At 61.6% G+C, this 56,215-nt stretch carries 52 protein-coding genes and 2 pseudogenes (2 of these 54 only partly in view); 29 read left to right on the top strand and 25 right to left on the bottom strand.

Going from position 1 to position 56,215, the window contains the following annotated elements; all coding sequences use genetic code 11:
* A protein-coding gene (locus tag A3AC_RS0113455) for a methylated-DNA--[protein]-cysteine S-methyltransferase (protein WP_025599438.1) crosses the window boundary here: on the top strand, nucleotides 1-528 show its 3' portion. Its footprint begins 78 nt before the window's first position; the window shows 528 of its 606 coding nt (coding positions 79-606); its start codon lies beyond the left edge, outside the window; the stop codon is at nucleotides 526-528.
* A gap of 45 nt (nucleotides 529-573) precedes the next feature.
* Here the strand turns inward: A3AC_RS0113455 and A3AC_RS0113450 are convergent, their stop codons facing one another.
* Complete coding sequence (locus A3AC_RS0113450) at nucleotides 574-2,157, bottom strand: alpha/beta hydrolase family protein (protein ID WP_025599436.1); 1,584 nt, start codon at nucleotides 2,155-2,157, stop codon at nucleotides 574-576.
* A 162-nt stretch (nucleotides 2,158-2,319) separates the two neighbouring features.
* Complete coding sequence (locus A3AC_RS0113445; RefSeq protein WP_025599435.1) at nucleotides 2,320-3,954, bottom strand: methyl-accepting chemotaxis protein; 1,635 nt, start codon at nucleotides 3,952-3,954, stop codon at nucleotides 2,320-2,322.
* A gap of 465 nt (nucleotides 3,955-4,419) precedes the next feature.
* On the opposite strand from A3AC_RS0113445, the gene A3AC_RS0113435 reads away from it, so the two are divergent.
* Together A3AC_RS0113435 and A3AC_RS0113430 are read left to right on the top strand one after the other, a co-directional pair.
* Nucleotides 4,420-5,007: a hypothetical protein gene (locus A3AC_RS0113435; protein WP_232231936.1), complete on the top strand. Its 588-nt coding sequence runs from the start codon at nucleotides 4,420-4,422 to the stop codon at nucleotides 5,005-5,007.
* Nucleotides 5,008-5,264: 257 nt separating this feature from the next.
* Nucleotides 5,265-6,773, top strand: a complete 1,509-nt coding sequence (locus A3AC_RS0113430; RefSeq protein ID WP_025599433.1) for an MFS transporter — start codon at nucleotides 5,265-5,267, stop codon at nucleotides 6,771-6,773.
* Nucleotides 6,774-6,885: 112 nt separating this feature from the next.
* On the opposite strand, the gene kdgD is transcribed toward A3AC_RS0113430, so the two are convergent.
* The 3 genes from kdgD to A3AC_RS0113415 all read right to left on the bottom strand — a co-directional run bounded on the left by kdgD (nucleotide 6,886) and on the right by A3AC_RS0113415 (nucleotide 10,603).
* Nucleotides 6,886-7,803 (bottom strand): 5-dehydro-4-deoxyglucarate dehydratase, encoded by a 918-nt coding sequence (gene kdgD / locus A3AC_RS0113425; RefSeq protein WP_025599432.1) that lies wholly within the window; start codon nucleotides 7,801-7,803, stop codon nucleotides 6,886-6,888.
* A gap of 74 nt (nucleotides 7,804-7,877) precedes the next feature.
* Nucleotides 7,878-9,227 (bottom strand): glucarate dehydratase, encoded by a 1,350-nt coding sequence (gene gudD / locus A3AC_RS0113420; protein WP_025599431.1) that lies wholly within the window; start codon nucleotides 9,225-9,227, stop codon nucleotides 7,878-7,880.
* A gap of 44 nt (nucleotides 9,228-9,271) precedes the next feature.
* The gene (locus A3AC_RS0113415; protein WP_025599429.1) at nucleotides 9,272-10,603 is read right to left on the bottom strand and encodes an MFS transporter; all 1,332 of its coding nucleotides are present in this window, start codon (nucleotides 10,601-10,603) and stop codon (nucleotides 9,272-9,274) included.
* Nucleotides 10,604-11,005: 402 nt separating this feature from the next.
* Between A3AC_RS0113415 and A3AC_RS0113410 the strand changes: the two genes are divergently transcribed.
* Nucleotides 11,006-11,716, top strand: coding sequence for a FadR/GntR family transcriptional regulator (locus A3AC_RS0113410; RefSeq protein ID WP_025599428.1), 711 nt, complete (start codon nucleotides 11,006-11,008; stop codon nucleotides 11,714-11,716).
* Between the two features lie 35 nt (nucleotides 11,717-11,751).
* Here the strand turns inward: A3AC_RS0113410 and A3AC_RS29205 are convergent.
* Nucleotides 11,752-11,910: pseudogene (locus A3AC_RS29205) on the bottom strand (AtuA-related protein); the annotation flags it as partial.
* Nucleotides 11,911-12,192: 282 nt separating this feature from the next.
* On the opposite strand from A3AC_RS29205, the gene A3AC_RS0113400 reads away from it, so the two are divergent.
* Together A3AC_RS0113400 and A3AC_RS0113395 are read left to right on the top strand one after the other, a co-directional pair.
* A complete protein-coding gene (locus A3AC_RS0113400; protein WP_025599425.1) occupies nucleotides 12,193-13,011 on the top strand; it encodes an alpha/beta fold hydrolase in 819 nt (272 codons plus the stop codon).
* Nucleotides 13,012-13,382: 371 nt separating this feature from the next.
* Nucleotides 13,383-13,610, top strand: coding sequence for a hypothetical protein (locus A3AC_RS0113395; RefSeq protein WP_013342380.1), 228 nt, complete (start codon nucleotides 13,383-13,385; stop codon nucleotides 13,608-13,610).
* 101 nt (nucleotides 13,611-13,711) lie between these two features.
* Here A3AC_RS0113395 and A3AC_RS0113390 read toward each other — a convergent pair whose 3' ends face one another.
* Together A3AC_RS0113390 and A3AC_RS0113385 are read right to left on the bottom strand one after the other, a co-directional pair.
* Nucleotides 13,712-15,940: an NADP-dependent isocitrate dehydrogenase gene (locus A3AC_RS0113390; protein WP_025599424.1), complete on the bottom strand. Its 2,229-nt coding sequence runs from the start codon at nucleotides 15,938-15,940 to the stop codon at nucleotides 13,712-13,714.
* Between the two features lie 354 nt (nucleotides 15,941-16,294).
* Nucleotides 16,295-17,305, bottom strand: a complete 1,011-nt coding sequence (locus A3AC_RS0113385) for a TauD/TfdA family dioxygenase (RefSeq protein ID WP_025599423.1) — start codon at nucleotides 17,303-17,305, stop codon at nucleotides 16,295-16,297.
* 393 nt (nucleotides 17,306-17,698) lie between these two features.
* On the opposite strand from A3AC_RS0113385, the gene A3AC_RS0113380 reads away from it, so the two are divergent.
* Complete coding sequence (locus tag A3AC_RS0113380) at nucleotides 17,699-18,859, top strand: iron-containing alcohol dehydrogenase (RefSeq protein ID WP_025599422.1); 1,161 nt, start codon at nucleotides 17,699-17,701, stop codon at nucleotides 18,857-18,859.
* A 280-nt stretch (nucleotides 18,860-19,139) separates the two neighbouring features.
* Here A3AC_RS0113380 and A3AC_RS31225 read toward each other — a convergent pair whose 3' ends face one another.
* Nucleotides 19,140-19,520, bottom strand: coding sequence for a hypothetical protein (locus tag A3AC_RS31225; RefSeq protein WP_332261474.1), 381 nt, complete (start codon nucleotides 19,518-19,520; stop codon nucleotides 19,140-19,142).
* On the opposite strand from A3AC_RS31225, the gene A3AC_RS0113375 reads away from it, so the two are divergent.
* From A3AC_RS0113375 to A3AC_RS0113355, 4 genes are all read left to right on the top strand, one after another.
* The gene (locus A3AC_RS0113375; protein ID WP_025599421.1) at nucleotides 19,513-20,676 is read left to right on the top strand and encodes a collagen-like triple helix repeat-containing protein; all 1,164 of its coding nucleotides are present in this window, start codon (nucleotides 19,513-19,515) and stop codon (nucleotides 20,674-20,676) included. The two genes, A3AC_RS31225 and A3AC_RS0113375, sit on opposite strands and share 8 nt — an antisense overlap.
* Nucleotides 20,677-20,752: 76 nt before the next feature.
* Complete coding sequence (locus tag A3AC_RS0113370) at nucleotides 20,753-22,021, top strand: isoprenylcysteine carboxylmethyltransferase family protein (protein ID WP_025599420.1); 1,269 nt, start codon at nucleotides 20,753-20,755, stop codon at nucleotides 22,019-22,021.
* Nucleotides 22,022-22,093: 72 nt separating this feature from the next.
* Entirely contained in the window at nucleotides 22,094-22,471 is a 378-nt protein-coding gene (locus tag A3AC_RS29200; RefSeq protein WP_035475078.1) for a transposase, read from the top strand.
* Nucleotides 22,472-22,696: 225 nt separating this feature from the next.
* Complete coding sequence (locus A3AC_RS0113355) at nucleotides 22,697-23,014, top strand: DUF4148 domain-containing protein (RefSeq protein ID WP_025599418.1); 318 nt, start codon at nucleotides 22,697-22,699, stop codon at nucleotides 23,012-23,014.
* A 218-nt stretch (nucleotides 23,015-23,232) separates the two neighbouring features.
* Here the strand turns inward: A3AC_RS0113355 and A3AC_RS0113350 are convergent, their stop codons facing one another.
* Together A3AC_RS0113350 and A3AC_RS0113345 are read right to left on the bottom strand one after the other, a co-directional pair.
* Nucleotides 23,233-23,481: a hypothetical protein gene (locus A3AC_RS0113350; protein WP_025599417.1), complete on the bottom strand. Its 249-nt coding sequence runs from the start codon at nucleotides 23,479-23,481 to the stop codon at nucleotides 23,233-23,235.
* Between the two features lie 162 nt (nucleotides 23,482-23,643).
* A complete protein-coding gene (locus A3AC_RS0113345; protein ID WP_025599416.1) occupies nucleotides 23,644-24,690 on the bottom strand; it encodes a phytoene/squalene synthase family protein in 1,047 nt (348 codons plus the stop codon).
* 7 nt (nucleotides 24,691-24,697) lie between these two features.
* On the opposite strand from A3AC_RS0113345, the gene A3AC_RS0113340 reads away from it, so the two are divergent.
* The 3 genes from A3AC_RS0113340 to A3AC_RS0113330 all read left to right on the top strand — a co-directional run bounded on the left by A3AC_RS0113340 (nucleotide 24,698) and on the right by A3AC_RS0113330 (nucleotide 27,526).
* Complete coding sequence (locus A3AC_RS0113340; protein ID WP_156924611.1) at nucleotides 24,698-25,204, top strand: MarR family winged helix-turn-helix transcriptional regulator; 507 nt, start codon at nucleotides 24,698-24,700, stop codon at nucleotides 25,202-25,204.
* Nucleotides 25,205-25,697: 493 nt separating this feature from the next.
* On the top strand, nucleotides 25,698-27,170 hold the full coding sequence (locus tag A3AC_RS0113335; protein ID WP_025599412.1) for an ATPase domain-containing protein: 1,473 nt from the start codon (nucleotides 25,698-25,700) through the stop codon (nucleotides 27,168-27,170).
* Between the two features lie 5 nt (nucleotides 27,171-27,175).
* Nucleotides 27,176-27,526 (top strand): response regulator, encoded by a 351-nt coding sequence (locus A3AC_RS0113330; RefSeq protein ID WP_025599410.1) that lies wholly within the window; start codon nucleotides 27,176-27,178, stop codon nucleotides 27,524-27,526.
* A gap of 39 nt (nucleotides 27,527-27,565) precedes the next feature.
* Here A3AC_RS0113330 and bla read toward each other — a convergent pair whose 3' ends face one another.
* A complete protein-coding gene (bla, locus tag A3AC_RS0113325; RefSeq protein ID WP_442856505.1) occupies nucleotides 27,566-28,483 on the bottom strand; it encodes a class A beta-lactamase in 918 nt (305 codons plus the stop codon).
* A gap of 139 nt (nucleotides 28,484-28,622) precedes the next feature.
* Between bla and A3AC_RS0113320 the strand changes: the two genes are divergently transcribed.
* Nucleotides 28,623-29,522, top strand: coding sequence for a LysR family transcriptional regulator (locus A3AC_RS0113320; RefSeq protein ID WP_025599408.1), 900 nt, complete (start codon nucleotides 28,623-28,625; stop codon nucleotides 29,520-29,522).
* On the opposite strand, the gene A3AC_RS29965 is transcribed toward A3AC_RS0113320, so the two are convergent.
* Entirely contained in the window at nucleotides 29,459-29,752 is a 294-nt protein-coding gene (locus A3AC_RS29965; protein ID WP_084515451.1) for a hypothetical protein, read from the bottom strand. The genes A3AC_RS0113320 and A3AC_RS29965 overlap by 64 nt on opposite strands.
* Before the next feature lie 39 nt (nucleotides 29,753-29,791).
* Nucleotides 29,792-30,286: a lecithin retinol acyltransferase family protein gene (locus A3AC_RS0113315; protein WP_025599406.1), complete on the bottom strand. Its 495-nt coding sequence runs from the start codon at nucleotides 30,284-30,286 to the stop codon at nucleotides 29,792-29,794.
* Between the two features lie 462 nt (nucleotides 30,287-30,748).
* Here A3AC_RS0113315 and A3AC_RS0113310 point away from each other — a divergent pair, with 462 nt between their 5' ends.
* Together A3AC_RS0113310 and A3AC_RS0113305 are read left to right on the top strand one after the other, a co-directional pair.
* Nucleotides 30,749-31,036, top strand: a complete 288-nt coding sequence (locus A3AC_RS0113310; RefSeq protein ID WP_013342362.1) for a hypothetical protein — start codon at nucleotides 30,749-30,751, stop codon at nucleotides 31,034-31,036.
* A gap of 5 nt (nucleotides 31,037-31,041) precedes the next feature.
* Nucleotides 31,042-31,812 (top strand): PP2C family protein-serine/threonine phosphatase, encoded by a 771-nt coding sequence (locus tag A3AC_RS0113305; RefSeq protein ID WP_025599405.1) that lies wholly within the window; start codon nucleotides 31,042-31,044, stop codon nucleotides 31,810-31,812.
* 62 nt (nucleotides 31,813-31,874) lie between these two features.
* On the opposite strand, the gene A3AC_RS0113300 is transcribed toward A3AC_RS0113305, so the two are convergent.
* The 6 genes from A3AC_RS0113300 to A3AC_RS0113275 all read right to left on the bottom strand — a co-directional run bounded on the left by A3AC_RS0113300 (nucleotide 31,875) and on the right by A3AC_RS0113275 (nucleotide 42,760).
* A complete protein-coding gene (locus A3AC_RS0113300) occupies nucleotides 31,875-33,236 on the bottom strand; it encodes a sigma-54 interaction domain-containing protein (protein WP_025599403.1) in 1,362 nt (453 codons plus the stop codon).
* Entirely contained in the window at nucleotides 33,236-36,292 is a 3,057-nt protein-coding gene (locus tag A3AC_RS0113295) for a peptidase domain-containing ABC transporter (protein WP_025599402.1), read from the bottom strand. The genes A3AC_RS0113300 and A3AC_RS0113295 overlap by 1 nt, the downstream gene beginning before the upstream one ends.
* Nucleotides 36,293-36,334: 42 nt before the next feature.
* The gene (locus A3AC_RS0113290; protein WP_025599401.1) at nucleotides 36,335-37,087 is read right to left on the bottom strand and encodes a peptidylprolyl isomerase; all 753 of its coding nucleotides are present in this window, start codon (nucleotides 37,085-37,087) and stop codon (nucleotides 36,335-36,337) included.
* 37 nt (nucleotides 37,088-37,124) lie between these two features.
* Entirely contained in the window at nucleotides 37,125-38,498 is a 1,374-nt protein-coding gene (locus A3AC_RS0113285; RefSeq protein WP_025599400.1) for an HlyD family efflux transporter periplasmic adaptor subunit, read from the bottom strand.
* Nucleotides 38,476-41,085, bottom strand: coding sequence for an FHA domain-containing protein (locus tag A3AC_RS0113280; RefSeq protein ID WP_025599398.1), 2,610 nt, complete (start codon nucleotides 41,083-41,085; stop codon nucleotides 38,476-38,478). The genes A3AC_RS0113285 and A3AC_RS0113280 overlap by 23 nt, the downstream gene beginning before the upstream one ends.
* A 271-nt stretch (nucleotides 41,086-41,356) precedes the next feature.
* A complete protein-coding gene (locus A3AC_RS0113275; RefSeq protein WP_035475102.1) occupies nucleotides 41,357-42,760 on the bottom strand; it encodes an efflux transporter outer membrane subunit in 1,404 nt (467 codons plus the stop codon).
* On the opposite strand from A3AC_RS0113275, the gene A3AC_RS30680 reads away from it, so the two are divergent.
* Nucleotides 42,693-42,986: a hypothetical protein gene (locus tag A3AC_RS30680; RefSeq protein WP_198017992.1), complete on the top strand. Its 294-nt coding sequence runs from the start codon at nucleotides 42,693-42,695 to the stop codon at nucleotides 42,984-42,986. The genes A3AC_RS0113275 and A3AC_RS30680 overlap by 68 nt on opposite strands.
* Before the next feature lie 53 nt (nucleotides 42,987-43,039).
* Here A3AC_RS30680 and A3AC_RS0113270 read toward each other — a convergent pair whose 3' ends face one another.
* The 3 genes from A3AC_RS0113270 to A3AC_RS0113260 form a co-directional block, all read right to left on the bottom strand.
* Entirely contained in the window at nucleotides 43,040-43,324 is a 285-nt protein-coding gene (locus A3AC_RS0113270) for a hypothetical protein (protein WP_025599396.1), read from the bottom strand.
* Between the two features lie 286 nt (nucleotides 43,325-43,610).
* Nucleotides 43,611-44,045, bottom strand: a complete 435-nt coding sequence (locus A3AC_RS0113265) for a DUF4399 domain-containing protein (RefSeq protein WP_025599395.1) — start codon at nucleotides 44,043-44,045, stop codon at nucleotides 43,611-43,613.
* 56 nt (nucleotides 44,046-44,101) lie between these two features.
* Entirely contained in the window at nucleotides 44,102-44,557 is a 456-nt protein-coding gene (locus tag A3AC_RS0113260) for a DUF4399 domain-containing protein (protein WP_442856504.1), read from the bottom strand.
* Nucleotides 44,558-44,835: 278 nt separating this feature from the next.
* Between A3AC_RS0113260 and A3AC_RS31295 the strand changes: the two are divergent.
* A pseudogene (locus A3AC_RS31295) lies at nucleotides 44,836-45,789 on the top strand (caspase family protein); the annotation flags it as partial.
* Nucleotides 45,790-45,831: 42 nt separating this feature from the next.
* A complete protein-coding gene (locus tag A3AC_RS31290; protein WP_442856503.1) occupies nucleotides 45,832-47,004 on the top strand; it encodes an SUMF1/EgtB/PvdO family nonheme iron enzyme in 1,173 nt (390 codons plus the stop codon).
* Nucleotides 47,005-47,041: 37 nt separating this feature from the next.
* Here the strand turns inward: A3AC_RS31290 and A3AC_RS0113250 are convergent, their stop codons facing one another.
* Complete coding sequence (locus A3AC_RS0113250; protein ID WP_025599391.1) at nucleotides 47,042-49,252, bottom strand: serine/threonine protein kinase; 2,211 nt, start codon at nucleotides 49,250-49,252, stop codon at nucleotides 47,042-47,044.
* A gap of 415 nt (nucleotides 49,253-49,667) precedes the next feature.
* On the opposite strand from A3AC_RS0113250, the gene A3AC_RS0113245 reads away from it, so the two are divergent.
* From A3AC_RS0113245 to A3AC_RS0113205, 9 genes are all read left to right on the top strand, one after another.
* Entirely contained in the window at nucleotides 49,668-49,940 is a 273-nt protein-coding gene (locus tag A3AC_RS0113245) for a hypothetical protein (protein WP_025599390.1), read from the top strand.
* A gap of 88 nt (nucleotides 49,941-50,028) precedes the next feature.
* Nucleotides 50,029-50,313, top strand: a complete 285-nt coding sequence (locus A3AC_RS0113240; RefSeq protein ID WP_025599389.1) for a hypothetical protein — start codon at nucleotides 50,029-50,031, stop codon at nucleotides 50,311-50,313.
* A gap of 183 nt (nucleotides 50,314-50,496) precedes the next feature.
* Nucleotides 50,497-50,715: a hypothetical protein gene (locus A3AC_RS0113235; protein ID WP_025599388.1), complete on the top strand. Its 219-nt coding sequence runs from the start codon at nucleotides 50,497-50,499 to the stop codon at nucleotides 50,713-50,715.
* A 346-nt stretch (nucleotides 50,716-51,061) separates the two neighbouring features.
* Nucleotides 51,062-51,268 (top strand): hypothetical protein, encoded by a 207-nt coding sequence (locus A3AC_RS0113230; protein WP_025599387.1) that lies wholly within the window; start codon nucleotides 51,062-51,064, stop codon nucleotides 51,266-51,268.
* A 174-nt stretch (nucleotides 51,269-51,442) separates the two neighbouring features.
* Nucleotides 51,443-52,063 carry a TetR/AcrR family transcriptional regulator gene (locus tag A3AC_RS0113225; RefSeq protein ID WP_025599385.1) on the top strand — a complete coding sequence of 207 codons (621 nt, stop codon included), beginning with the start codon at nucleotides 51,443-51,445 and terminating at the stop codon, nucleotides 52,061-52,063.
* Between the two features lie 98 nt (nucleotides 52,064-52,161).
* Entirely contained in the window at nucleotides 52,162-53,391 is a 1,230-nt protein-coding gene (locus A3AC_RS0113220; RefSeq protein ID WP_025599384.1) for a YbfB/YjiJ family MFS transporter, read from the top strand.
* A gap of 140 nt (nucleotides 53,392-53,531) precedes the next feature.
* The gene (locus tag A3AC_RS29960) at nucleotides 53,532-53,687 is read left to right on the top strand and encodes a DUF3309 family protein (protein ID WP_035475075.1); all 156 of its coding nucleotides are present in this window, start codon (nucleotides 53,532-53,534) and stop codon (nucleotides 53,685-53,687) included.
* Between the two features lie 140 nt (nucleotides 53,688-53,827).
* Complete coding sequence (locus A3AC_RS0113210; protein ID WP_025599382.1) at nucleotides 53,828-54,628, top strand: SDR family oxidoreductase; 801 nt, start codon at nucleotides 53,828-53,830, stop codon at nucleotides 54,626-54,628.
* 547 nt (nucleotides 54,629-55,175) lie between these two features.
* Complete coding sequence (locus tag A3AC_RS0113205) at nucleotides 55,176-55,649, top strand: Lrp/AsnC family transcriptional regulator (RefSeq protein ID WP_025599381.1); 474 nt, start codon at nucleotides 55,176-55,178, stop codon at nucleotides 55,647-55,649.
* A gap of 25 nt (nucleotides 55,650-55,674) precedes the next feature.
* Here A3AC_RS0113205 and A3AC_RS0113200 read toward each other — a convergent pair whose 3' ends face one another.
* Nucleotides 55,675-56,215 carry the 3' end of a YbfB/YjiJ family MFS transporter gene (locus A3AC_RS0113200; protein ID WP_025599380.1) on the bottom strand. Its footprint extends 695 nt past the window's final position, so only the last 541 of its 1,236 coding nucleotides appear in the window; its start codon lies off the right edge, out of view; its stop codon occupies nucleotides 55,675-55,677.

The following is a 56,215-nucleotide window of genomic DNA, read 5'->3' as shown; positions in this document are numbered from 1 at the left end:
ATTCTGTGGGAGAACGACAAGCCGAATCGCGTGCGGCTCAGCAGTGAGCCATTGCATGCAGACGACCTGCCTGTTCTGCGCGAAGCCGAGCGTCAGTTGAACGAGTACTTTGCCGGCAACAGGCAGACGTTCGACCTCGAACTCGATTTTCAGGGCACCGAGTTTCAAAAGAAAGTATGGGCCGCGTTGTTGACGATTCCATTCGGGCAGACGCGCACTTATGCGCAAATCGCCGCGCAGATCGGCAACGTCAATGCCATGCGTGCGGTGGGCGCGGCAAACGGCAGAAACCCGATTTCAATCGTAGCGCCGTGCCACCGTGTGATAGGAGCGTCCGGCGATCTAACGGGTTTTGCGGGCGGATTGGCGAACAAGATGCTGTTGTTGTCGTTGGAAGCAGGGCAAACGTCGCTCACAACTGCGGGTGATGTGCAAACGCAAGTAAGCACCCAAGCCGTCAAAGCTATCGCAAAACGCGTGCAACCTGCGCCGCCTCGTGGAGTGCAGAGCTCGTTGTTCGGCAATTGACGACGGCTCTCGCCGCAGCGCCGCCCAAGCTAACAGCAGGCTCGCTCAGAAGTTGGCGAAAAAGGCCCGTGCTGCCAGCATGCACGAGCCGGCGACCAGTCCTCCATGATATGAGCGCAGTACCGCGGATGCGCCGCCGTCCGCCGCGCCCGCTGCTATGGCGTCTCTCGCCACCGCGGCTTTTGCATTGGCAAAACCGCGCTTGATGGCTGCGAAGGAATCGTCGGGGCCGCTGACCGGCGAGTCGACATCCAGTACCGAGGTCAATCCGGCCGGCACCTTCGCGTTCAACCAATACGCCTGCTCGGCGCGTGCATTGAAGAAAAACACCATGGGATCGGCGCCTCCGCCGCACAGCAAAACCGGAGCCTTCGGCACCCAGTTGCGCAAATCGTTGCGCTTGAACGCCTGCCGCAGCGGATGCATTGGATTCGCCGCGGGCGCCATGCCCGGCGTTGCATTAGGGAACGCACCGTCAGGATTTGCCGCGGCGTCTTCAAGAAGCGCGCCGCGATAGCTGTTGCGCACGAGGTTGGCCTCGCCGAAGCCGGCGGCGAAGAGCGGCGTCAACGCTGCGGGAGTGAGCGACGGCGATGCAGGCGGCGTGATGGACGCGAACTGCGGACCAGGCGGCGTCCTGCTGAAAAGATGCGACCGCGGCAACTTCCCTTGCGAGAAAATGGAATCGAGCGATTGCACGCTCGGCAGCAGTTGCTCGATACCCGGGGCATAGGCGGCCTCGAAAAACTCGGCCGGTTTGCGATACAGGTTCTTATAGGCGCGTTGATAACCCGTCACGGCCAACGTCGTGAAAAGCGTCGAGCCGAGATTGACCTGCCCTGCAATGATGGCGTCGGCAGTAGCGGCAAGCGCATACGGACCCGAACCGGGCGCGGAGGCGGTCACGCTGACGCCTGCCGCCTGCAACGCGCGATGCGTCGCAAGCGCGACGAACCCGCCTTGCGAATAGCCTGTGATGAACAGCTTGCCGTTTTCGCTGATCGCTGCCCGCGAGCCGTCACCGTTCAACACGACGCGCGCCGCCCGCAGCGAATCGATCATATCCGCGGACTGCTGGTCGGCGTTCAGATAAGGGTGGTAAGAAAGATTCGAACCGGCATAGCCCGCGTAGTTGCTGGCCGCCACGATGTAGCCGTGCGCGGCGTACATCGCGGCCACGCTCAGGCCCTCGCTGGCGCCGCCGTTGTCCGGGTCGGTTCGCGTGACATCCGCGAGATCGTACTTGCTGTATGCCGTGGTGCCGTGCGCATACAGCATCATCGGACGCGGTCCGCTGCAGGTAGGGCCCTCGCCTTGCGGGATCATGAGTGCGCCGCTGGCCGTGGCAGCTTCGCCGGCGCCGCCAATCGTACGGTAGTGGTAACGCACGATCTGCACGCCGCAGTCCGGCGCGCCTGCCATTTGCGCGAGTTGCTGCCCCGAGGGACTCGCGGCAAGCAGGTTCGACAACGCCGCAGCGCCAAGCCGCAAGGTGACTTGCTGATCCAGCAGTTGGCCGCGCTCGCGGCATGCCTGATCACAGGACGAGTCGGCGTGGGCCGACGCGCCGATGGTCAACGCAACGGAGAGCAGCAGAGCCAGGGTTGCAGCGTGGGCGGATCGGGGCATGCGGGGGCTCCGGGTCGAGGATCGGCGATTGGACAGCTCTTGCAGTGTGCGGCTGAAGCACGCTGGCGCCCACTGGTCAAACCGTAGCATAGCCGCGCGAGGGGGCGCCACTGCATGGACCTGGCTGTCGCCGCAACGCGAGTCGCCATACCGCTTTGTCCGTTACGAAGCCTGCAGTCGGGAGGAGGCCGCCCAACTGTTGTTGCCCGAACGTCCCACCGCGACCCCGGCCTCACGCGCATCGGCCTGCACCTGGAACGTGTGAATCGACGCTTCCAGCAGCCGCGCCTGTTCTGTCAAGGTCTGCGCTACCGCGGCGGCCTGCTCGACCAGCGCGGCGTTCTGTTGCGTGACGCTGTCCATCTGCGAGACCGCGTCGCCGACCTGATCGATGCCGGCGCTCTGCTCCGCGGCAGCCGCCGCGATATCGCGCATCACGCCCGACAGTTTCGCAATCGCCTCGCTCGCCGCCTGAATCGTAGTGCCGGTCTTGTCGACGAGTTCGACGCCGTTCTCTACGCGCCCCACCGCACGGCTGATCAGCGTGCGGATTTCTTTCGCCGCCGAGGCGCTGCGCTGCGCGAGCGTGCGCACCTCGCCGGCCACCACGGCGAAGCCGCGCCCTTCTTCGCCTGCGCGAGCCGCTTCGACGGCCGCGTTCAGCGCCAGAATATTGGTCTGAAACGCAATGCCTTCGATCACCGAAATGATCTCCACCATCTTGTGCGATTCCGCCGATATCTCCCGCATCGTCGAGACCGCTTCCGCCGCCATCTGCCCGCCATTGGTGACGATCTGCTCGGCGCTCGCCGTCAACTGGCTCGCCGTTTGCGCGCTCTCGGAGGTTTGCCGGACCATCGCCGTCATCTCCTCCATGCTGGCCGCGGTTTCTTCCAAAGAAGCGGCCTGGCTCTCGGTACGCGCGGACAGGTCTGTATTGCCCGCGGCAATCTCGCGCGCGCCGGTCGCCACTTTGTCCGCCGCGCCGCTGATCTGCGCGATTGTGCTCGCAAGCGCGTCGCGCATTTGCCGCATGGTGTGCAGAAGACTCGATTCGTCGCCTGAACGTAGCTCGATCGGAATGACGAGATTGCCCCGGGAGATTTCACCGGCGACCTGCGCGGCGTACGTCGGGTCGCCGCCAATCGTGCGTTGAATGCTGCGATTGGTGAACGCGACGAGCGCACACAGCAGCAGCGCAACGGCGCCGACCACAGCGCCGAGCACATACAGCGACTGCTGGAACGCGGCGTCGATATCGTCGACATACGCCCCCGTCGCGATGATCCAGTCCCACGGCGCGTAGCGCACGACGTAACCGATCTTGCCGACCGCGGCGGACGGCGGATTGCCGGGGTGCGGGAACACATAGTCGACGAAGCCGCCCTCCGGCGCCTGCGCCACCGTCGCGAAGGTCACGTAATGATGACGGCCGTCGGCATCCTCGACGCCCGCGAGGTCGTTGCCGTTCGTCGCGGGCTTCATCGCGTGCATGATCATGCGCGGCTTCGAATCGAGCACGAGGAAGTAGCCGTCCTCGCCGTAGCGTACGTCGCGCAGACGCTCGAGCGCCTGCTTGCGCGCGTCCGCCTCGCTAAGCGCGCCGCTCGCCGCAAGCGCCGCATACTGCTTGACGATGCTGAGCCCGACGTGGCCGACGTTCACGAGGTCGTGCTTGCGTTCTTCGATGCGCGTCTCGCGCGACAGCCACGCCGCCGACACCGACACGGCGAGGAGCGCCAGCAGGCTGACGACGAGCGGCAACCAGAGCTTCTGCTTGAAATTCAATCGATGCATGCTCGCGCCCCTGTTCGTCCAGTCGAAGGAAGTCGGTAAACGGCTGCGTGATCCGCCGAAGATTCAAACTTGGCCGTCGCGCCACACGACCACTTGATCTGTTTATCGGCAGCGACGAGAGCTGCCTGCGTAGAGACAAACCCTTTCCCGCCTTGGCCGCGTTTGAAAATGCGGATTTGATGGCCGTGATAAAGGGCGCCGGCTCACGTTTTCGTATGAAGCGCACCCTTAAGTTTCATGAAGCGCTGTCGTTTACATGGCATGCGACGGGTATGAATTCATTCGCGCCGCATATTGAAAGACCGACGGTTCGCTCATCACGCAATTTGCGGCGGGCGCACATAAATACTCCAAATATTTCTCCCTCTACTCGAAATGAATAAGCTTTTCGCCACTTTCGCTATTGCTGGTACCTTGCTGACCACGGGGTGCGCAACTGTTGCGCCGATGTCGCCGACCACTGCCATGAGCTCCGTCGACACGACGAAGAACTCCTACGCATTAATGACTGTGACGCTCAGGAACGCCTATCACACGAGCTATCAGCCGAGTCCCATCGTCGTTCACATGGAGCGAGGCGCCGCGGACAGCCGCTCGGACCGCCTCAACTTCAAGTTCGACGATCAGGCGACCACGACGAGCGACACCGGCAATCATTATTTCGTCCGGCTCCCGCTTGCTCCCGGAAAATATGTGATGCGCGGTATCACCGGCCAAAGCGGCATATTCCCGTTCCATGGCATGTTCTTTACGCCGCTTCACGAAACCGTGGAAATCAAACCGAATTCGATTGTTTATCTCGGCCATATCGACGCCACGGTGGTCGAGCGTAAAGATGGTGAATTGCGCGCCGGCCCCGTTATTCCCCTGATCGACCAGGCAGCAACCGGTTTTAGCGGCGGCACCTGGGACATCAGCGTGAGCGACCAGTTCGATCATGACGTGACCGAATTCAAAAAGGACTTCCCGGCGCTGACCAATGCGTCGATTGAGCGCGAAGTCCTGCCGGCGTGGGATAAGCAAAAAGCAACCGAGTGGTGGGCCAACCACTAACGCATTGCCCAGCCGGACCGCGTGCGCGCACTGCGGATCCACTCCGCGCGCACGCGTTTGTCCGGCATAAAACGCACATCAATAGTTTCGACTAAGGGCAAACCCGTATAATGCGCCAGTGGTCAGACAACTCCGGCTCCGGCTTGTGAGACCCCGCTGCGCCAGCCGGCGCTTCACCATCAATCGCTATCCTGCCAAGATCCGTGACTTCCCCTGCCGCTGCTGCCGCGCTGCCTTTTCGCAACGCCCTCTTCGCGATGCTCGGCATCGGTCTCGTCAACATGCTGGTCGCGCTCGATCAGACGGTGGTCAGCACGGCGCTGCCTTCCATCGTGGCGGAACTGCACGGCTTCGAGTATTACGCGTGGATTGCGAGCGCTTATCTGCTGGCTTCAGTGGTGACGGTACCCGTATTCGGCCGGCTTGGCGATTACTTCGGCCGCAAGCGCTTCGTGATTGCTGCGGTCATCACGTTTACGGTGGCCTCCGTGCTCTGCGGCATCGCCAACGACATGCTGTTTCTCGTGATCGCGCGCGGCTTGCAAGGCGTGGGCGGCGGCATGATGGTGGGCACCGCGTTTGCCTCGATCCCCGATCTGTTTCCCGATCCGCGCGCCCGGGTCCGCTGGCAAGTGGTGATGGCCGCCGCGTACGGCATCGGCACGGCGGCGGGGCCATCGCTTGGCGGCTGGATGAGCGAGCATCTCGGCTGGCGTTCCACATTCCTGATCAATCTGCCGGTCGGCGCCGCGGCGCTCTATTTCATCTGGGTGCATCTGCCGAGCTTCGAGCGTCCGCATGAAGGCGAGGTAAAGATCGACTGGCTCGGCGCGGGACTCGTTGCCGCGGTGCTGGGCGGCCTGCAGGCTTTTATCGAAGCCGTGCCGAAAGACGGCCTGACCGCCGGCAACATCACGCTGGCCCTGTGCGTGGTGGCCGGCGCAATTGCGCTGTACGTGTGCGAAAAACGCGCCACACATCCCATCATTCCGCTCGATCTTTTCAAAGACTCGCAACTCGTCACGCTGTTCACGCTCGGCATGCTGTCGGGCTTCGTGATGTTCTCGCTGATCTTTTTCGCGCCGCTGCTGCTGCAAGGCGGGTTTGGTCTCTCTCCGCAACAGGCGGGACTGCTGGCCACGCCTATCGCTGCATGCATCGCGCTCGGCAGCGTGCTCAACACACGCATCGTGATTCACATGAAGAAGCCGACGCGCATTCTCTCCATCGGCTTCGGGCTGCTGTTGTTCGCGTCCATCGGCATTGCGTTCGCAAACGCCGACACGCCGCACCTATGGATCGAGTTGCCGATGGCGGCAGTCGGCATCGGCCTCGGCTTCATCCTCAACAATCTGAATGTGTTTGGCCAGGAGATTGCGGGCCGTGAGCGCTTCGGCATCACCACGGCGCTGCTGCAGTCCACGCGAATGGTGGGCGGCATGTTGGGCACGAGCATCGTGGCGACCGTCGTACAGCACCACTATCGCGACGTGGTCACGCGAACCATCAGCGTGCTCGGTGAGCCGGCGGCCTCGCAATGGCAGCCTCGCTTCGTCGATCTGCGCATTCTGATCGACGAAGCCTCGCGTCAGAAGCTCATTGCCGACATGAAGCCGACAGCGCTCAACACACTCGCGTTGATCGACACCGCGCGCGATGCGCTCGTGCAGTCCATTCACATTGGCGTGTGGCTGACGGCGGTCGCGGCGCTCGCCGCTGCGCTGCTCGTGCAGCGGATTTCTCACGTGGTGTTCCGGCGCGGCTAGAGGTCGGGCGCCGGCCTCAGTCGTCGGCCTCAGTCGTCGGCCTTAGTCGTCGGCCTCAGTCGTCGGCCTCGGCGTCAGCGCGAGGCCATCGGCGAAACAAGGGACCTGCTGCTTACTGCGGCCCGAGCTTCCTGATGAGCGCGTCGAGCTGCGCGAGTTCTTCTTCGGTCAGGTCGGTCAATGGCGCGCGAACCGGACCTGCGTCGTGTCCAACCAGTTTCGCGCCCGCCTTCACGATACTCACCGCGTAACCCGCACGACGATTGCGAATCGCCAGATACGGCAGGAAGAATTCATCGATCAGGCGCGACGTGGTCGCGTGATCGTCGGCGGCAATCGCGCGGTAGAACTGCATCGCGGTCTTCGGAATGAAGTTGAACACCGCCGACGAATACACCGGCACGCCCAGCGCCTTATACGCGGCCGCATAGACTTCCGCGGTCGGCAGGCCGCCGAGATACGAGAAACGGTCGCCAAGCCGCCGGCGAATCGTCACCATTGCTTCGATCTCGCCCACGCCGTCCTTGAAGCCGATCAGATTCGGGCAGCGGTCCGCGAGCTGTTCGAGCATATCCGCGTTCAGCCTGGAATTCGCGCGGTTATACACGATCACGCCGATGTTCGGCACCGCCTTGCACACCTGTTCGACGTGCGCGGCAATGCCTTCCTGAGAAGCCTCGGTCAGATAGTGCGGCATCAGCAGCACGCCGCTTGCGCCCAGGCGTTGCGCTTCTTTGGCATATTCGATTGCCACCCGTGTCGGGCCGCCCGCGCCCGCGAGAATCGGCACCTTGCCCTTGCAGGTTTCAGTCGCCGTGCGAATCACGCTGGTGTAGTCGCTCCTGGTCAGCGAAAAAAATTCGCCTGTGCCGCCCGCCGCGAACAGCGCGGTCGCGCCATACGGCGCGAGCCATTCGAGCCGTCGTGCATAGGTGTCCGCGCGAAACTCGCCTTGCGCGTCAAAGTCGGTGACAGGAAAGGACAACAGGCCTTCGGATACGATCGCTTTCAGTTCTTGCGGAGAGGTCATGATGGAATTGCGTGAATATCGTCAAAAGTGAGTGAGCGCGCGCCGCGTTGCATCGCGTTGTGCGCATCAAGACATCAGCGCACGAGGCATGGGCGCTTGTTGTCGAATGTCCAGTTGGGAATCAGGTACTGCATGGCGACGCCGTCATCGCGGGCGCCGAGACCGTGCTGCTGATAGAGCGCATGCGCCTTCTCGATCTCGTCCATATCCAGTTCCACGCCGAGGCCCGGCTTCTGCGGCACCTTCACCTTGCCGCCGACAATCTGCAACGGCTCGCGCGTCAAACGCTGGCCGTCCTGCCAGATCCAGTGAGTGTCGATGGCGGTGATCTTGCCGGGCGCGGCGGCCGCGACGTGCGTGAACATTGCGAGCGAAATGTCGAAGTGATTGTTCGAGTGCGAGCCCCACGTGAGGCCCCAGTCGTTGCACATCTGCGCGACGCGCACCGAGCCCTGCATGGTCCAGAAATGCGGATCGGCAAGCGGAATATCGACGGACTGCAACTGGATCGCGTGGCCCATTTGACGCCAGTCGGTTGCGATCATGTTGGTCGCCGTCGGCAATCCCGTCGCGCGGCGGAATTCCGCCATGACTTCGCGGCCCGAATAACCGTTTTCGGCGCCGCACGGGTCTTCTGCATAAGCGAGCACATCATGCTTGTCGCGGCACAGGCGCACGGCTTCCGCGAGCGACCACGCGCCGTTCGGGTCCAGCGTCACGCGTGCATTCGGAAAGCGTTCCGCGAGCGCGGTTACCGCTTCGATTTCCGCGTCGCCCGACAACACGCCGCCCTTCAGCTTGAAGTCGTTGAAGCCGTAGCGCGCCTGCGCGGCTTCGGCGAGGCGAACCACCGCTTGCGGCGTCAGCGCTTCTTCAGTACGCACGCGATCCCAATCGTCGCGTCCTTCGGCACCGCTCGCGTAGGGCAGGTCTGTTTTGCTGCGGTCGCCGATATAAAACAGATAGCCGAGCATTTCCACTTCGTCGCGTTGCTGGCCTTCGCCGAGCAGCGCCGCAACCGGCACGCCGAGATGCTGGCCGAGCAGATCGAGCAACGCCGCTTCGAGCGCGGTCACTGCGTGAATCGTGGTGCGCAGGTCGAACGTCTGCAAGCCGCGGCCGCCGGCATCGCGGTCGGCAAACTGCGTGCGCACTTTGTTCAGGATAGCTTGCAAATTACCGATCGACTGACCGACGACGAACGGACGCGCGTCGTCGATCGTCTTGCGGATATTCTCGCCGCCCGGCACTTCGCCGACGCCGACATGCCCGGCACTGTCGCGCAGAATCACGACGTTGCGCGTGAAGAACGGACCGTGCGCGCCGCTCAGATTCAGCAACATGCTGTCGCGGCCCGCAACGGGCACGACGCGCAATTCGGTGACGGTGGGCGTATCGTTCGAATTCGATGGTTTCGTGGACATGTGAACTGAACCAGTAAGTAAGTGGGCCTGACGATGACGAGCGATTAGTGTGCGCTGCCTTGCAGCGGGTCGCGCAGTGCGTTGCCGTCGCCGCGTCGATTGCGCGCGAGGAAAGCCGCCGCTGCTGCGATCAGCGAGGCGACGCCGAGACCATAAAGGCCGCCGGTGATAGAACCGGTGTGCTGTTGCAAATAGCCGAACGTGGCGGGCGCAAAGAAGCCGCCCAGATTGCCGATGGAGTTGATGAGCGCTATCACCGCCGCAGCGACGCGCGCGTCCAGGTAGCCTTGCGGAATCGGCCAGAACAGCGAGGACGCGGCCTTGAAGCCGATTGCGGAGAAGCAGATGGCGACGAACGACAGAACCGGATTGCCCGACGTCGATGCAAAGAGGCCGCAGGCCGCGATCACCAGTGCAACGGCGAGCCACGCCTGCTGGAAACGCCACTTCGCCGAGAGCAACGCGAAACAGTACATGGCGACCATTGCGATGAGCCAGGGAATCGCGTTGAGCATACCGACTTCGAAATCGGAAAGGCCGCCGATCTTGCGGATGATCGTCGGCAGCCAGAAAGTGGCTGCGTAAATCGTCAACTGGATCGCAAAGTACAGGCAGCAGAACAGCATGATCTGCGGGTCCTTCAACAGTTTGATGGCCGGTAGATGCGCGCCGCCATGCGCGACGCGCTCGGCCTGTTCGGCGACAATCGCGTGTTCGAGAACACGTTGCTCGTCAGCCGTGAGCCACGACGCATCGCGAATGCGCGACTTCAGGAACATCCAGCTCACCGCGCACAGCACGATTGAAAAGCCGCCTTCGATCAGGAACATCCATTGCCAGCCGTGCAGACCGAGCCCTCGAATGGACAGCAGGCTGCCGGTGATCGGGCCTGACACGACCGAGGCGATCGCCGAGCCCGACAGGAAAATCGCCACGGCCTTGCCGCGCTCCTTTTGCGGCAGCCACTGCGTGAAATAGAACACCACGCCCGGAAAGAAGCCGGCTTCGGCCACGCCGAGCAGAAACCGCAGGACGTAAAACGAGGTTTCGCTCGAAACGAAGGCCATGGCCGCGGCGACTGCGCCCCACGTGCCCATGATCCGCGTGAGCCACGCGCGGGCGCCATACTTCTGCATCAATACGTTGGACGGCACTTCGAACAGCGCATAGCCGATGAAGAACAGGCCGCTCCCAAGGCCATACGCGGCAGCGCCGATGCCCAAGTCAGCTTTCATGTGGGCGTTGACGAAGCCGATGTTCACGCGGTCGATATAGTTCGCGATGAACATGATCAGGAAAAGCGGCAACACATGCCGCTTCACCTTGGAAACGGCGGACGACAATGGGTCGATTGCCGTGCTGAGAGCAGAGTTCATGGAGTCTCCTATGTCGGCCCTGCGGCGGCCGTGGTCTGACGTCAGGTGCGACTGACATGCCGATCGGCCGATGGCCAGCCCCGTCACGCGGCACGAGATACGTTGTCTGACGACAGTCTACAGCCCTTAAGGCTGCCTTTCCAATGTGGTGTTTACCCTATCCGCTGCAACACGTATTCGCGCCGTAGCCCGGCGCGAACCGGCCCCAAGTCGGCGGGCCAGCCCAGCGCGGCATTTATAATAAGACGTCTGATGTCTCGCTGCGCATTGCGCGCAGCCGCTACTCAACAAGTCATGAAGGTCTACGACAGACGCTATGATGCCTAATGTCCAGACGTCACCAGACGTCGCGCGCGCCCGCGCGGCGCGCGTTTCCAGCCGATTAGTCAACCAGCCACAGCAATGAGCAGCCTAACTGAGAAAGTGGTGGCCACCCTTTCCGATGACATCCGCCGCGGCGTCCTGAGACCGGGCGACCGCATCCCCACCGAAGTCGCGATGATGAAGCAGCTGTCGGTCAGCCGCTCCGTCGTACGCGAAGCGATTTCCCGTCTGCAGGCCGCGAAAGTGGTGGAAACGCGTCACGGCATCGGCACCTTCGTGCTTGCGCCCGCCGCCGAGAAAACCATGGAACTGCCCGCCGCCGATCTGTCGAGCATGCTCGACGTGATGGCGATTATCGAATTCCGTATCGATGTCGAAGCGGCCTCGGCCGCGCTCGCAGCCGCGCGGCGCACCGAGCAGAGCCTCAAGCAGATGCGCGCGGCGCTCGAGCGCTTCGAGTCCGAGCTCGAGCGCGGCAGCACCGACACGCTCGCGCATGACGTCGAGTTTCATTTGCAGATCGCGCGTGCAAGCGGCAATCGTTATTTTTTCGACGTGCTGAGCCAGTTGGGAAGCGGCGTCAGCCCACGCACGCGTCTCGGCTCGGCCGAGATTGCCAGGCTCGATCAGATCGAAACGCTGCGCCACGTGCTCAATGAGCACCAGCTGATTTATCGCGCGATCGAGCGCCAGGATCCCGACGACGCCCGCGCGGCAATGCGCATGCATCTGAGCAACAGCCGTGAACGGCTGCGCCGCGCGCATGAGTTGAGCCAACCGGGAGCGTAGCCGGCCACGAACGCGGCCGCCCGTGGTGCCGGGTTTCAGTCTGCCGGCGGCGCCCCGATCTCGAGCGCCATCAACGCGGAACTCAGCGATTTGCCGTGCGCGTCGAGAGCGAGCGAACGCGCGACGCCTCCGCCGAGCACATCGCCGAGCACGAAGTTGAACGCCGCAATGGCGGGCAGTTCGCAGCGCACCATGCTGTTCGTATACAGCGTCTCCACTTCATTGCCGATCTGCACGGCTTGCGCGAGCGATGCCGTGCCTCCGCTCACGCGCCCGCACTTCGTACTGCTCGGCAAAACCGGCCGCAAGCGTCTCGCCGTGGGACCGGCTAAATTCCGTAGGTTCATTGCTTTGCGCGCCGCGATGCTGGCAGGCTGATCTATTCAGGCAGCGTCGCTCTTGCACAGCCCGCTGCGCTGCATGAGCCACCAGAATGCCGACTCCTGTCGGCACTCGATAATACGGAGCCAATCGCGATGGCCTTTTCCCACGAAACGCAAGACGACACGCTCGAGCATTTTGAGGCGCAGGGCGCGCCGCCGCTGCCCGCGTCGACCGACTCTGGCTGGGTCGAGCGCGCAGGCGCGCGAATCTGGTACGCGTCTTACGGCATGGGCAAGCCGGTGATTCTGCTGCATGGCGGGCTCGGTCATAGCGGCAACTGGGGTTATCAGGTGCCAGCGCTGCTCGATGCCGGCCACCGCGTAGTGGTGATCGACAGCCGGGGCCATGGCCGCAGCACGCGCGACGCACAGCCGTACAAATACGAACTGATGGCGTCCGACGTGCTCTCTGTGATGGACACGCTGTCGCTCCAGCAAGCCGCACTGGTCGGTTGGAGCGACGGCGCTTGTGTGGCGATGGTGCTGGCCATGATGGCGCCTGAGCGCGTTGCCGGCGTGTTCTTCTTTGGCTGCAACATGGATCCCAGTGGCACGAAGGAGTTCGTGGCGACGCCGGTGATCGACCGCTGTTTCAGCCGCCACCGTGACGACTATGCGCGGCTTTCCGCTACGCCGGAAGAGTTCGACGCCTTCGTTGCGGCCGTGAGCGAAATGATGAGGACCGAGCCCAATTACGCCGCGAATGACCTGGCGCGCATCCGCGTGCCGGTGCTCATCGTGCAGAGCGAACACGACGAGTTCATCAAACCGGAGCACGCTGAATATCTCGCGCGCAGCATTCCCGGCGCGCAATTGCGGGTACTCGCTGGCGTCAGTCACTTCGCGCCGCTGCAGAGGCCGGCGCTGTTCAGTGAGGTCATGCTCGATTTTGTTGCGCGCGTGCTTTTGTGAGGCCCATTTGTGCCACGCATACATACCTGTATCGCGGAAACCCTGAATATTTCACGATGTGACACGCGCGCTTGCTTCGTAAAAAGCCGTGGTGCGTGGCACAAATTCGTTATTTCGCAATGTCACCTCGCATTGCACATCGCAAAACGCAACGCCCAAATGACTGATTGAAAAGGACAAATTTCCTTCTAACGAACCATCTAACACCGGCTTGCGCCGCGGCCTGCTGACGTAGACTCTTTTACAAGAGCAGGCGCTTCACGCGGTGCAATCGAATAGATGGGACGGCAAGCTTCGCGACAGTCCTCCGAATGCCCCTTATGAAGCCGCCAACGCATCGCGACTTTTTATTGGCAATTGGGAGACTAAAAATGAAAGGCTTTCGCTTTGGATCCACCCAGGGAGCGTTCTATATTCTGCCCGGCCAGGACGGTTGGGAAGCAACCTACGGCAACGACAAACTTGGCGAGTTTTCCAGCCCGCAACAGGCGGCTGACGATCTCGCGCGCGGCTTGACCTGCCCGCATCTGTCGGAAGTCGATACTTCGACGCTCGAAATTCCGGAGAAACTGAGCGACTGGGAAATCGTTCACGTTTGATGGGCCGCATGACACGCGTCCACGTGACGAAGCCAGAAACAACGATGGCGCTCGAAAGCGCCATCGTCTTGTTTACCGCTTACTGGTCAAACACCTCGGGCTTACGCGATCGAGTCCACGATCCGGTTCAGCGTGGCGCTCGGGCGCATGGCCTTGCTCGTCAGCTCGACGTTGGGACGGTAGTAACCGCCAATCTCCACCGGCTTGCCTTGCGCTGCGCGCAATTCTTCGAGAATCTTCGCTTCGTTGTCGGCCATTGCCTTCGCCACACCGGCGAACTGAGCCTGCAACGCGGCGTCTTCCGTTTGCGCGGCCAGTGCTTCAGCCCAGTACATCGCGAGGTAGAAGTGGCTGCCGCGGTTGTCGAGACCGCCAACCTTGCGCGCCGGCGACTTGTCGTTGTCGAGGAACTTGCCGGTTGCCTGATCCAGCGTCTTCGCGAGCACCTGGGCCTTCGGGTTGTGATACGCGTTGCTCAGGTGTTCGAGCGACGCAGCCAGCGCGAGGAATTCACCCAGCGAGTCCCAACGCAGGAAACCTTCTTCCACCAGTTGCTGAACGTGCTTCGGCGCCGAGCCGCCGGCGCCCGTTTCGAACATGCCGCCGCCTGCCATCAGCGGGACGATGGAGAGCATCTTCGCGCTGGTGCCCAGTTCCATGATCGGGAACAGGTCGGTCAGGTAGTCGCGCAGCACGTTGCCGGTGACCGAAATGGTGTCCTTGCCGGCGCGGATGCGTTCCAGCGAGAACTTCGTCGCCTCGACCGGCGTCATGATGCGGATGTCGAGACCGTTCGTGTCGTGGTTCTTCAGATACTGCTCGACCTTCCTGATGATCTGCGCGTCGTGCGCACGCGCTGCGTCGAGCCAGAAGACGGCCGGCGTGTTCGTGGCGCGCGCGCGATTCACGGCAAGCTTGACCCAGTCCTGCACCGGCGCGTCTTTCGTCTGGCACATGCGCCAGATGTCGCCGGCTTCCACCGTTTGCTCGATCAGCACCGCGCCGCTTGCGTCGGTCACGCGAACCACGCCGTTGGCCGGAATCTGGAAGGTCTTGTCGTGCGAGCCGTACTCTTCAGCGGCTTGCGCCATCAGGCCGACGTTCGGCACCGTGCCCATGGTGACCGGGTCGAACGCGCCGTTCTTCTTGCAGTCTTCGATAACAGCCTGATACACGCCTGCATAGCAACGGTCCGGAATCACCGCCTTGGCGTCGTGCAGCGCGCCGTCCGCGCCCCACATCTTGCCCGACTCGCGGATCATGGCCGGCATGGAGGCGTCGACGATCACGTCGCTCGGCACGTGCAGGCTGGTGATGCCCTTGTCCGAGTTGACCATGGCGAGTTGCGGACGCTGCTCATACTGAGCCTTGATGTCCGCTTCGATCTGCGCAGCGGTTTCAGCCGGCAGGTCCTTAAGGCGCGCGTAGAGGTCGCCGATACCGTTGTTCGGGTTGAAGCCGGCCTTTGCCAGCGCGTCAGCATGCTTGGTCAGCACGTCCTTGTAGAACACCGACACCACGTGGCCGAAGATGATCGGATCGGACACCTTCATCATGGTGGCCTTCAGGTGAACCGAGAACAGCACGCCGTTCGCCTTGGCGTCGCTGATCTGCGCCTCGATGAAGCTGCGCAGCGCGTTCTTGCTCAGCACCGAAGCGTCGATGATCTCGCCCGCCTGCACCGGCGTCTTTTCCTTCAGGACCGTCTTCGTGCCGTCGGCGGCCGTCAGTTCGATCTTCACTGCGCCGGCCGCGGCGATCAGCGCCGACTTTTCGCTGCCGTAGAAGTCGCCACCGCTCATGTGCGCCACGTGCGACTTCGAGTCGGCAGTCCACGCGCCCATCTTGTGCGGATGCTTGCGCGCGTAGTTCTTGACCGACAGCGGCGCGCGGCGGTCGGAATTGCCTTCGCGCAGCACCGGGTTGACCGCACTGCCCTTGATCTTGTCGTAGCGTGCCTTGACGTCTTTTTCCGTGTCGGTCGTGGCGACGTCCGGATACGGGGGCAGCTTGTAGCCCTGATCGCGCAGTTCAGTGATCGCGGCCTTCAGTTGCGGCACCGAAGCGCTGATATTCGGCAGCTTGATGATGTTCGCTTCGGGACGCGTGGTGAGACCACCCAGCTCCGCCAGATCGTCGGAACCCTTCTGTTCCGCGCTCAGGTAGTCCGGAAATGCAGCGATGATCCGGCCGGCAAGCGAGATATCGCGCGTTTCAACGTTTACGCCGGACGAGCGCGTGAACGCCTTGACGATCGGCAGCAGCGAATAAGTCGCCAGAGCAGGCGCTTCGTCGGTGAGGGTGTAGATGATCTTCGGCGGTGTGGACATGTTTGATGCTTTGCTAGATGAAGTGAGAGACAGAGCGTTGGAAGCGCTGAGCCAGCGAATTGCGACGAAGCGGCAAAACACAGCGCGACCCACGGCGCTACTTTTTACGGCCCGACCGTGAGTATATGCGTGTTTTGCCCGCTCCGCTGCTAGACAAACATGCCGAACAACCGTGCGAAACTAGCCAGATGCCCGCCCAACAAGGCTTTCAGCGATTTGCCCTAGGCCGCAAGACATATGTCTTATAGATGACCTGAACGCCGAAAACCCCCTCTTGATGAGAACGGCTCTCAACCAGGGGCAGCGCAACTCGTCATGTAGGCAAACGCTTAACACTACGACGGCTTTCCGCATTCAATCAGCCACTGCATCGCCCTCGCGATAGCTCTGCGCCATGGCGACCACCACCTTGCGCGGTCCTTCGAACGGGTCGCGGGCGTGCGCCGTCAACATGTTGTCGAGCATGAGTACGTCGCCGGTCAGCCACGGAAACACAATGCGCTGCTCATCCAGAACGCCGCGAATCTGCGCGAGCGCGTCGGCCTCGAGCGGCGCGCCGTCGCCGTAATACACATTGCGCGGCACGTTTTCGAGGCCGACCGAATCGATCAGCGCATCCTGCATGTCTTCGTCGAGCGACGACAGGTGGAACAGGTTCGCCTGATTGAACCAGACGCTTTCGCCCGTGCGCGGGTGCCGCGCCACCGCCTGACAGCGCTCGCGCGTGCGCAGAAGCAGTTCGCCGTCTTCACTGTCGCGCCATTCGCATTCGATGCCGCGAGCGCGGCAGATGCGCTCCACCACGGCTGGATCGTCCGAGCCGAAGGCCTGTTCCCACGGCAGGTCGAGCCCTTGTCCGAAGTTGCGCACGTAAAGCAGTTTACGGCTCGCGAAGCGCGCGACGAGCGCCGGGTCGAGCGCGCGGTAAATCGCGCGACTGTCCGCAATCGGCGTCGCGCCGCCGGAACGCGCGGCGAGCGCGCAGTGGAACCAGATGCGCAACGGCCATTCGCGCGTGTACGACTGTTCGTTATGCAAAGGAATGGACCGGTGCGGCGGATATTCCGTTGACGTGTACACCGCGCCTTCAACCTGGCTGCGCGGCGTGGAAGCGAATTCGTAACCGATCAGCGGATGCCCAAACGAAGCCGCAAAACCTTGAAACGCGTCTATCGACTCGACCCGGAAGCCTGTAAAGAGCACGCCGCCGGCACGCTCGAGCGTTTTGTCGACGATGGCATGCAGCAGCGGCGCCGCCTCGTTCAATGACAGGTCCGCGCCAGCGCGCGGCGAGACGACGGTCGGCAGTCCTGGTTCGATCGACAGGTCGGCAAACGTGGGGGGCGGCATCGAAAGCATGGTCATGGAGAATCCTCTGGCAGACGCGCGGCGCGCCGGCGCCTGGTCCGGGCGCGCGCAGTTGTGCGGTGCTGCGTGGACGGCATTGTTCGCTAGCACTTGCAGCAATGGGCGGGCTGCGCCACGCCCGCGCGCAGGTGCCGCAGGGCTTTCATGCAAGCGGCGCAGGAACCGCCCCGGCTTTCAGAAAAGAGACGGTGACAATCTAACGCAAACGCGAATCATTCTCAATAAACATCTGAAAATATCCCTGCGATCGCCCAGCATTCGCCCAGAAGAATGCAGGATAGCTATGACTTTGCGGCTGAGGGGACGAGTCGGATTCTGGTACAACTGATACTTGCCACCTCGTAAACCAGCGCGAGGTATCAAACAAATGGTGTCTGGAGACGCGACATGATGAACGCATTCCGGTTTCAAACAGTGCCGACGCTCGTCGTCGAATTCGGCGCGGCGCGTCGGCTGGGCGGTCTGTTGCGCGCGCGGTTTCCGGCGCTTGGGCGGTTGTGCGTGGTGACGGACGGCTTTCTGCACAAGAGCGGCTTGCTGGCCCCCGCACTCGCCGATCTCGCGGCGCACGGCTGGCAAGCAACCGTGATTGACGACGTCATCGCCGATCCCCCCGAACATATCGTGCTCGAAGCGACAGCCCGGGCGCGCAGTGCCGGCGTCGAGATCGTGCTTGGGCTCGGCGGCGGATCGTCGATGGATGTGGCCAAGCTCATCGCGGTGCTCGCCCCGCAGCAAGAGCAGGCGCTCGGCGAAATGTATGGCGTCAACAAGGTCACCGTGTCGCGCTTACCGCTCGTGCAGATGCCGACAACCGCGGGGACCGGATCCGAAGTCACGGCTGTGTCGATTGTCACGGTCGGCGAGGCGAAAAAGATGGGCGTGGTCGCACCGCAACTGATCGCCGACCTCGCCATTCTGGATGCCGAACTCACGCTCGGGCTGCCGGTTGCAGCGACGGCGGCCACCGGTATCGACGCCATGGTTCACGCGATCGAAGCCTACACTTCCGCGCAGCTGAAGAACCCCATCTCCGACATGCTCGCGATAAAGGCGCTCGACCTGTTGTCGCGCAATCTGCTGCCCGCCTGCGAAGATGGCGGCAATCGCCCGGCGCGCGAGGCGATGCTGCTCGGCGCGACTTTCGCCGGACAGGCGTTTGCGAACTCGCCGGTGGCGGCCGTGCATGCGCTTGCGTATCCGATTGGCGGTATTTATCACGTGCCGCATGGGCTTTCGAACGCGCTCGTGCTGCCGCATGTCTTGCGCTTTAACGCTGAATCGGCGGCTCATCTGTATGCCGAACTCGCGGAGGTGGTTGTGCCGGGAATAACGGGCAGCGCTGAAAACAAGACGAATGCGCTGATCGAAAAGCTCGAAGAGATGATTGCCGCCACCGCAATTCCGGCGCGATTGCGCGATGTCGGCATCGAGCAGGAAGGACTTCAGCGGATGGCCAGCGACGCCATGTTGCAGACACGTCTGCTGGTGAATAACCCGAGGCCTGTCAGCGAGGGTGATGCGTTGGCAATTTACACGGCAGCGTTTTGAAACCGGGCACGCCGTTACGATGAACCCTGCGCGTTACGTAGCGTTTGAGCGGAACAAGGGGACGCCAGGCTTTGAATTCCGCAGTATTTTTCGCATTTAATTCTGCCGCCAAGCAGCAATTTTGAATTTACGATGTCTTTTTCCGGCTTCGCACTGTGTTCAGACTGATGGCGTAGAGCTTGCAGAGAAGTCCCCGTTAATTGTCGTTCAACGGGGACATCATGATGAAATTGGCTGGCCACACGGCTATCGCTGTCGCGACGTCGACATTACTCGCACTTTACGGCTGCGGATCGACTCTCACTGCGCCAGGTGAGACTGGACTCACGCCGAACACGAGTGGGCTCGGTGGCGGAGGTTTGGGCGGGACTTCGGGGAGTTCGGGTGGGTCGGGGACTTCTGGCACTTCGGGCACTTCGGGCACTTCGGGCACTTCGGGTACTTCGGGTACTTCGGGTACTTCGGGTACTTCGGGTACTTCGGGTACTTCGGGTACTTCGGGTACTTCGGGTACTTCGGGTACTTCGGGCACTTCGGGCACTTCGGGCACTTCGGGTACTTCGGGCACTTCGGGTACTTCGGGCACTTCGGGCACTTCGGGTACTTCGGGTACTTCGGGTACTTCGGGTACTTCCTCCACGCCAATTGGCCGCGTGGTCACCAATGCCAGCAACCTCATTACCGCCGTCGGCACAACCGTCGCCGATACCGGCAGCAAAGTCACGGGCACAACCGTGCCGGGAGTCGACAGCGGAGCCACTGCGGGTCTCGGCAATGCGATTACCGACCTCGGCAACGCCGTCAAGGCGCTGGGCGACGGCAGCGCCGCCGGCCTCGGTACCGTGGGCAGCTCGGCGAATCCGCTCAATCCGACGCTCGGGTCCACGTCAGGCGTAGTGTCGAACACGGCCGCTGCGGTCACGTCGCTTGGCGGGGCGGTCACGAACCTCGGTAGCGGACAACTGGCGCCGCTTTCGCCGCTCACCTCGACACTCGGCACGATCGTCGGCAGCGTTGGAAATGGCTTGAAGGACGGGGGCTCGGGACTGAACAAGGTCGGCTCGAGCGCGCCTGTGCAACAGGTCGAAAGCCAGCTCAGTTCGGCGATCAATCCGATAACGCTCGCCGTCTCGAACACGACGCAGACCATCGGCAATGCAACCGGGCTCGGCGCGCCGCTAAACACCCTGTTGAGCACGATCGGCCATGGACTCGATGCCGCCGGCGTCAGCGTAGCGGGGGCCACTGGCGACCAGGTTGGGAAAGACGTCGGCGCGGTCGTGAGTCAGTTGGGCACGACCGTCACGAGCACCGGCGGACTGTTTACGGGAGCGACGACAAATCCGCTCGCGCCGCTCGCAGGCGTTCTCGGCCCCCTCGGCGGCACGAGCGGAAGCGGCGGAGCATCCATTCCGCCACTGACCGGCCTGATCGGCAACCTCGGCTCGCTGGGCAGTAGTGCAGGAGCAGCAACAGGCGCAGGCAGTCCAGCCGGCGTCACAGGCCTGCTCGCGCCGGTCACCGCGCTTCTCGGCAACATTCGTTCATTGCCCGGCACGGGTGGGGCCGGCAGCACTGGCACAGCAAGCGGCCCGCTTGCCCCTGTCACGACACTTGTCGGATCGCTGACTTCGGCGGCCGGCGCGGCCGGCGGATTGCAAAGCGGCACGGCTGCCAATCCGGTTACCGGCCTGCTAACAGGATTGACAGGCTTGACAGGAGGTTCGAGCGGCGGCTCATCGTCGAGCACTAACCCGCTCGCGCCGGTGACAAACCTGGTGGGCGGACTGCTCGGCGGCACCTCGCCCTCGAAATAAGTAGTACCCCGAAGCGGTCGGGTCCAAAAACAATCCAGCGCCCGGCCGCCACTTGTGTCATGACGACGAGGATGACATGACCTCCAGCATCGATACACTCGCGCATGTCGACGATCGGGCTCCGCGTTCGGCAACGCCGTTTTCGGTCGGCTTATTGGGCATGGTGGCCGGCCTTGTCACCCTGTGGCTGGTGCGCGACAGCACCGCGCCTGGGGGCGCCGCGCGCAGCACCGTGGCCTGTCTCGCGATCATTGCAACAGTGGGCTCCTACGAGCTGTTTGTCGCGCGCGTCTATCTGCGGCCGAGCGCCGGACTCGCGAGTCGTGCACTACGCTCACTCAGCATCGCGCGTGTCGCGATGCGCCTCGCGGCGCTCGCCTGCGTCTATGCAGGCATAGGCGCGCTTTACTGGCTATTGCCCGAATATCACGGTGCGTTCTACAACCCGTTCTGGTCGCTGATCGCGGCACTGGCGCCTTGCGTGGCAATTGCCGCGCCGTTCTACTTCGCGTGGATGGATACGCATCAACGTGAAACAGACGATGCATACCTCGTGCTTGCGCGTCTGCTGTTACGCCACGAACGTCCGTCGAACTGGCGGCCTTTGCGCGAAATGCTTGCGGGCTGGATGGTCAAGGCATTCTTCCTGCCGCTCATGATCGTCTATCTCTCCACCACCGCAACGCAACTGGACGCGTCGCTTTCCGCCGCACTGGCCGCGCCCTTTTCTCTCGCAACGTTCCGCTTCATGTACGACCTTTCGTTTGCAATGGATCTGATGTTCGGCACGGTCGGCTATTTGTGCACGCTTCGCATCCTGGACAGCCACGTGCGCAGCGCGGAACCCACCACGCTCGGCTGGCTGGTCGCGCTCATTTGTTATCAGCCGTTCTGGTCGCTGATTTCCAGCCAGTACATCCGTTATGAAGGTTCAATGTTCTGGGACAGCTGGCTGATCTCGATGCCAGTACTGCGAATCATCTGGGGCACTGCGATAGTGGCGCTATTGCTGTGCTATGCATGTGCCACGCTCTCATTCGGCTTGCGCTTCTCCAATCTGACCAACCGGGGCATCATCACCTCGGGACCCTATCGCCTCACGAAACATCCCGCCTATATTGCCAAGAACCTGTCGTACTGGATGGTGTCCGTGCCGTTCATAGAGCCTCTCGGTTGGCGAGTCGCGCTCATGCATTGCACAGCGCTCGTCGCGGTCAACATGCTCTATTTCATGCGGGCAAAAACAGAAGAAAGGCACCTGATGAGCGATCCCGATTACCGCGCATACGCGGAGTGGATCGCTAGAAACGGCATCTGCGCCAAGATGATTCGCGCAATTCGATAACACGCAAAACATAAAGCCTGAGTTCTGCCGGCTCGCGGATTCATTGGCTTGAATAGATTCATTGGAGGCAATGTGAGCGCGCAAAAAACTTTGAATAGCATGGACAGCCACGTAACCCAACTGCTGGGCCTTGCGCACACTCACTCAAACCAGCCGATGCCACAGATTCCTCTCTCCGATGCCGACTGGGCACGAGTCCAGGGTCTGTTTCCAGAGCACGCCTGCACTCGCGGACGCCCCCGCCGCAGCGATCGCGAAATCCTCAACGCGATACTCTGGTTGCAGCAAAGAAATGAAAAGTGGCACAGACTGCCGGGAACGTTTCCACCACAGCAGACCTGCTATCTCCGCTATATGACATGGAAAAAGTCGGGCGTGCTCGATCAGGTGAACGAGCGCCTGCCTCAGTGCAATGGCGAGTACGCCACCGCCGCCGGCTGCAATAGCTAGCGCGCCGTGAGCGCTGCGCGTGAATGCCTTTGCGTCGGGCAGCGCGTGTTGAAAAGCTCGGCAACGTCGATCGGCATTTTCACGCGGTCATTTATCTCATTTCCAGCAACGAAGTTTACCGATTTGCGCCATTACTCTCTCCAGTTTGCAAATCTACAATGCAATCACTGGCTGCGAAAAACAAGGTTCGCAGCGCAATCAAGACCGAACTGGAGGTAGTTCATCATGAAATCACTTATTCAAGCCGTTGTTATCGCCACTGTGCTGGCCGCTCCTGTCGCTTCGTTTGCCCAGTCCAACCAGCCCGTGACTCGCGCTCAGGTGCGCGCGGAACTGGTTCAACTCGAGAAGGCCGGCTATCAGCCGGGCCGCGCGGACCCTTACTACCCTAGAGATCTGCTCGCCGCGCAACGCCGCGTTGACGCGCAGAACGGCACCGCGCAGCCGGCAGTATCGAGCTACGGCGGCGTGGCAGCCGGTTCGACGGAATCGGGCCGTGCGGTAAGCGCTAGTGGTGCGAAGTCGATTTACTTCGGCAATTAAGGTCGGACGACCCGCCGCTCGCCGCGCCGCCAACGCATAAGCTGTTTGATCCGCTGTAAATGAACTGGCCCGCGACCGGTTGTTCCGGTCGCGGGCCAGTTCGCTATGTGTTACCTCCGTCATCGGCTGCCGATGACTTCGCCTGGATCTCGCCGGTCCAGGCGCTTTTTGCCAGCCAGAAATTCTGTCGTTGCGGATGCAACGGACCGATGCGCCGATCAGTCGCGAGCAACGAGATCGCCCACCTTGCCGCGGCCTGTGACGAGGCAGCTCGACAGGAAATTTTCGCCCTGGCTGCTTGCGCCGGCTTCCCCAAAGCCCTTCTTCAGCGCGCTCGCCTTGACGAGTTCCGCGCCCTGGTGGCACGTGATTGTCCCTACTTCGCCAGCTTGTGCTCGCATGAGCGCCCGATCCGCCATTAGATAGCCGAGCAGCAATACCAGTGCAATATTGAACGCCTGTCTCATGGATTGTCTCCTCCTTCGAGGAGACTAACGCGAACCTTCGACGCGCGGTCTTAGGGGTTTCCCGATTCGGGCGTATCTGCTGATGCAGGTTAAACAAGGAGATTGTCGTTCGACTCGCGGCGGCATGCCGTCAATCAGCACGTTCGCCGCATACGAGTCAGGTCAGAAACGCGCTTCGATGTCCTGGATACGCTGCTCTATCGATCGGCGCACCAGCGCATTCGAAAGCACCAGCAGCAGCGAAGACCCAATGATCCGATACACCTTGTTTCGCGACACTTTGGACACGCGTTGCGGATCGAGCCACGCAGCGTTGTCAACGAGCAGCAATAGCGTGTCGAGGCCGATCAGAATCGGCCACAAACATGCAAGCCGTAAACGCACGGAAAACGCGGGAATTGCGAGCGTGTAATCGAGCGCCTCACGGAAGTGATCGAGCGTCTTGCGCAATAGTTCGATCATGAGCGGACGCGCACGCAGTGAATTGTCCGGCAGCAAAAGATCCTGCGCACTCAGGCCATGCTGGTCCAGCATCGTTTGCGGAAGATAACAGCGGCCGATCCGCAAGTCCTTGCCGCAATCGCGCAACACATTGGTCATTTGCAGCGCCTTACCGAAACGCACGCCACGAGCCTTCATGTTCTCCGATTGCTCCTTCAGCGTGCCGGGCATGTGCGCGTATGTCATCGTGGTCCAGAATTCGCCGACGCAACCCGCCACCAGATACGTATAGCGATCAAGCTCGCCATATTCGCGCAGGGCCGCAATGCGGCCCGAGCGTTCGTCGGGGAACGTGCGCAAATCGAATTCCATGCCTTCGGTCAACGTCGAAACGATCTCACGCACGGCCTTTCGGTCGGCCTCGCTCAATTGCGCCAACACATGGAGCGCGGGGTCAAGCGATTCGAGCAACACCTTTTCGTCCGACTGGCTCTGCTGGTCCGCCACTTCAGCAGCCATGCGCTGAAACAGCGCGCCGTCGCTTGCCACGCCGTTGACCTGGTCGCGTAATGCCAGCAGCAATTGAAGCCGCTGCTCAGGCGCGATCAGCGAGGTGTCGGCGATCGTATCGGCGGCACGTGCGAGCAGATACGCGAGGCCGATCGGATCGCGCATGCCTGCCGGCAACACGCGCAGCGTAAGGTAGAACGAGCGTGATACGCCTTTCAGGAGCGGGCCAAGAAGAAAGGCCCGGGTCGGAGTCGGCATGGTTGCGATGTCAGTATTGGCAAAATTCAGGCGGTGCCGAATTGTATACGGCAAGCCGCGCTACGATGTTGAAACTACCGCCACGCGTACTCACCGGCCCAGCCTGCCGCTTACCTATGTGATTGGCAGCCTCGACCGCAGTTTGCGGCGCCGTATGAGCGAGGCGCTTGCGCCGCTCGGCCTGACGCTCGCTCAATTTACCGCGCTGTCGGTGCTTGAAGCGAAGGGGCAAGCTTCGAATGCGCAGCTTGCCGAGCGCTCGTTCATCACACCGCAATCCGCCAACGAAGTGATGAACGCCATGGCAAGCCGCAACTGGGTGAGCCGCGAGCCGGACCGCACGCATGCCCGCATCGTGCTGCTGCAATTGACCGACGAGGGACGCGCCGTCTTGCGTCAATGCGAGCAGGCAGTGAAAGCAATCGAAAAGCAGATGCTCGAAGGCATCGAACTGGAAGCAGCCGGCACGGTGCAGCGCCACCTTGAAACTTTTGTCCGTAATCTGCGCGAATAACATCGGCATGTAGCCTGCATGCAGTTAGTGACGGCAGCCATTTGCAGGCTCGCCGCGCGCCTCATATCTCTCACGCGCAAACCATTGCTGGTTTCGAGTGTTGCCCTCTCCCTCGTGCCAGTGGCAATTCGCTGATGGCCACATCATCGCAGCGCGTCTTTAAGCAGCGCAGCGCGTACCTGTTTTGTACTTTCGTGCGCGCACCAAAACAACTTTTCAATTTTGCGCCGGCTGCACGGCGTCGTCTGGTCCGGATTGAAACGCCGCGCTCGACTCTCGACGCGCGCCCCGCATTCGCGCATCCGCCGCGCGGCGAATGTCCGTGGCCAAGCGCTCCTGGGACAAGTAGAATCGCGAGCATCCAACGCTGAATGTGCGGCCTGGCGAGGCCATCGTGGCGAAAGTCGGGAACGCCCTTTGCTCGCGAAATCAGCTTAGACGTCGCATTGACCTTCGCGAGCGGCCGCCAGTAGCAGTTCAACCACACACCATAATGACCATGTACGAATCGCCGACCTCTCTTCGCGCCAACGTTGAAACCGGTGTGCCCGGCCTCGACGAGATTCTGGGCGGGGGTCTGGTCCGAGGCGGTGTCTATCTTCTCGAAGGCATGGCCGGCGCCGGCAAAACGATTCTGTCGAGCCAGATCGGCTTTCACCGCGTAAGCCGCGGCGAGAAAGTGCTGTACATGACGCTGATCGCCGAATCGCACGACAAGTTGCTTGCGCATCTGAAGGGCCTCGCTTTCTTCGACGAAAAAGCGGTCGCGCAGCAAATGGTTTTCGTCTCCGGTTATCACGAGCTGATGCAGGACGGCCTGGACGGCTTTCTGAAACTGATCGCGTCGAGCATTTACGACTACCGCCCGAGCCTGATGATCATCGACGGCTTTCGCAGCGCACGCGAGTTCAGCGAGACTGAGTTGTCGCTGTCCAAGTTCATTCACGAACTGAACGCTCTCGTCGCGGCGATGGACTGCACGACGCTGCTGCTCGCGCCGCTGTCCGGCAACGAGCCGCATCCGGAACACACGCTCGTCGACGGTCTCATCGAGTTGAACCGCTATAGCGACGGCATGCGCCGCGCGCGCGAAATCGAAGTGCACAAGATGCGCGCGCGCAATCACTTGATGGGCAAGCACTACTTTCGTATCGCCGAAAGCGGGCTACTAATGTTTCCGCGTCTCGAAGCGCAACACGCGGCGCCGAGCGGACCTGTCGATCTGAAAACACGGGTCAGTTTCGGTTTACCGCGTCTGGACATCATGTTCGGCGGCGGCCTGTCGCAAGGCTCGACCACGACGTTGATGGGACCGTCTGGCGTCGGCAAGACCATGCTGTGTCTGCAGTTTCTCGCGGCCGGAGTGGAGCGCGGCGAACGCTGTCTCTATCTCGGCTTTTACGAAGGACCGCAGCGGCTGATCGGCAAAGCCGAGGCAGTCTCTATTGCGCTCGACGAAGCGCATCGCGACGGCCGGCTCACCATTCAATGGCAGCCCGCCGTGGAGCTTGCCGTGGACGAAATCGCTGCCAATGCACTTGCCACCGCGAAACAGATCGGGGCGACCCGCATGGTGATTGATGGCGTAGAGGGCTTTCGCGATTCCGCATTGCGCATCGAGCGCTTCGGCCTGTTTCTGAACGCGTTGCTGCACCAGTTGCGCGAGGCCGGCATCACGACGCTCGTGACGGAAGAAGTGCCGCTCTACCCCGACTACAGCCAGTCGAGAAGCACGCGTGTTTCGGCGCTCACGGAAAACCTCGTGCTGTTGCGTTATACCGAAACGGATACGGGAGTGCGGCGGGCTATCTCCATCGTCAAACAGCGGGAAAGCGCGCATGACCCGTCCACGCGCGAGCTGGTAATTTCATCGCAAGGGCTCGAGATTGTCGAAAGCCCGTCCGGCCTTTCAGTGTCTTCGGCATCAGGCCTGCTCGCGACTTCGCAGCCGCGGCGACCGGCGTAGCGCTCATGAAAACCATTCTGGTCGTGGACGACGAGTTCGACATCCTCACGGTATGGCGACTGCTGCTCGAGCGTCACGGCTACACGGTGCTGACGGCATCCAATGGTGCCATCGCGCTCGAGCAGATACGCAGAACGCGGCCGGACATTATCGTGTCGGACTGCATGATGCCGGTCATGTCGGGGCTTCAATTGTGTGCGGCCCTTTACGCCGACCCGGATCTGCGCGCCATTCCAATCATTCTGTGCAGCGCGGCCGCCGACATTCCCGTGCAGCCCAATCCGTCTATTGCATACGCCCGCAAGCCGATCGCATTCGACGCGCTGCTCGTGCTGCTGCAAAAAATGTCGGTATAGCGGCGTCCGCACATCCGCTTTGCACCGCTCCCGCAGCCGTCAAACAGATTCGACCACCAGCGCGCCGACGTCTGCAATCGCCGCATTGGAGCGAGCCGTATTCCCAGCGGTCTCGGTCAGATAGACGGCGACGAGAATCGGGCCGCGGCCCGGTGGCCAGAGAATGGCCACGTCGTTCGCAGTGCCGTGATCGCCCGTACCGGTTTTGTCGCCCACGCCCCAGTCTTTCGGTAGCTTCGCGCGAATCCGCGCGCCGCCGGTTTCGTTGGCCGCGAGCCAGGCAAGCAATTGCGCCCTCGATGCCGACGTCAAACGCTCGCCCATCACGAGTTCGCGCAGATTGCCAAGCATTGCATTCGGCGTGGTGGTATCGCGCGGATCGCCCGGCGTCGCCTCGTTCAGCGTGGGCTCGTTGCGATCGAGGCGCGTGATGCCGTCACCGAGACTGCGCGCAAATGCGGTCAATGCGGCGGGCCCGCCGAAGGTTTGCAGCAGCAGGTTCGCGGCGGTGTTGTCGCTGAGCGTGATCGCCGCCTCGCACAACGCAGCGATGCTCATGCCTGCGTTGCCGGTGCGCTCGCGAGTATGCATGGACGTCGCCGGCGAATTCGGCACCAGTTCGCTTTGCGAGTAGACGATGCGCCGCTGCAGGTTCTCCTCGCCACGATCGACGCGCGCCAATATCGCGCCCGCAGCGAGCAGCTTGAATGTGCTGCACATCGGAAAGCGCTCGTCCGCATGCAGACCGGCCTGCAAGCCCGAAGTCGTGTCGATGATCGACACGCCGAGCCGCCCGCCGCTTTGCGATTCGATTTCCGTCAGCCGCGCGCGAATCGCATCGAGCTTCGCGAACTGTCGGCGCTGCCTTGCCGCCTCTACCCCTTTGACCGATCCGGCAGTCCTGCCCCAGGCGCCGCTATTGCCGAGCGCAACGCCAGCTATTGAAACACCCAGCATCGCGCCCGCGAATTTTCTTCTCGTGATCATTGCCGCTCCTTGTGTGAAGCCGCAACTATCGGTCTTCCAGCCCTCGCTGACAAACGATGATAAGTTAATGCGTTCACAAGAAAAACTTATGCCTCGGCCATGACGTCCCATGAGACCTTATCTTCCGCTTAATGCGCTGCGCGCTTTCGAATCGTCCGCCCGGCACTTGAGCTTCACGCGCGCGGCACTGGAACTGAACGTCACGCAGGCCGCGATCAGTCAGCAGGTCAGAGCGCTGGAGGAGCGTCTTGGCACCACGCTTTTCAAGCGTCTGCCGCGTGGCCTCGCGATGACCGACGAAGGCCTTGCATTGCGCCCCGTGCTGACCGATGCATTCGACCGCATAGAAGCGGTGCTCAAGCAATTCGATGGCGGCCACTTTCACGAAGTGCTGACGGTCGGCGTGGTGGGCACATTCGCCGTCGGCTGGCTCATGCCGCGGCTCAAGTCGTTTCGCGAAGCTCATCCGTTTGTCGAATTGCGGCTCCTGACGAACAACAACCTCGTGGATCTCGCGACCGAAGGCCTCGACTTCGCGATCCGTTTCGGCGACGGCACCTGGCCAGGTTCGCTCGCGACGCGCCTGCTCGACGCGCCGCTCGCACTGCTATGCACCCCGGAAATTGCACAGAGATTGTCCACACCCGCGGATCTCGTCGACGAAACGCTGCTGCGTTCGTATCGCGCGGACGACTGGAGCAACTGGTTCGCCGCCGCGGGCATTCCGCCGCGCCCCATTCGCGGGCCGGTGTTCGACTCGTCGCGATTGATGGTCGAAGCGGCGATGCAGGGCGCGGGCATCGCGCTCGCGCCCGCGCTGATGTTCGGCCATGAGATCGAAACGGGGCGCCTCGTGAGCCCTTTCGATATCGAAATACATGCCGGCAGTTACTGGCTCACCTGGTTGAAAGGCAAGCCAATGACACCTGCCATGCTGTTGTTCAGTCAGTGGCTCGTCAAGGAAGCGGCTGCGCACACCCCGGCCTGGCACAGACCCGTGCGACGATAGCCGTTCATGGCAGGACGTTCCGCTTGCGGCGGGAACACGTTCCAGGAGCCGTCGTCGTGACGGAAGAAGAAGATGGACAGCAAGCCGCCCGGGCGCAGCGCCTCCACACGCACGAAGCGCCGTTGCTGCGAAGCGCGGTGACAAAACTCGACCACTCGTGCGGGCATGGACGGCGTGGGGGCAAGCCATTTTTCGACGGCCCAGTGCAAGGTCTTTTCAGCGGCAGCCATGATGATCTCCTTCGTTCCTTACTGATTTCGCTCGGCGGCTCACGCAACTTGCGCGGCGAACTGCCGGCTCTTCGCGCCGTTCTCGACGAATGCCTTTACGAGGCACATCAACACATGCATGCCGGTGCGCGGATGGCGCAGGCTGCAATGCACCTGTTCGCTGCGGCTCTCGCCGAGCAGCACCCAGGCGCAAAAGTGCTCGCAGTTGTTGGTCAGCAGGCGATAACGGTTTTCGCCGAGGCGTGAGCGCGCGCGGCGCACCGCTTCGTCGCCGAGGTAGCGCGCGCAGGGCGTCGCGCGAATCGACAGCGGATGCCCGGCCGCGAAACGGTCGAGTTCGACTTCTTCAACCGGGCCGCGATGCGTCGAGCCCGCAAAGCCCGCGTAATGAACCACGCGGCCATTGCCCACATAAATGCCGTGATGTTCGTAGCCGCAGCGGGTCGAGACGAGATGCGAGCCGATCGGCAAGTCGATGGTGGCTGACGATCCACCGTCAGCCTTGCTGCCCGTCTGAAGAGAGTTCGTGTTCATGGCTTGCCTCGTTCGTTTCCAACACTGTTGCGAGGTCTTTTGCATCATCCGGGCCATGCGCTGAAAAGCCTTTATTCATCGGGCTTTCAGAGAATTCCGGCAGTTTTCGGCGAAGCGGATGTTGGCTGTGTACCGACAGAAAATGCGGAGATGTGTTGGTGTCGTGCGCGCTGTCCCCCGCATGTTTAATGGCATTTGGAGCTGCGTTTCCCAACGCCTCGATCGCAGCTAAAAGTGTTGGGTGTTACACCGGTTGCAGCACGTGGATGTTGGTTAAGGCCCCACCTATCGCCTCTTACGTGCATTACTTTGCAAGGTCGGAATGATCCGCCTTCCCGCGCCAGTCAATGCGTTGCAGAAAAACGCATGGCGTAGCACGCAGATTGGCACACCACTTGCACCATCCTCGTCCAGATCCATTAAAGCCGCGCGCGTGGCGCACGCGGTCAACCGGAGAACGACATGGCTTCTATTTCTGTGAACGATCTTTCGCTCAACCTCGCACTCGACCGAAAAGCAATGGCGGCGATCCGCGGCGGCGGGGGTGCGCCCTGGGTGTATGGCTGGATTCAACCGTATGTGCGGGAAACACCGAGCATTGGACCGGTCGTGAATCTGTACGAGGTGTCCAACAACTTCTATGCTAACCAGATGATCAACCAGTTCCAGTCGGTCGACGTGCGCAATACCGGCGCGAACTCGAACATAAGTGTCTCTCCTGACGCCCGCAGCAGAAACGATATGGTGTAGCCGTTGTGACTTGCACGAGCCAATTTCGCTGGACGTCGTCCGCGTGTTCCGACGCGGGACGTGTGCGCGAAATCAACGAGGACGCGTACCTCGACGAGGCCGAGCTCGGACGCTGGGCCGTCGCGGACGGCATGGGCGGACACGCGGTCGGCGACCTTGCGAGCCGCCTCGTGATCGACGCATTGAAACGGCTCGGCCCGCCTGTCAGCATGAAGGCGTTTATCGCGGACGCACGCGCGCATTTGCAGGTGGCGAATGGTCAGTTGAGACAGGAGGCCGCGCGCCGCCAGGTGCAGCGCATCGGCAGCACTGTCGTTGCGCTTCTCGCATGCGACCGGTTTTGCGGTTACGTGTGGGCCGGCGACAGCCGGCTCTATCTCGTTCGCGACCGACAACTGCGTCAGCTCACGCGCGATCACAGCCAGGTAGAAGCGCTCAAGTCGCTCGGCGTGATTACGGATGAAGAAGCGCGGCATCACCCGGCGCAGCACATGATCACGCGCGCCGTGGGCGCAACAGACCTGCTCGAACTCGACGACGATGCAATCGAAGTCGCGGACGGCGACATTTTCCTGCTGTGCAGCGACGGCTTGAGCAACGAGATCGGCGAGGACGACATGCTGGCGGTGCTGACCACGGCGGCGCACGACACCGCGCCCGGCCAACTGGTGAGCCTCGCTCTCGAACGCGGCGGGCGGGACAACATCACAGCTGTCGTGGTGCGCGCCGAAGATCCTTACGCAGCGGACAAAACGCTATTGAATCCCTCGCCGTGACGTGACCTGAGGTGACGTGGGGTGGCAGCTGGACAATTCTCTTCTTAACGGTAGCGGCGCTTTTATGCGTCACCGTCATCCTCGTCGCGTTCCTCGGCGCCGTTCCTGCTGGATGTCGCCATGTTGCGATTGCGAAAGTCCTTCGAATGCAGTCCGTGTTTTTTCAGCAGCATCTGCAGATGCGAGCGGTTCATGTCGATCCGCCGCGCCAGTTCCGCGACTGTGCCGTTCACTTCGCGCAGCCCGCGTTCCAGAAAGGCCTTCTCCGCGTCATCGCTCGCGGCGCGCTTGGCGTCGCTTAGCGACATCAGATTCGCGACACTGATAGGCTGCTGGCCTGTGCCATTAGCCAGGCCCTGCAAGGCCGCCGCTGCTGAGCCCGGCGCAGCGGGGCGCATATCGGTCGGCAAGTGATCGATATCGGCCATATCGCCGGCCAGACACGAAATGCGGTACATGACATTACGCAGCTCGCGAATGTTGCCGGGGTACGCATAGTTGAGCAGAAAGTCCCTTAAACGAGGGGTCAATCTCACCGGCCGGCGTTTCAGCGTGCCGGCTGCTTCATCGCCAAACCATGCAATCAGCAGCGGAATTTCGTCTCGACGTTCGCGCAGCGGCGGCAGCGTTACGTGAATGACGCTTAGCCGGTAGAACAGGTCTTCGCGAAACTTGCCCTCCTCGCTGAGTTTTCGCAGGTTTCGGTTCGTTGCAGCGACAATGCGCGTATCCACCGCAATCGTTTCGTCCGAACCCACACGTTGAATCTCGTGCGCTTCGAGCACGCGCAGCAGCTTCACCTGGCCCGCGAGCGGCAATTCGCCAATTTCATCGAGAAAGATGGTACCTGTATGAGCGCTCTCGAATTTGCCTTTGCGGTCGTTCGCGGCACCCGTAAACGCGCCCTTGCGATGACCGAACAGTTCGGACTCCAGCAGGTTATCCGGAATCGCGCCGCAATTGACGGAGATAAACGGTTTGTCCGAACGCGAGCCATTGGCATGAATGACCTTGGCCATCAGTTCCTTGCCGGTGCCGCTTTCGCCGTCAATCAGAACCGGCAGGTCAGTCGGCGCGGCCTTCTCGGCAATTTCGAGCGATTCCAATAAGCGGGGATTGTCGCCGAACGTCCCTTCGAAAATGAAGCTGCGCTCGAGCAGCGCCTGCCTGCGCGCACCGCGCGACTGCTCGGCGCGCTGTTCGGGTTCCGCCGTCACGGCCGCCTGCACGAAACGCTCCTTGTGCGATAGCTGCATGACCTCATCGCGCAGCGACGTGGCCTGCCTCAGCAGTTTGTCGATGTCCGTGCGTTCCAGCCGCGACGACCAGCGCAGCGTCGAGCGCAGAATCTCTATTCGCTCGATCAAACCCGCGTATGAAATCGCCGGACTGATGTCTTCAATCTGGTCGAGTATCTTCATCATCACGCACTCAGTTGTTTCTGCACCAGTTGGTAATACATGCCACCACGCTGGAGCAGTTCTTCATGACGGCCCTGTTCGACAATCGCGCCTTCATATAGCACAAGGATCTTGTCGGCACGCATGATCGTACTTAGCCGGTGCGCGATGATCACCGCCGTGCGGCCTTTCAGAATGTCGTGCATATTGCCGAGAATATTGCTTTCCGACTGCGAATCGAGCGCGGAGGTGGCTTCGTCGAATACCAGCAGGCGCGGATCGTGATACAGCGCCCGCGCAATGCAAAGCCGCTGAATCTGCCCGCCCGACAAACCGATTCCGCGCTCGCCGACAATCTGCTCATAGCCGAGCGGCATTTTGCTGATGAACGCATGCGCGTCGGCCATCTTCGCGACTTCCTCTATGCGCCGGCGATCCGGCGCATCGTCGCCGCTCGCAATGTTCTCGGCAATCGTGCCGGAGAAAAGCAGATTGCTTTGCATTACGTAGCCGATCTGCGCACGGTAATAGGCTTTGTCGACCACGCCGAGGTCATAGCCGTCTATCGACATTTTCCCTTCACTCGGCGCATAAAAACCTACCAGCAGTTTGGCGAGCGTCGTCTTGCCAGAGCCGCTGCGTCCGACAATCGCCACCAGTTCACCGGGCTTGATGTCGAAGCTGATGTTCTCCAGCACATAGGCGGAGTCGTTGTCGCCGTATCGGAAGTACACACCATTCAAGCTTATTTCGCCTTGCAGCTCAGGCAACATGACGCGCGACGGCAGATCTTCCGGCTTCTGTTCGGGCTCGATATCGAGTACATCGCCGAGACGTTCCATCGCGACGCCCGCATCGTTCAACATGCTCCACAAACCGACGAGTCCCATCAAAGGACCGAGCACGCTGCCCATGAATGCATTAAATGCAATCAATTGCCCGATTGTCATTTCGCGCGCCAGCACGAGATTTGCGCCGACCCACAGAATTGCAATTGTGGTCGCCGCGTTCAGCAACTGGCTGCCGAGCCCGACGAGAATATTGAAAGCGTGCGCGCGATACTGCACTTCGAGTGCTTTCGCGTATTTCTTTTCCCAGCGCAACCGCACGGGCCGCTCGATGCCCATGCCCTTGACCGTCTCGACGCCCGCCAGCGCTTCCATCAGAAAAGACTTGGATTCCGTCGACGCAGTGAACACCTCGCGCGCGTAGTTCTTGATCTTCGGTGTGGCCAATGCGGTCAGCGCCATGATCGGAATGACGAATCCGATCAGTACCAGCGTCATCTTCACGTTGTAGACGAACATGATCGTGAAGTAGATGAACACCATCAGCAGATTCAACGCGGTTGTCACCGTGGATTCGGTGAGAAACGCGCGAATGGTCTGGTTCTCCTGAAAGCGGGCGAAGATGTCGCCGGTTTTGCGTTTTGCGAAGAACGAGAACGGCAGCGACAACGTGTGCTTGAAGAACTGCGACATCATTGCGAAGTCCATGTTGCGCACCATGAAATTCGCGAGATATGCGCGAATCGACGACATGAGTTGCGAAAACACATTGGCAATAATGAGCCCGCCTATCAGCAGGTGCAGCAAGCTCACGTTCTGGTGGACGATCACACCGTCAAGAATGTTCTGGATGATGAGCGGCGGAATCACGCCCAGCACCTGAATCACGAATGTGGCGAGAAACAGGTGCCCGAGTATTTTCCGGTAAGGCTTCAGATAACCGACAAAGCGTATCCACGGAGAACGCGCCGCCGACATCTGCAGCAACTGCGGTCCGCCGGTGAACAGCAGACAGGTGCCGCTCCAGCCGCGCTCGAAGTCTTCCACAGTCATCTTGCGAAAGCCCAGCGCCGGATCGGCGACCCAGACATATTCACTGGAAAGGCCGTATACCACGACATAGTGGTAGCCCTCCCAATGCACGATAAACGGCAAATCGAAACCACGCAGGGAATCGAATGTGCACTGCACGCCCCGCATGGTAAAGCCGAGCGACTCGCCCGCGCGCGCGAGACTGTCCAGCGTCGCGCCCTGAGTCGTCACATTGGCGAGTTCGCGCAATTTTCCGAGCGTCATCGGAATGCTGTAGTGGCGGCAGATCATTGCGAGACATGCGGCGCCGCAATCCATTTCTTCCGCTTGTTCCACGAGCGGAAAGCGCCTGATGATCTTCTCGCCGAACTCAGGCTTGCTCTGCAAATCGAGCATGAGCGGCAACTTGCGGCGTTGCTCGAGCCGCTTTTGCCGCTGCAGTTCGCGGTCGCCGTAGCGAATCCGCTCGTCCAGTACTTCGCGCAGCTTGGGATTGCGTTCGAGAATGAAATGCACCGTCCGCTCGGGAATGACGAGAAGCCGCGTGTCGGTGGAAGCAATCACAGAAGCCATTTGCTCCTGGCGCATCAAACACGCCTTCTCGCCGAATATTTCGCCTTCCCCTAACGTGGCGAGCGTATAGTCGCGTCCTTCCTCATGGCGGACAATCCGCACCTGACCTTGGCGCACTACGTATAAGCGCCGGTCGTCGCGTGCGTCCTGCTTGAGAATTTCCTTGCCCGCCGCCACGCGTTTAACGCCGACGCTGCGCACATATTCTTCGAGTTCGGCCTTGTTCAGCTTTCCCCGCAGATCGAACAACTGCGCGACGAAGCCACCCGCGGAGTTGATCGCCACATAGCTCGCGACAAACGCGAGCGCCGCCTGATTGCCGGCAAGCACCGGTTCGATTACGGCGCGCGGAATGAACAGCAACTCGGTTTTCGCGGATGCCCGCACCGACGCTTCATGCACATACGTGCGCAGCATGGCGATGTCGGCGAAGATCTCGCCCGACTTGCGCACGCCCATGCTCGTTTCCTTGCCGTGCTCTTCGACAAAGATGCGGACCGAGCCGGAGCGGACCACGTACAAACCCTCGGCCGTCTCGCCTGCGGAGCAGACTGTTTCGCCAAACGAATAGAAGCGCGCTTGCGCATATTCGGCTAGACGCTCGATTTCGTCGCGCGAGAAGGGCGACAGTATCTCCACCGAGGCAAGAAACTCGGCGGCGGATGGCGCGGTCTGGGGTGCATCCATAAACGTGCGGACCTCTGTTCGGCTTCTGATGGTGGCGCCCGGTCAGCGCGCTTCGATCACATGCTCCTGCGCGCGTGCGATCAACCAGCTTTCGCGCAGAAGCCGGCGCACTTCGGCGGCCACGTCGGCGTCGAGCGTAGCGGGATATTTGGCAGTCACCGCAAAGATCTCGAAACAGGAACGATCCGCCGACGGAAACGGCCCTAGCAGATCGCCCACCGACGCATTGAAGATCTTCGCCTCGATGTCGGGCTTCAGCGAGCCGCGCAGTACCTTGCCGATTACACCGCCCGCCTCGCGCGTATCGGCAATGGAATGCTCGCGCGCCATCTCGGCGAAGCTATCCGGATCGTCGTGCAGATACGAGATCATTTCCTTCGCCTTACCCTCGCTGTCCAGCACGATGTGACTTACTTCGATTGCGTCGAACTTGGGTGAATTCAGCGCGAAGTAATCTCGAACTGCCGCCTCGTTGCCGACCTCCTCAAGCATCTTCTCCTGATACAGGCCGTCCGTGATGAACGCCTCGAATTCGTCGAGGCTTACGTTGAGCACGTCGAGATACTGGTTCATATCGGTCGCGCGATGCAGGCCCCGCACGCGGCGAAACTGGTCGGCACGTTCCTGGATTTCGTCGGCGGTAACGACAATGCCCTGCTTCTTCGCCGCATGCACGGTGAGCTTGTCGCGCACGATCTGCTCTATGAGGCTTTCGAACTGGCCAGTCAGTTTCAGAAGACGAATGAACTCGCTGACATCCACGACTTCATCATCGATTCGCACTATCGCGGTCATGTTGTCCGCTCCTTTGGTTGATGTTTGATCCGCGCGGTCAACCCGCCACCTGCCTGAACGGATCGAGTCCCAGGTCGATCAGCCGCCGCTCGCGCACCACGATTTCCGCGCTCGCAGTCATGCCGTAACGCAACGGATAGCGAGTGCCGGCAATCTCGTAGTAGTTCTTCTCGAGGATGACGCGGCCCTCGTACACCGGCTGCTTGTTCTGCAATGAGGGCTTGGTCGTGGGGGATATATAGGCAAGCGTGCCGCCGATCAATCCATAGCGCTGATACGGAAACGCGTTGAACTTCAGTTTGACCGGCAGTCCCTCGTGCAGGAACGCGCGGTCGTGTTCGGCAATTTCTATCTTCAATACCGGTTTGGCGTCTTTGGGCGCAATGCCGCCGAGCGGTGAGTTCGCCTGAATCTTGTCGCCGCGCTGCGTCGACGTGACGTCCGTAATCACGCCTGAAACCGGCGCCAGAATCAACAGGAAATTGTCCTTGTCGATGTTCTCGAAACGGATTCGGGCGGCGGCTTCCGATACGAGCCGTGCGCTTTGCAGTTGCAACCGCAACTTGTCTTCCGCATCCGTTATGTCGCGCACGGCGGCGTCGTATTGAAGCTGCAGGTCGGTGGTTTGCTGCCCGCTCGTTTCCAGCTCCGCGTTGGCTTTGGCGTACTCGTGGCTCAAACGGAAATCCAGTTCAGCGAGCTTCGATTGGGCGACACGGTACGCGTTGTCTGCTTCCATCGCCGCGGTTCGTTTCTGCTCCACCTGCAATTCGGCAATACCGCCGCCACCCGGCTGCGCAAATAGCCGCGAATAGCGGTCGAGTTCCTGGTGTGCGGCCTCGCGCACGCGCCGTGCGTTGTCGAGTACGCTGCGCGCTTCGTCGAGTTCCGCCTTCTGCCCTTCGGCAAGTTTGGTCGTGCCTTCCGAAACGCGGTTTTCGTGCAGACGGGCTTCCACCTCCATTTGCGCTTTCAATGCAGCGGCTTTTCGCTCCATGAGCGCTTTCTTCTGCGGGAACTGCTTCCAGTCGCGCTCGGCATCTTCCAGTTTCAGTTGCGCTTGCAGCGCATTGCTTGCCGCTTCGATAGCGCCGCGCGCATTCAGTCGCGCGAGTACATCGCCTTTCGATACTGGCTGTCCTTCCGCGATATAGAGGTCGGCCAGTTCGCCGTCGATAGGCGCATAAATGCGGCGCACTTCCGATTCCGGCGAGAGTGTGCCCTGCGCGCTGACAATCACATCGGCACGCCCCACGAACGACCACAGCAAACCTGCCACCACCAGCGCGACCATCGCCCAGATCAGTGCGCGCGCAATCCGCACCGGCTCCGCGGTGAGTATCGCAATGCCTTCGACGCTATGGTCTTCCAGCGCCTGCGCCAGCGTTCTAGGGTGACTGTCGCGTTTCACTCTGCTCGCCTCCAATCAACGCCAGCTTCGCTCTCAGAAGCGCGGGATCCAGCACCATGCGCAACTCGGTCAGCGAGCGGCGCTGCAGGCCTGTTTCCGCTTCGATATCCGCGAGCAGGCGGTCGAAATCCGCGGGATGATCCGCTTTCAACTGCGAGTAGATGCGCATACCCTGCTGCGCGGCCGTTTGTGCATCGGACAACAGGCGCGCCTCGTTACGAAAACCCGGCGAAATACCCGCCTCGAGGCGCTGCGTGCCGCCGATCGGACCACTCGCGCGATACTGCTTCCAAAGGCTCTGCGCGCGCAGCATCAGGTCTTGCGCGCGCGACAGCGCTTTATCGTGCAACGCCGCAACGTCTTTCTGGATTGCTTGTGCGAACCACACATCCATCGACGGATCGAGGCTCGCATAGAAAGACAGCAGACGCTGGTCATAATCCTTGCCGCCGCGCGTTTTTTGCAGATCGTTGTATTGATCGAACAGCGCTTTCTTGTGTACGGCTTCGGCGGCGAGCACATCGGACCAGGGTCCGGCGGGCATCGACTGCAATCCCGCCAGCGCCTGTTGCGCGTCGCCGCGCTGCCATGCAGTGGCTACGGCGTCGTGTCGCCGGATCACATCGACCGAAGGCAGACGCGTCGCGGCCAGTTGCTGATACTGCGCCTGAAAAGGCGGCGTACTGAAACGCGCGGTCTTCATCAGCGCGAGCAGGGTGTTCAGTTGACGACCAAGCGCGGCTTCCAGCACAGTCGTGTATTGGCGCAGATCGTCGCGCACCTGGTCGAGGCCCGCGAGACGCGGGTAGCGTTGCGCATAATCGTCGAGTACGGAGGGCAGCGCAGCGGGTTTGTCGCGCGCCAACTCGGTGCGGATGGTGCCGTCGAGTCGCCCGATTGCGGCGAGATAAACCGAATCGTCGCTTTCCAACTTGCGCAGATGGCTCATCGCCTGCGCATACGGCTCCGTAAAAACGGGTACATATGAGGCGATTCTGTCGAGTGCGCGCTGGTGGCTTTGCGGATCGTCATGCCAGCGTTGCAGCAAACCGTCGATAGCCGCCTCGTCGCGATACATGCGGATCGGCGCCTCCACGCCGCCACGCCCGGCGACGAAGCGCTCGAGATCGCCCACCCATTGCAGTTCGCCGAGCAGCGACGCCGCGTCCGCATTGTTCGCGGTCGACGACTTCATGTCCGCAAGCAGCGCGTCGGCCTGGTCGAACTGCGCTTTGTGCAGCGCATTGAGCCAGCCTGGAAGCTTCGCCTTGAGGAGCGCTTCGCTCGCCAGCGCGCTGACTTTCGTATCCGTGGGATGACTGGCCAGATAGCTCCTGGCCGACTGCACCGCGCTCGAATAGTCGCCGCTCGCGAGCAGGTTCTTCAGTTCGCGCTCGGATGAACCGCGAAGGTAGAGCGTCAACGCAACAGCGCCCAGCAATACGACGCCAGCTCCGCCCCACGCCGCGATTCGTCGCATGCTTGCGCGATCGTCGCCTGCAAATGCCTTGCTGAGCTCGCCAGCTACGAGACGCCAGCGCCGCGGCTTGCGTCTCGTAGCGCCGGCAGTGCGGCCGCTTTTCGATCCGTCAGCGGTGCTGTCGTGAGCGGGCCCGCCATTCGCGCTTTTTGCTGCACTGGCAGCCGCCCCAGCCGACGGCGCGCGTCTTGCCTGGAAACACGCCGCGTGCGCCGCCTCATTGATCTCGTCTTCGCGTTGCCGCGCCGGATCCACGCAGAAGATGTCGAGAAACGAATTCGCCGCGCCGACGAAGGTTGTCTTGTCGGCGTCGGCGGCTTCGGCGGCGGCGGGATCGAGCAGCAGTTGCGTCACGGTCGGCTCGGCTTCGGGCGGTTTGTGCAGCGTCACCCTGTAGACGAAGTGGTCTCCGCCAAATGCAACGACGTCGCCATCCGCCAGCGGCTGCGCGGATTCGTCAAGACGCTTTCCACCGACGAATGTGCCGTTCGTGCTGCCGAGATCTTCGACGTAAAGCTCCGTGCCCTTCAGAAAGATGTGTGCGTGCCGGCGCGAGATGTAGTTGACCTGATGCGGATAGCGGTCCTTGTAGCGCGAAAAGACCTGATCCGCCTTGCTGACGAGAAACGGAAAGGCCTGCACTTCAATAGGCTGCAGCCCGAGGTCGTCACGCTGGGGAACAAGCAGCAGGCCTCGCGCACACGACGCTGCGCTGCGACCCGCGACGATGCGGGCGCGCGGCTCGATACTCACGCGATAACAGAGGTCGCCGCCAAAGCACAGTTCGTCTCCTGCCCGCACGCGAGCCGGTGTTTGTCGCACAGCGATGCCGTTGACGGTGGTGCCGTTCTTGCTACCGAGGTCTGCCACGTACACCGCGCCGTCTTCGATGAAGATGCGTGCATGACGACGCGACAGGCGCGCGATCCGCTCGGCGGGATAGTCGGTAAACGGTGCCTCGCTGCGCCCGATGGCGAACAGGCTGTCGACAATCCGGATGGCGTCCAGCGCAGGGCGCTGCCCGGACGCAAGGGGAGACAGCAGCACGTCGAAAGCGGCTTCGACTGTCGCGCGTGTCTCAGCAATCGGTATTTCGCCGTCGGCCATTTTATCCGGATCACTAATCGTTTACCCGCTGCGGCGAGAGCGCAACGGAATCAGCACGAAGGACGACGGCGAGAAGATCTTGTTTTACAGAGCCGTCTGAAACGCGGCTCCTCAAGGATTGTAAGTCACGCATCGCGAGTGTCAATTCTCAGTCGTCGGTTATCGAGCCGGTGGACATCAAGCGCGGAACCGGAAAAGGCGTCGCGCGAACGGCATTGCGGATTAGCTCAATGCTCCGTTACTTCCGCAGTACTTCTGCTGTGCTTCCGCTCTACTGCTCCTTGACTTGCGCCTGTACGTCGACACTCGGCCAGCCGCCGCCGAGGGCCTTATAAAGCAGCACCGTGTCCGACAAAATCAATTGATGATTCGCCAGTAACGACAACTGCGCGTCCAGTAGCGTGCGCTCCGTCTCGAACACCTCGAGTTGCGACACGACACCAAGCTGTAGTTGCGACTGGATCTGATCGGCAACCATCTGCAAACGGTCCGCTTGTTGCTGCAGCTCTACCCGCTGTGCCTTATGTGCATTCAGATTGACCAACGCGTTCTCCACTTCCTCGAATGCGCCCATTACAGTCGCGCGGTACTGCTGCTCCGCCACCGTCGACTGGGCCTGCGTCACTTTTACGTGCGCGCGCACTCCGGGGTCGAGCAGCGGAATGTTGATGCTCGGCATGAAGCCGTAGGTGAACGACTTCAGCAAGTCGGTCAGCGCGAAACTCGCCGTACCGCCGTGGCCGGTCAGGCTGATAGAGGGCAACTGCGCGAGCTTGGCCTGACCGACCAGGTCATATGCCTCCAGCACCCTGAATTCCGCGGCCACGATATCGGGGCGCCGCGCGAGCAATTGTGCAGGCAGGCCGTCGGGCACGCCCGGCAACCGGACGCGCTGCTGCAAATGACCTTTCGGCAAGCGGAATTCGCCCGCCGGTACGCCGATCAGCGTGCACAGCGCGTTATTCGCGAGATCGCGCGAGCGCCCCAATTCGAGCAACTGATTCGTCAGCCGATTGATTTCCGCCTGCTGCCGCAATACCTGCGTCTGCGGGATCAGACCACTGCGGCGCTGGCCTTCGTAGATGGAGAGAATCTGGCGGTTGGTGACAAGCGTTTTTTGCTGCTGATCGATTTGATCGTCGAATTGGAGGATCTGAAAATAGGTGCTCGATACGTTCGAGACGAGTTCGAGATAACCCGCGCGCCAATCGGCTTCGCTCGCGCGGAATTCCGCCTTCTGCGCCTGAACGCCCTTCTCGACTTTGCCCCAGATGTCGATGTCCCAGTTGACCTGCGTCGCCACGTTGTATTGCTTGGCGAAAGTCTGGCCGGTGGTTTTCTGGAAACTGGCGCCGCCGCCGAGATCCATGGTCGGCAGCGCGCCGGCTTTTGCTTCGCCGATCTGCGTGCGGGCCACGTCGATACGCGCGGCCAGTACCTTGATGTCGAAGTTGCCGCCTATGGCTTTCGCAATCAGCGAGTCGAGAGTCGGATCGCTAAAGCCTTTCCACCAGTCCGGTTCGATGGTGGCCGCCGCAAAGACGGGAGTGCCGCTCTGGCCCGTCCACGAAGTCTTGGCCGGCGTATCGGGCCGCTTATAGTCGGGCATGCTGACATCGACGCATGCGCAAAGAGCGACGGCGCCTATCGTTGCAGCGCAAAGCCCGCGCAACATCGCCGCGGTGGGGCGATTGAAGAAGCGCCGAACGATCTCTGAATCAGGCAACGCTGACACGATTTTCTCCGATGACGCCCACTTCACTGCGCGATGCAAGCGCACCATTCAAGTAAAGCATCTCCCGCGCCGCTTCACCATCGAAGCAGTGCATGAACATGGACTCGGGAGATGTGCGGTGAAGAGGTGTCGCGTGAAAAGAACGATTGATGTGCCGAAATTTTGAGGAGCGACTCGCGGACGCGCGGGCCGGCAAGCCCTCGCGTCCGCCTGCGCCGCTTACGACACGAAGATGTTGTTGCTCGACGTCACATGCGGATCGATCGTGGTCGTCACGCCGGCGACGAACGCTGCGTTGTTGCCGTTGGCGTTCTGGATGTTCATCGTCGTGCTGATGAGTTGAGTCGCATCGACCTTCTTGCTGTTGTTCGGTGCATAGACCGGCGCGAAGTTCAGATACGACGACGACGGATACAGGTAGCCGGTGCCGCCGCGCACGGCGCTCATCGCCTTGCTGTCGAGTTGTTCGGTGATGGACAGGTCTTTGATCATCAGCGTGTTCATGGCAAATCTCCTGAATGGGAAGGTCACAGTCTTTCGGTTGGGTTCGAGCAACTTGTCTGCTCGAGCATCACTAACGCATGGCCTGTGCCAGTTTTGTTTCCCGGTCCTAAGAAATTTGCCGAAGTGCCGCTGGTCAAGGCCTGCGGAGAAACGGCAGCTTGCTGATGCTGCATGAGGTGGAGATGAGCCTGGGGCAGAGTGATGGATTGCAGCCAACAACCGGCGTGAAATCGTTGGCTGCTGCGTGACATCGGCTCAATCGACAACGGCGCTGCATGCGCCACGGTCAACGCGCAATGACCGTGATCTTCTTCGAGTACACCGGCGGGTTGTGCGGGACATGCATGTCGTCGCCCATCAGCAGCTGCAATGTGTGCTTGCCCGGTGGCAACTGGATCATGGTCTCGGTTTCGCCCGCGCCGAAATGCAGATGATTGCGGTCCGAGGGTATCTCCTGGTCCATCGGCGGCAAGTCCACGTCGATCAGCAAATGGTGATGCCCCGTGTTCGGATACTTCACGCCCTTCGGCGCAACGCCCATATAACGCAGGCCGAACCACACGCGAAAGGGCTTGTTGGCGGGAACCACCTGGCCGTCGTTCGGATAGCCAATATACGCATACGCGCCGGGAGGCGACGACGCCCCTGCCGCCACGGCAAAATCCGCCGCGCCCCATGCCGCCGACGCCACCAGCGCCGCGACTGCGATGAGTTTGTACATGAAGGTCTCTCCGTCCTGAGCAAGCCGCAATGAACGCGATAAGCACGCTAAACGCGCTAGTCTTTCTGCACGGTGATAGTGATCTTTTTCGAGTACACGGACGGCGAGTGCGGCACGTGATTGTGGTCACCCAGAATGAGCTGCAACGTGTGCTTGCCTGGCGGCAACTCGATACGTGCATCCGTCTCGCCCGCGCCGAAATGCAGGTGATTGCGGTCCGACGGAATTTCCTGGTCGAGCGCCGGCAGGTCTGTGTCGATCAGAAGATGATGGTGCCCGCAGTTCGGGAACCCGACGCCTTTCGGGCACACGCCCATGTTGCGCAAGCCCATGCGCACCCACAGCTTGCCGCCGTGAATCACGGCCCCGTCGGACGGCCAGATGATGTACTCCTCCGCGCCGGGAGGCGATGCAGTCGTCTCCGCGAGTGCCGGCAGCGGCGGCACTGCGCCGATAACGGCGACGGCCAGCACCGTCCGCGAAACCGCGCGCAATGTGCATAGCCGTGCCATGGCTTTGAAACTCGAGTGGGAAACAGCGGGGACGTTGGTTCTTCGCATGGCGCACTCTCCCGAAGAGCGGTCGTAACCACCTCGACTGCAAAGGCAGCGGGGGCGATGATGCTGCGATCGCGGGTGCGCGTGATGCGGCAGCCGCGTAGTTAAAACGACTGTGCCGCGTTGCTTTGTGAATCAGCTTAGGACGTAACTTGCCAAAAAGATACGCCACGCTCGTTAACCGTATACCGCACTCGGTAAAAGTGTTGGTTGTGGCCCGCCACGCGCGTGCTATGTTTGTTGATACGTTGCAACGCGGACGGTCGAACGCGCGTCGAAACTTCGCCATCTCTGCGCCGCGGTATCGGCAAACGGCAACGAATAGCGGCGAAAACGCGGTGCCCGGATGCCTATGTTCTGTCCGGAACAAACAGGATGCGAAGATGTGGCGAATATTCCTGCTGACGTGGATGGCCGGGGCCATTCTGGTGAATTGCGACGGCGCGTTTGCCTCGGCTCCGCGTGAGAGCACGCGCGCGACGCAATCGGCCGCGCCGGCTGACGTGGCTCTTGCACCGTTAACACCGATGCATGCTGGAGCTCCGCGCATCGCGCTTGTAATCGGCAACGGTGCCTATGGTCCGCATGCTGCCAATGGCGGCGATCTGTTAGACGTCATCGAACAAAACGCGCCGCGCGATGCACAGGCATTGGCCCACCGGTTGCGTGCGCTGCACTACGACGTAACGGTGCTTGCGAATGCAACACCGCTGCAAATGCAGCGGGCGATTAGCGACTTTCGCGAGCGGCTGCGTGCCGGCAGTGTGGGTGTTTTCTATTTCGCCGGTCACGGCATGCGCATCGGCACGCAAACGTTATTGATTCCTGTCGGCCTAGATATGCGTTCACCGGCCTCGCCGATTCGCGAGGGCATCGATCTGGGTAACGTCTTGCAGGCAATGCATGTCTCGCGCGACGGCGAACTCAATATCGCGATTGTCGATACCTGTCTCGACAATCCATTCACCGGCACCGGTGTCGCTGAAGCTGCAGCGCTTCCGCCGAACACGCTAGTTGCCTACGCAACCGCGCGCGGCGGTTTTGCAGCAGACGGCATGCGCCACGGCATCTACACGCATGCATTGCTGCGCGCGCTCGACGAGACACCCAGGCAGCCGCTAGTGAGTCTGTTCGCGCGGGTCGCGGCGCAAGTCAGACATGCAACCGGCGAGGCGCAAAGACCGTGGATTGCGTCGTCAGTGCCGTTTTTGGCGGGCGGCGCCTCAGGTATGTCTGCCGAACTCTTCGCAAATGACGAGACTGTCGTGGCACTGCACAGCCGGGGCATATTGCCGAAGGACAGCAGCGAACAATACGAAATCACCTTCTGGAATTCGATCAAGGACAGCAATTACCCCGCAGATTACGAAGCATATTTAAAGGCTTATCCGAATGGGCGCTTCGCCACGCTCGCGCATGCGCGAATCGATCGTCTGCGGGCGGCGGCATCGAATGCGCCTGCAACCAGGGCGCCCACGCAGCAGGCCGCGCCATCGGCGACACCGCCGCAGCAGACAGCGCGGCCCGTGACACCGACTGCACCAACTGCATCTGCCTCGCCCGCTGCCTCCGCGACACCGGATCGCCAGCACGCTGGTTCAACGCCGCCCGCTGCAAGCACAACTGCGCCGTCCGCGCCGCCGGTTCCGCTGGCCGCACAAAAACCCTCGGCACGTCCGGCGGCTGCAAGCGAAAGCCGCGACTGCGCTGCGTGTCCGATCATGATCGCGTTGCCCGCAGGTTCGTTTTCGATGGGCAGCAACAGCGACGATCCATCCGAGAAGCCCGTTCACCACGTGACGATTGGTGCGCCGTTCGCTATCGGTAAATACGAGGTGACTGTGGAGCAGTGGAATGCATGTGTCGCGGCCAATGCATGTCCGAAGCTCACGCCCGAAACGAACGCGAACAAGGCCGCACCGGCACGCGACCTCAGTTGGGACGACGCACAGCAGTACGTGCAGTGGCTCGCCAGAACGACGGGCAAACCGTACCGTCTGCCTACCGAGGCAGAATGGGAATACGCCGTACGTGGCGGCACGACGACCGCCTACTGGTGGGGCGACCAGATGCGCAAGGGGAACGCCAACTGCAAGGATTGCGGCGAGCCATGGCACAAGGAGGGCCCCGAAGCCGCAGGTTCTTTTGCGGCGAACCCATACGGCCTGTACGACATGAACGGCAGTGTCTGGGAATGGACAGCCGACTGCTGGCATAACTCGTATCAGTCGGCGCCCGTCGACGGCCGCGCGTGGGAAAACCCCGGCTGCGACATGCGCGTGATTCGCGGCGGCTCGTGGCGCGAAGGTGGCGGCTACATGCTAAGCGCGACGCGCTTCAAATACAGCGCAGGCGTACGCCAGTCGCAAGATGGTCTGCGGGTCGTCAAAGACCTGAAGTGATCTGCCGCACCACGCTCGGCAACACGCCGCGAACGCGTTACGGTGCGTGAGGCTTTGTGGTGATCGGTGCAAAGTCGGCCACGATCCGTTCGCGGCCGTATTTCGCGGTGATTTGCGCGAGGCGTGTGTCGAGTGCGCGCAGATAATCGGCGCGCGGTTCCGCTTCGGGACGCGGCTTGTCGAAGAGCGGCGCGGGCGTGATCAGCAGCACGACCATTTCCGCGCCGAACGGCTTTGAAATCACCCAGTCGCCCGCGCTGCCGACCGTCGCCGAATAATGCGGCGGCGCCTGGTTGTCCTTAGCGCGCGGGCTCGGCACCATATGAACGACATTGCCGTCGAGCTGATAATAGTCAAGGTTCACATACGAGTCGTAGCCGGGCGTGCTCACGTCGACCACCAGTGGATCACCCTCGCTCAACTTGCCGCCCGGCGGACGCACCTGCAAGCCTGCGACGTGCCCGGCTTGCCAGTTCTGCACCCAGTATGGCGCAAGCGCCTTGAGAGTGTCGCATTTGTCGTCGGCGGTTGGCTCGACGTCGAGCTTCAGTGCATCCACGCCGGGCACGGCCGACAGCCCCTCTTTCAGGCGCGCGACGCCATAGCGCTGTGAAACGTAGCCGCGGACCGTCAACGTGTGATCCTGCGTGGATGCGGATAACGCCGAGCAGGGCACCTGAGCGAGTGTGGGCGCGACTGCGGCGAGGGTCAGTGCGGGCTTCGGCGTGGCAGGAGGCGTTGGCGGTGCGAGTGCAACTGGTGCGTTCGCCGACGGTGCGCTCGCTGTGGTTGCACCTGCGGTCGTTGAGCCTGCGGTCGATGAGCCTGTGGTCGTTGCACTATCCACCGCCCCACCCGCCGCCGCAGCCACAATCTCACTCCCTTGCGCCGGCGCCGAAGCCACCTCGCCCACCCGCCCGTGCGAAGCGCCCGCGGCCACCTGTGCTTCGCTATGACGGTTCGGCGCGGCGCGCCACGCGAACACGCCCACAGCCGCCGAGCAGATCACCGCAAAGCCGGCGAGCCCGGCCTTCGCCAAGGTCCCCGACTTCTCCGCGCGAGCCTCGTTGTCGAATTCGGCGATGAAGCGCGTCACGCTCGGCATGCGTGTCGCGCGGTCGAACGAAAGCGCGGCCCGCAATGCGCGCCACTGCCGCGCATTGAGGCTGGGCGGACGCTGCGGCTTGAATTCCGCGTTGCGTGCCTGAGTGGCGGACAGGCGGTCAAATGGATGATGCCCCGTCAGCAATTCATACGTGATGCAGCCAAGCGCGTAGATATCGTCGCGCGGGTCGGGCTCGCGATGCTCGATCATCTCCGGGCTCGCATACGCGGGAGTCAGCGCGCCGAGGCTGCCCGGATCGAACACGGTTGCATCGCTCTCTTCTTCCGGCCGCTGAAACACGCGAGCAATGCCGAAGTCGATCACCTTAACCTCGGCATTCGTCGTGAGAAACACGTTGGCGGGTTTGAAGTCGCAATGCACGAAGCCGCGTTCGTGCGCATACGAGAGCGCGCTGCACATGCCGCGCACGATAGGCAGCGCAGCACGAACCGGCATGCCCTGATAACCCGGCGTGCGCAACAACTGGCTAAGCGGCTTGCCGGACAGGTACTCCATCGTCAGATAGACGATGGGCCCGTCGCGGTCGAAGTCGTACACGGTGATGATGTTGCGATGCGCGAGCACCTGCGCCTTGCGCGCTTCGCGCTGCAAAGCAACCAGCGAATTGGGATTGCCGCGGAACTGGACGTTCAATACCTTGATGGCGAGATACGGCTTCCGGTCCGACGCCTCGAGCTTGCGCAGATCGAGCGCCTTATAGACCGTGCCCATTCCGCCCACACCGAGGCACTCTTCGAGCACGAAGCGATTGTTCAGCGTATCGCCGGTACCCTTGATCTGGTCGTGCCCCACCGCGTTCGAAGAGTTCGACGCACTCGCCGGGGCGCCCGCGCGCTCCTGCCCGCGTGGGACCACCGAGGGAATTTCCACCGTGGTCTGTATGCCGGTTTCCTCGCCGCCGGCCGCCACATTCGACACGCGCAACTGCTCGATGCGCCGCCGCACTTCGATGTAAAGGTCCTCCGGCAGCGGCGCTTTATGATGCGCGGCGCCGAGCATCTCCAGCAGCTGCGCGGGACCGAGGCGTTCGGTCACCAACGTGCTGTCGAGCTGAGCGACGAACTCGTCACGAGACAGCTCGCCGTTCTGGAAGTCGTGAATCACCCGCGCAAGGCTAGCCATGTTGTGCGAAGTGCCGCCGCTGCCGTCGACCCCGAACGCATGCATCAGGGCCATTCCGGCCGATAGGAAAGCTGTCGTAACCAGTTACATGTGCCGCTTCGATACTAGCTCCCACCCTCTGCTTTCGCAAATCAGGATTGCCCCGCGCGACACGCGGCACGCGCCTGTCGCGCGTGATCCAACAGAATGCGGCGCGTTGTCGGGCACACGCCACCATTCGCCGCGTGTATCGCGTCTTCGGTGAACAGCAAGAACCGCGCTGCATCGCGCTGCAAGCCTTGCCCAACAAGGCCTGGCCAATTTTATTAGGAACCTTGAATAAATCTGGCACAGGCCGTGCATTAGTGACGCTCGAGCAGACAAGTTGCTCGAACCCAACCGCAGAACCGTAACCTTCCCTTTCAGGAGATTCACCATGAACACGCTGATGATCAAAGACCTGTCCATCACCGAACAACTCGACAGCAAGTCGATGAGCGCCGTGCGCGGCGGCTTCGGACCGTCCACGTCGTACTTCAACTTCAGCCCGGTCTACGCGCCCGACTACAGCAAGAAGGTCAACGCGACGCAACTGATCAGCAACGAGCTCAACATCCAGAACGCCAACGGCAACAACGTTGCGTTCGCTGCCGGCATCGGCTCGACGCTCAACCCGTCGGTCGTGTCGAGCAACAACATCCACGTGTGACGTGCGGCGAGGCGAAGCGGCCATTGTCGCGTGCCGTTTCGCCTCGCGCGAGGCGCCTCCTTCTTCCACATACGTTTGGAGAAACACCATGTCATCTCTCATGATTCGCGATCTTTCCCGCACCCGCGAACTCGACCGCCGCGCCATGTCGGCAGTCTCCGGCGGCACCGGCAGCGGCGTGCCGGGCGTGCCTTCGGTAAGCGGCCTTAGCGGCATTGCCAATGTCAACGTCTCGGTGAACCAGAACCTCAACCAGTTGCAATACGTGAATGTCGCGGCGTTGAACAACGTCGGCGTAATCGGCGCAGGCATGGTTCCGCTGCACCTGAACGTCAGCCCGGCGCTGTGGGCATCCAACACCGCTGTCGTGTGATGGCGTGCAGTAGCGAAGGACCGGGGGCTTTCCTACTGCCGCCTCGCCATATCCGGCAGGCAGGTTGAAAACAGATTTCCTATACTCATAGTGCGACGAGACCTCAGCACACTGGACGACACCCGCGAGCGCCAGCCGGACCATCGCACCGGCCCATCGCTCCACTTTCCCGGCGAACACATCATGGCCAGGCTTCTCATCAAAGATCTCGCGGACAGCGTCGAACTCGACCGTGAGGCAATGGCCGCCATTGTCGGCGGCGCACGCATTGGCGCGCGCTTGACGAGCGCCGCGCCGCTCGTGCCGGCCTCGGCGCGCGTCGTCGAATATCCGCCCGGCTTTCCCGCCGCGCATCAGACCATCGTGAAGGTGGCAGCGGCGCGCAACACGCGGCGCACCTAGATTCGCATTCAATCGAGCAATGCGGCGGCACGCGTGATCGGCGCGTGCCGCTTGTGTTTTTGCCGCCGTGCCGTGCTTTGCAAGGCTCAGACACTGTGACGCCTTCAGCGTGTGCGCAGCCCAACAGTTCGAACTTCTTCTGTGGGGCGCACCCGCACACCTGGCTTCAAATTTTTCTTCATCGCAATTTGCGATCAGCGAATGCGCGGCGCGCATCCCTGTCTGGCCTTGCGTCTGCGGACGCATTGCAGAATCGCCCTGTGTGTCGCGCAAATTGGCATATGCCTTGCAGAAATCGGAGCGAGCACGCCGCCGTGCTCGCCCAACCACTTCAAGGAGTATCGCCATGAAATCCACCGTCATCATCAAGGACCTGCCCCGCAGCGCCGAAGGCGCCCAGCAGGAAGTCACGCTCACCGCCGAGCAACTGAAGCTCGTGCGCGGCGGCCGTTCCGTCGTCGTCACCGTCGACGGCGGCGCCCTCGGCCACGTGGACGACTTCGGGATCAATACCGCCATCTTCGAAGGCCGCATTAAAGGCACCTATCTGTAGGACGCTCCAGCTGTCCGTAATTGGAAACTGCCGCGCCCGAGCTCGCTCACGAGGCGCGGCGGTCCCATGCCGGTCGCCGGCAGCCCGCTCTTGCTTTTTGTATCGACCGATATATAATGCCGTTCTATATCGACTGATACATAACCGCCCAAGCCGGTGCAAAGGACATTCATCATGGCGCGACCCCGCGGATTCGATGAAAAAGAGGTGCTCGAAGCAGCCAGCGCAACGTTCTGGCTCAAGGGCTACGAGGCCACGTCCACGCGCGACCTGGTCAAGTGCACCGGTCTGACCCAGCCGAGTCTTTACAACGCGTTCGGAGACAAACGCGGGCTGTATCTGCGCGCGCTGGAGCACTATCTCGACTGCTCGTTGCGCGAGCGCATCCGGCGCCTTGAGAGCACCATGCCGCCAGCCGAAGCCATCACCGGCTTCTTCGACGAAACCATCGAGCGCTCGGTCTCCGACCCACACAAGCGCGGCTGCATGCTGGTCAATTCGGCGCTGGAAATTACATCGGAGGACGAAGCATTCCGCAAACTCGTCGCGACCGAAATCGCCGAGATGCGCGAGTTCTTCCGCCGTTGTCTCGTCGCGGCACAAAAAAAAAAAAGCGGCACGCTGCCCAAAACCATTTCCGCCGATGAAGCCGCCGCTCATCTGCTCGCCACCGTGCTAGGCATGCGCGTGCTCGCGCGCGTCGATCCACAGCGTGCGGTGCTCACGAGCGCGGTAGCCGGCGCGTTGGTGCTGCTCGGCCTGCCGGCGCTACCGGCCAGACACGGCGACGGCTAAGCGTCGCGCCTGACGAGGCGCACTTTTCCGCACTCTCTTTCGCACCCTCACCGACATCCGGCGCGACGTCATGCACGTTGGCCGGTAAAGGAATCGTCATGTCTACAGCGCCTTCATTGACCTCTTCGGCTTCGACATCGCTCGACGCTCGCGCGCTCTTTGCCACGCTCGCCGGATTGAGCGGCAGTCTCGTCGCAATCGGACTCGCGCGCTTTGCGTATACGCCGCTCATTCCATCGCTGATTCAGGCGCACTGGTTCACGTCGTCGCAAGCAGTCACACTGGGCGCCGCGAACTTCGCCGGCTATCTGATCGGCGCGTTGATCGGCCGACCGCTCGCATCCGCGTTGTCGAACCGGACCGCATTGCGCATGTTGATGGCCGTCGTCACCGCAGCGTTCTTTGCCTGCGCGTATCCGCTGTCGATAGGCTGGTTCTTCGTGTGGCGCTTGCTGTCGGGCATCTCCGGCGGCGCCATCATGGTGCTCGTCGCGACTTCCATTCTTCCGCACATTCCCGCGCCGCGCCGAGGCTTCGTGAGCGGCATGATCTTCCTGGGACTCGGGCTGGGCATTGCGGCGTCCGGCACACTGATTCCCGAACTGCTGCACTTCGGCTTACGGACCACGTGGATCGGACTTGGCACGGTCGCGCTCGTCCTCACAGCAGTGAGCTGGTTCGGCTGGCCGTCGACGAATCCACCCGCGTCCGTCGCGGCAACCGCTCATCATCAGGCTACGCAAACCCGCACGCTCGCGCTGCGTGTGCTGTACGCGCAATACGCGGCCAACGCGCTCGGCCTCGTGCCGGCGATGATCCTGCTCGTCGATTACGTGGCGCGCGGTCTCGGCCGAGGCGCGGCAATCGGCGCTGACTACTGGGTGCTGTACGGGCTCGCCGCAATCGCAGGACCGGTGATCGCGGGCAACATCGCGCATCGTATCGGCTACGGCAAGGCTTATCGCGTGGCATTACTGCTGCAAGGCGCCGCTGTTGCGATGCTCGCGCTTTCAGGCAGCAGGTGGGTGCTGGCATTGTCGACGGTGATTCTCGGTATCTTCACGCCTGGCATCGTGCCGCTCGCGCTCGGCCGCATTCATGAACTCGTGCCGCACGATCACACGGAACAGCGCGCCTCGTGGAGCCGCGCGACGACAGCGTTCGCGCTCTTTCAGGCGCTCGGCGGTTATGGCTACTCGTATCTGTTTTCGCATTCGCATAACAATTACGCGCTGATCTTCGCGTGCGGCGCCGTCGCGCTGACAGGCGCGTTCATCGCGGATTTCATCGTTTCGCGCGTCGGCAGCACACGTACCCCTGCGGTGTAAGGGCCGCGCGTCCTCCGCGTTGGGCACGAGGCTTGCTCGACATAGGTCACGACACTGTCTGGTGCTCCGCCCGCTGCACGTTAAGCATGCGTGCGTGGCGCGCGTGCAAGACAGCGCCATCAACCAAGCGGAGGTCATACATGTTGGGAACTATTCTTCTGGTTGTGCTGCTTCTTCTCCTTATTGGCGCGCTGCCGACCTGGCCGCATAGCCGCTCCTGGGGTTATGCGCCTACGGGTGGTCTTGGCGTCGTGCTGATTGTCGTGATCGTGCTGCTGGTCGCCGGCGTCATATAGCGATTCGCGTGGCGCAATCACACCAGTAGATCAACGCGGACCTGGCCGCCGGGTTGCGATGCAGTGAACTGCTCGCCTACCCGGCGGCCTCGCCACATCTGAAGGTAGATACAAAGGCTATTTATCACCGAGGAATTGCGATGGAAAAGTTACTCGCCAATCAGTTCGCGCTGGTCACAGGCGCAAGTTCCGGCATTGGCTATGGCGTCGCGCAAGCGCTTGCGAATGCCGGCGCCTCTGTCGCGCTGAACTATCATTCGCATGCCGAATCAGCGGAGAAACTTGCCGACGAAATCAACCAGTCAGGCGGTGCGGCGTTTGCAGTACAAGGCGATGTATCGAATCCCGAGGACATCGACGCAATGTTCGACGCATGCCGTGCCCGCTTCGGCACACTCGATATCGTCGTTGCGAACTCGGGTTTGCAAAGGGACAGCGCTATCGCCGAGATGTCGATGGACGATTGGCAAACCGTGCTCGGCACGAATCTCACGGGACAGTTCCTCACTGCACAAGCCGCGGTGAAAGAGTTTCGCCGACGTGGGCCGACGTCCGCATCGAAAGCGCTAGGCAAGATCATCTGCATGAGCTCGGTACACGAGGTAATTCCGTGGGCCGGACATGCCAACTACACGGCGTCAAAGGGCGGCGTTCAGATGTTCATGAAGTCGCTTGCGCAAGAGGTTGCGCCGGAACGGATTCGCGTCAACTCGATCGCACCGGGCGCGATTCGCACGAAGATCAATCACGACGCGTGGGACACGAGCGCGGCAAGCAGGAAGTTACTGCAACTGATTCCATATGGCCGGGTCGGCGAAGTGGAAGACATCGGCAAGGCTGCAGTCTGGCTCGCATCCGACGAAAGCGATTACGTTGTGGGCACAACCTTATTTGTCGACGGTGGAATGACGCTCTATCCGGGCTTCGTCGACAATGGCTAACGGTGCCCCGTTTCTCAATGCATTGATCAGGCAAACGCCGCGCGCACCCCGGGCACGCGCCATGCTGAACTTCCGTCGTGTTCCAACTCGATACGAAAGGAGAGACATCATGCCTTACCTGCTTGGCTGGCTTCTGGGTGTTCCGGTGATCGTGCTGGTGATTCTGTACCTCATCTTTCATTGATCATTCGAAACATGCTCCATGGCGCGGCCCTTTTGTGGCCGCGCGTCTTTTCACGCCGTCTTTCATGCGCGAGTGCCATACATGCGTTCGGGCCCGAGCGAGCGTTCGCTGCGGCGTGGTAGCGCCGCAATTCCCTCTCATGCTGGCTTCGGTAAAAGCAGCGTCATACCGCTAGCGGCTTGTGGCCGCGCGTGGCCGCCGGGAGATCGGCGATCCGGACGGTTGTCCCGGACACGAATGCACCGTCAAAATATACCGGGAGCCGCGCTGGATAGGCTTCTTAAAGCACCACACAATGCGGCGGCTAACGGAATGTTCTTCCGATAGAATCATGTGTGAACGAACAATCTTCCGAACCGACCCATGAGCACCAAGACCCGCGCGCTGGACAATCAGGACCGCAGAATCCTCCGCGCCTTGCAAAAGAACGCACGCGTGAGCAATGCGGAACTGGCCGAACTCGTGGGCATGTCGACCACCGCCTGCTGGAACCGCACGCGTCAACTGGAAACCGAAGGCTACATACGCGGCTACGTGGCGCTGCTCGATCAACAGAAGCTCGGCCTCGCGGATATCGTGCTGCTCGAAGTCACGCTCGATCGTCATGACGACGACGCCCTCGCCCGCTTCGGTGCCGAACTAGCCACGCTCACCGAAGTGCTGGAGGCGTACCTGGTATCGGGCGATTACGACTATCTGGTCAAGGTGGCTGTGGACGGCACCGCGGGCTACGAGCGATTCCTGCGCGAGAAGCTATACAAGATCGCGGGCATCCGTCATAGCCGCTCAATGTTCGCGCTGCGCTGCATGAAGAGCATTCCGTCAGTGCAGGTCTAGTGTCTGGTGCGCCACCATACGCACTTCACTCTTCGCGCAGCGGCTTTTGACACGCGGCCAGCAGTGCGCCGCCCGCCAGCAACAGCGCTGAATAGATGAGGCCGCGCGCAAGCCCCGCTCCGTCCGATATCCAGCCGATCACCATTGGCCCCACGATCTGCCCGAACGCGAACACAATCGTGAACGCACTGATGCCTTTGGCCCAATGGCTTGTCGGCAGGTTGTGGCGCACGAATGCCGTAGTGGATGCAACCGCCGAGAGAAACGTCGCGCCAAATAGCGCGCCGGATGCAAAAGCAATCCACGGTTGCGTGAACAACGCCGGCAACAGCGTCGCGACCGCGAGCAGCGCGTTAAGCAAGGCCAGCGCCTGACCACCGCGCATGCGGTCGAGCAATCCGGACCACAGACGCGCCGAGAGCACCGTCGCAACACCCAGCAACAGATAAAACTCCGTGACGACAGCGGCGCTCATGCCCGCGTTGCGCAGCAGAGCGACGATGAACGTCATGTAGCCGATATAGCCGACGCCGAACAAGCCATACCCGGCGAGCGCGCAGGCAAAG

This window comes from Burkholderia sp. WSM2230, from assembly GCF_000472445.1.
GTDB lineage: Bacteria > Pseudomonadota > Gammaproteobacteria > Burkholderiales > Burkholderiaceae > Paraburkholderia.
The sequence above is the reverse complement of the archived record's forward strand: the minus strand, read 5'-3'. Positions and strand labels throughout refer to the sequence as shown.

Bases quoted from the DNA above. Each gene is read 5' to 3' on its own strand.
- A3AC_RS0113450 (WP_025599436.1), bottom strand. From the start codon at position 2,157: ATGCCCCGATCCGCCCACGCTGCAACCCTGGCTCTGCTGCTCTCCGTT.
- A3AC_RS0113445 (WP_025599435.1), bottom strand. From the start codon at position 3,954: ATGCATCGATTGAATTTCAAGCAGAAGCTCTGGTTGCCGCTCGTCGTC.
- A3AC_RS0113435 (WP_232231936.1), top strand. From the start codon at position 4,420: ATGAGCTCCGTCGACACGACGAAGAACTCCTACGCATTAATGACTGTG.
- A3AC_RS0113430 (WP_025599433.1), top strand. From the start codon at position 5,265: ATGCTCGGCATCGGTCTCGTCAACATGCTGGTCGCGCTCGATCAGACG.
- kdgD (WP_025599432.1), bottom strand. From the start codon at position 7,803: ATGACCTCTCCGCAAGAACTGAAAGCGATCGTATCCGAAGGCCTGTTG.
- gudD (WP_025599431.1), bottom strand. From the start codon at position 9,227: ATGTCCACGAAACCATCGAATTCGAACGATACGCCCACCGTCACCGAA.
- A3AC_RS0113415 (WP_025599429.1), bottom strand. From the start codon at position 10,603: ATGAACTCTGCTCTCAGCACGGCAATCGACCCATTGTCGTCCGCCGTT.
- A3AC_RS0113410 (WP_025599428.1), top strand. From the start codon at position 11,006: ATGAGCAGCCTAACTGAGAAAGTGGTGGCCACCCTTTCCGATGACATC.
- A3AC_RS0113400 (WP_025599425.1), top strand. From the start codon at position 12,193: ATGGCCTTTTCCCACGAAACGCAAGACGACACGCTCGAGCATTTTGAG.
- A3AC_RS0113395 (WP_013342380.1), top strand. From the start codon at position 13,383: ATGAAAGGCTTTCGCTTTGGATCCACCCAGGGAGCGTTCTATATTCTG.
- A3AC_RS0113390 (WP_025599424.1), bottom strand. From the start codon at position 15,940: ATGTCCACACCGCCGAAGATCATCTACACCCTCACCGACGAAGCGCCT.
- A3AC_RS0113385 (WP_025599423.1), bottom strand. From the start codon at position 17,305: ATGACCATGCTTTCGATGCCGCCCCCCACGTTTGCCGACCTGTCGATC.
- A3AC_RS0113380 (WP_025599422.1), top strand. From the start codon at position 17,699: ATGAACGCATTCCGGTTTCAAACAGTGCCGACGCTCGTCGTCGAATTC.
- A3AC_RS0113370 (WP_025599420.1), top strand. From the start codon at position 20,753: ATGACCTCCAGCATCGATACACTCGCGCATGTCGACGATCGGGCTCCG.
- A3AC_RS0113355 (WP_025599418.1), top strand. From the start codon at position 22,697: ATGAAATCACTTATTCAAGCCGTTGTTATCGCCACTGTGCTGGCCGCT.
- A3AC_RS0113350 (WP_025599417.1), bottom strand. From the start codon at position 23,481: ATGAGACAGGCGTTCAATATTGCACTGGTATTGCTGCTCGGCTATCTA.
- A3AC_RS0113345 (WP_025599416.1), bottom strand. From the start codon at position 24,690: ATGCCGACTCCGACCCGGGCCTTTCTTCTTGGCCCGCTCCTGAAAGGC.
- A3AC_RS0113340 (WP_156924611.1), top strand. From the start codon at position 24,698: ATGTCAGTATTGGCAAAATTCAGGCGGTGCCGAATTGTATACGGCAAG.
- A3AC_RS0113335 (WP_025599412.1), top strand. From the start codon at position 25,698: ATGACCATGTACGAATCGCCGACCTCTCTTCGCGCCAACGTTGAAACC.
- A3AC_RS0113330 (WP_025599410.1), top strand. From the start codon at position 27,176: ATGAAAACCATTCTGGTCGTGGACGACGAGTTCGACATCCTCACGGTA.
- bla (WP_442856505.1), bottom strand. From the start codon at position 28,483: ATGCTGGGTGTTTCAATAGCTGGCGTTGCGCTCGGCAATAGCGGCGCC.
- A3AC_RS0113320 (WP_025599408.1), top strand. From the start codon at position 28,623: ATGAGACCTTATCTTCCGCTTAATGCGCTGCGCGCTTTCGAATCGTCC.
- A3AC_RS29965 (WP_084515451.1), bottom strand. From the start codon at position 29,752: ATGGCTGCCGCTGAAAAGACCTTGCACTGGGCCGTCGAAAAATGGCTT.
- A3AC_RS0113315 (WP_025599406.1), bottom strand. From the start codon at position 30,286: ATGAACACGAACTCTCTTCAGACGGGCAGCAAGGCTGACGGTGGATCG.
- A3AC_RS0113310 (WP_013342362.1), top strand. From the start codon at position 30,749: ATGGCTTCTATTTCTGTGAACGATCTTTCGCTCAACCTCGCACTCGAC.
- A3AC_RS0113300 (WP_025599403.1), bottom strand. From the start codon at position 33,236: ATGATGAAGATACTCGACCAGATTGAAGACATCAGTCCGGCGATTTCA.
- A3AC_RS0113295 (WP_025599402.1), bottom strand. From the start codon at position 36,292: ATGGATGCACCCCAGACCGCGCCATCCGCCGCCGAGTTTCTTGCCTCG.
- A3AC_RS0113290 (WP_025599401.1), bottom strand. From the start codon at position 37,087: ATGACCGCGATAGTGCGAATCGATGATGAAGTCGTGGATGTCAGCGAG.
- A3AC_RS0113280 (WP_025599398.1), bottom strand. From the start codon at position 41,085: ATGGCCGACGGCGAAATACCGATTGCTGAGACACGCGCGACAGTCGAA.
- A3AC_RS30680 (WP_198017992.1), top strand. From the start codon at position 42,693: ATGCTGACATCGACGCATGCGCAAAGAGCGACGGCGCCTATCGTTGCA.
- A3AC_RS0113275 (WP_035475102.1), bottom strand. From the start codon at position 42,760: ATGTTGCGCGGGCTTTGCGCTGCAACGATAGGCGCCGTCGCTCTTTGC.
- A3AC_RS0113270 (WP_025599396.1), bottom strand. From the start codon at position 43,324: ATGAACACGCTGATGATCAAAGACCTGTCCATCACCGAACAACTCGAC.
- A3AC_RS0113265 (WP_025599395.1), bottom strand. From the start codon at position 44,045: ATGTACAAACTCATCGCAGTCGCGGCGCTGGTGGCGTCGGCGGCATGG.
- A3AC_RS0113260 (WP_442856504.1), bottom strand. From the start codon at position 44,557: ATGGCACGGCTATGCACATTGCGCGCGGTTTCGCGGACGGTGCTGGCC.
- A3AC_RS31290 (WP_442856503.1), top strand. From the start codon at position 45,832: ATGTCTGCCGAACTCTTCGCAAATGACGAGACTGTCGTGGCACTGCAC.
- A3AC_RS0113250 (WP_025599391.1), bottom strand. From the start codon at position 49,252: ATGGCTAGCCTTGCGCGGGTGATTCACGACTTCCAGAACGGCGAGCTG.
- A3AC_RS0113245 (WP_025599390.1), top strand. From the start codon at position 49,668: ATGAACACGCTGATGATCAAAGACCTGTCCATCACCGAACAACTCGAC.
- A3AC_RS0113240 (WP_025599389.1), top strand. From the start codon at position 50,029: ATGTCATCTCTCATGATTCGCGATCTTTCCCGCACCCGCGAACTCGAC.
- A3AC_RS0113235 (WP_025599388.1), top strand. From the start codon at position 50,497: ATGGCCAGGCTTCTCATCAAAGATCTCGCGGACAGCGTCGAACTCGAC.
- A3AC_RS0113230 (WP_025599387.1), top strand. From the start codon at position 51,062: ATGAAATCCACCGTCATCATCAAGGACCTGCCCCGCAGCGCCGAAGGC.
- A3AC_RS0113225 (WP_025599385.1), top strand. From the start codon at position 51,443: ATGGCGCGACCCCGCGGATTCGATGAAAAAGAGGTGCTCGAAGCAGCC.
- A3AC_RS0113220 (WP_025599384.1), top strand. From the start codon at position 52,162: ATGTCTACAGCGCCTTCATTGACCTCTTCGGCTTCGACATCGCTCGAC.
- A3AC_RS29960 (WP_035475075.1), top strand. From the start codon at position 53,532: ATGTTGGGAACTATTCTTCTGGTTGTGCTGCTTCTTCTCCTTATTGGC.
- A3AC_RS0113210 (WP_025599382.1), top strand. From the start codon at position 53,828: ATGGAAAAGTTACTCGCCAATCAGTTCGCGCTGGTCACAGGCGCAAGT.
- A3AC_RS0113205 (WP_025599381.1), top strand. From the start codon at position 55,176: ATGAGCACCAAGACCCGCGCGCTGGACAATCAGGACCGCAGAATCCTC.